The organism is Pseudomonas sp. GWSMS-1 (genome assembly GCF_049847425.1).
GTDB lineage: Bacteria > Pseudomonadota > Gammaproteobacteria > Pseudomonadales > Pseudomonadaceae > Aquipseudomonas.
In genome coordinates this window covers 1-57,476 of the sequence record NZ_JBMHHV010000005.1, presented here as the reverse complement: position 1 = coordinate 57,476, position 57,476 = coordinate 1, and the positions used below count along the sequence as shown (strand labels likewise).

52 protein-coding genes and 2 pseudogenes (1 of these 54 running past the window's edge) are annotated in these 57,476 nt (G+C 57.3%); 24 read left to right on the top strand and 30 right to left on the bottom strand.

From position 1 onward, the window contains the following. A protein-coding gene (locus ACEPAJ_RS03590) for a LysM peptidoglycan-binding domain-containing protein (RefSeq protein WP_425913590.1) crosses the window boundary here: on the bottom strand, positions 1-43 show its 5' portion. It extends 983 nt beyond the left edge of the window; the window shows 43 of its 1,026 coding nt (coding positions 1-43); its start codon is at positions 41-43; the stop codon falls past the left edge of the window. A gap of 152 nt (positions 44-195) precedes the next feature. Between ACEPAJ_RS03590 and def the strand changes: the two genes are divergently transcribed. From def to ACEPAJ_RS03565, 5 genes are read left to right on the top strand one after another with little or no spacing between them, the layout of a single operon-like run. Beyond that, a complete protein-coding gene (gene def / locus ACEPAJ_RS03585) occupies positions 196-702 on the top strand; it encodes a peptide deformylase (RefSeq protein ID WP_090254233.1) in 507 nt (168 codons plus the stop codon). Between the two features lie 59 nt (positions 703-761). Then, a complete protein-coding gene (gene fmt, locus ACEPAJ_RS03580) occupies positions 762-1,706 on the top strand; it encodes a methionyl-tRNA formyltransferase (protein ID WP_425913587.1) in 945 nt (314 codons plus the stop codon). Further along, a complete protein-coding gene (rsmB, locus tag ACEPAJ_RS03575) occupies positions 1,703-3,016 on the top strand; it encodes a 16S rRNA (cytosine(967)-C(5))-methyltransferase RsmB (RefSeq protein WP_425913586.1) in 1,314 nt (437 codons plus the stop codon). Before fmt ends, rsmB begins: the two co-directional genes overlap by 4 nt. Positions 3,017-3,028: 12 nt before the next feature. Continuing rightward, complete coding sequence (gene trkA / locus ACEPAJ_RS03570) at positions 3,029-4,402, top strand: Trk system potassium transporter TrkA (RefSeq protein ID WP_274089007.1); 1,374 nt, start codon at positions 3,029-3,031, stop codon at positions 4,400-4,402. 10 nt (positions 4,403-4,412) lie between these two features. Then, positions 4,413-4,736 (top strand): hypothetical protein, encoded by a 324-nt coding sequence (locus tag ACEPAJ_RS03565; RefSeq protein ID WP_425913584.1) that lies wholly within the window; start codon positions 4,413-4,415, stop codon positions 4,734-4,736. A 144-nt stretch (positions 4,737-4,880) separates the two neighbouring features. Here the strand turns inward: ACEPAJ_RS03565 and ACEPAJ_RS03560 are convergent, their stop codons facing one another. From ACEPAJ_RS03560 to ACEPAJ_RS03545, 4 genes are all read right to left on the bottom strand, one after another. Next, a complete protein-coding gene (locus tag ACEPAJ_RS03560) occupies positions 4,881-5,534 on the bottom strand; it encodes a 7-cyano-7-deazaguanine/7-aminomethyl-7-deazaguanine transporter (RefSeq protein WP_425913582.1) in 654 nt (217 codons plus the stop codon). Positions 5,535-5,660: 126 nt separating this feature from the next. After that, the gene (locus ACEPAJ_RS03555) at positions 5,661-5,924 is read right to left on the bottom strand and encodes a PilZ domain-containing protein (protein ID WP_274089010.1); all 264 of its coding nucleotides are present in this window, start codon (positions 5,922-5,924) and stop codon (positions 5,661-5,663) included. 99 nt (positions 5,925-6,023) lie between these two features. After that, a complete protein-coding gene (locus tag ACEPAJ_RS03550; protein ID WP_425913581.1) occupies positions 6,024-6,911 on the bottom strand; it encodes a lysophospholipid acyltransferase in 888 nt (295 codons plus the stop codon). A gap of 56 nt (positions 6,912-6,967) precedes the next feature. Beyond that, positions 6,968-7,525: a DNA-3-methyladenine glycosylase I gene (locus tag ACEPAJ_RS03545; RefSeq protein WP_425913579.1), complete on the bottom strand. Its 558-nt coding sequence runs from the start codon at positions 7,523-7,525 to the stop codon at positions 6,968-6,970. A gap of 66 nt (positions 7,526-7,591) precedes the next feature. On the opposite strand from ACEPAJ_RS03545, the gene glyQ reads away from it, so the two are divergent. The 4 genes from glyQ to ACEPAJ_RS03525 all read left to right on the top strand — a co-directional run bounded on the left by glyQ (position 7,592) and on the right by ACEPAJ_RS03525 (position 12,025). Continuing rightward, complete coding sequence (glyQ, locus tag ACEPAJ_RS03540) at positions 7,592-8,539, top strand: glycine--tRNA ligase subunit alpha (RefSeq protein WP_274089013.1); 948 nt, start codon at positions 7,592-7,594, stop codon at positions 8,537-8,539. Then, positions 8,536-10,590, top strand: coding sequence for a glycine--tRNA ligase subunit beta (glyS, locus tag ACEPAJ_RS03535; protein WP_425913576.1), 2,055 nt, complete (start codon positions 8,536-8,538; stop codon positions 10,588-10,590). Before glyQ ends, glyS begins: the two co-directional genes overlap by 4 nt. Positions 10,591-10,685: 95 nt before the next feature. Further along, positions 10,686-11,219 (top strand): D-glycero-beta-D-manno-heptose 1,7-bisphosphate 7-phosphatase, encoded by a 534-nt coding sequence (gene gmhB, locus ACEPAJ_RS03530; RefSeq protein ID WP_425913574.1) that lies wholly within the window; start codon positions 10,686-10,688, stop codon positions 11,217-11,219. A 32-nt stretch (positions 11,220-11,251) separates the two neighbouring features. Then, the gene (locus ACEPAJ_RS03525; protein WP_425913572.1) at positions 11,252-12,025 is read left to right on the top strand and encodes a lysophospholipid acyltransferase family protein; all 774 of its coding nucleotides are present in this window, start codon (positions 11,252-11,254) and stop codon (positions 12,023-12,025) included. A 352-nt stretch (positions 12,026-12,377) separates the two neighbouring features. Here ACEPAJ_RS03525 and ACEPAJ_RS03520 read toward each other — a convergent pair whose 3' ends face one another. The 4 genes and pseudogenes from ACEPAJ_RS03520 to ACEPAJ_RS03505 form a co-directional block, all read right to left on the bottom strand. Continuing rightward, entirely contained in the window at positions 12,378-12,665 is a 288-nt protein-coding gene (locus ACEPAJ_RS03520; RefSeq protein WP_425913571.1) for a hypothetical protein, read from the bottom strand. A gap of 1,759 nt (positions 12,666-14,424) precedes the next feature. Then, positions 14,425-15,681: pseudogene (locus ACEPAJ_RS03515) on the bottom strand (DEAD/DEAH box helicase family protein); the annotation flags it as partial. Between the two features lie 543 nt (positions 15,682-16,224). Beyond that, on the bottom strand, positions 16,225-16,755 hold the full coding sequence (locus ACEPAJ_RS03510) for a helix-turn-helix transcriptional regulator (RefSeq protein WP_425913569.1): 531 nt from the start codon (positions 16,753-16,755) through the stop codon (positions 16,225-16,227). Beyond that, complete coding sequence (locus ACEPAJ_RS03505) at positions 16,752-17,252, bottom strand: AraC family transcriptional regulator ligand-binding domain-containing protein (RefSeq protein WP_425913568.1); 501 nt, start codon at positions 17,250-17,252, stop codon at positions 16,752-16,754. Before ACEPAJ_RS03505 ends, ACEPAJ_RS03510 begins: the two co-directional genes overlap by 4 nt. 123 nt (positions 17,253-17,375) lie before the next feature. Here ACEPAJ_RS03505 and ACEPAJ_RS03500 point away from each other — a divergent pair, with 123 nt between their 5' ends. From ACEPAJ_RS03500 to ACEPAJ_RS03490, 3 genes are all read left to right on the top strand, one after another. Continuing rightward, a complete protein-coding gene (locus ACEPAJ_RS03500) occupies positions 17,376-18,272 on the top strand; it encodes a TauD/TfdA dioxygenase family protein (RefSeq protein ID WP_011544399.1) in 897 nt (298 codons plus the stop codon). Between the two features lie 8 nt (positions 18,273-18,280). After that, a complete protein-coding gene (locus ACEPAJ_RS03495; protein ID WP_199148737.1) occupies positions 18,281-19,078 on the top strand; it encodes a 2-keto-4-pentenoate hydratase in 798 nt (265 codons plus the stop codon). An 87-nt stretch (positions 19,079-19,165) separates the two neighbouring features. Next, a complete protein-coding gene (locus ACEPAJ_RS03490; RefSeq protein WP_011544397.1) occupies positions 19,166-20,773 on the top strand; it encodes a GMC family oxidoreductase in 1,608 nt (535 codons plus the stop codon). Between the two features lie 320 nt (positions 20,774-21,093). On the opposite strand, the gene ACEPAJ_RS03485 is transcribed toward ACEPAJ_RS03490, so the two are convergent. Then, positions 21,094-21,720 (bottom strand): hypothetical protein, encoded by a 627-nt coding sequence (locus ACEPAJ_RS03485; protein ID WP_024014382.1) that lies wholly within the window; start codon positions 21,718-21,720, stop codon positions 21,094-21,096. After that, on the bottom strand, positions 21,707-22,762 hold the full coding sequence (locus tag ACEPAJ_RS03480; protein ID WP_160328544.1) for an ImmA/IrrE family metallo-endopeptidase: 1,056 nt from the start codon (positions 22,760-22,762) through the stop codon (positions 21,707-21,709). Before ACEPAJ_RS03480 ends, ACEPAJ_RS03485 begins: the two co-directional genes overlap by 14 nt. Before the next feature lie 491 nt (positions 22,763-23,253). On the opposite strand from ACEPAJ_RS03480, the gene ACEPAJ_RS03475 reads away from it, so the two are divergent. Then, positions 23,254-23,832: a sce7726 family protein gene (locus tag ACEPAJ_RS03475; protein ID WP_024014379.1), complete on the top strand. Its 579-nt coding sequence runs from the start codon at positions 23,254-23,256 to the stop codon at positions 23,830-23,832. Here ACEPAJ_RS03475 and ACEPAJ_RS03470 read toward each other — a convergent pair. Then, positions 23,829-24,845, bottom strand: coding sequence for a beta family protein (locus ACEPAJ_RS03470; RefSeq protein ID WP_071542629.1), 1,017 nt, complete (start codon positions 24,843-24,845; stop codon positions 23,829-23,831). The genes ACEPAJ_RS03475 and ACEPAJ_RS03470 overlap by 4 nt on opposite strands. A 338-nt stretch (positions 24,846-25,183) precedes the next feature. Between ACEPAJ_RS03470 and ACEPAJ_RS03465 the strand changes: the two genes are divergently transcribed. Beyond that, positions 25,184-25,888: a response regulator transcription factor gene (locus ACEPAJ_RS03465; protein ID WP_196644563.1), complete on the top strand. Its 705-nt coding sequence runs from the start codon at positions 25,184-25,186 to the stop codon at positions 25,886-25,888. Further along, a complete protein-coding gene (locus ACEPAJ_RS03460) occupies positions 25,885-27,690 on the top strand; it encodes a sensor histidine kinase (protein ID WP_024014389.1) in 1,806 nt (601 codons plus the stop codon). The genes ACEPAJ_RS03465 and ACEPAJ_RS03460 overlap by 4 nt, the downstream gene beginning before the upstream one ends. 18 nt (positions 27,691-27,708) lie before the next feature. Here the strand turns inward: ACEPAJ_RS03460 and ACEPAJ_RS03455 are convergent, their stop codons facing one another. The 9 genes from ACEPAJ_RS03455 to ACEPAJ_RS03415 form a co-directional block, all read right to left on the bottom strand. Then, entirely contained in the window at positions 27,709-30,075 is a 2,367-nt protein-coding gene (locus tag ACEPAJ_RS03455) for an efflux RND transporter permease subunit (RefSeq protein WP_024014388.1), read from the bottom strand. Further along, on the bottom strand, positions 30,072-31,208 hold the full coding sequence (locus tag ACEPAJ_RS03450; protein WP_024014387.1) for a YCF48-related protein: 1,137 nt from the start codon (positions 31,206-31,208) through the stop codon (positions 30,072-30,074). The genes ACEPAJ_RS03455 and ACEPAJ_RS03450 overlap by 4 nt, the downstream gene beginning before the upstream one ends. Positions 31,209-31,285: 77 nt before the next feature. Beyond that, the gene (locus ACEPAJ_RS03445) at positions 31,286-32,629 is read right to left on the bottom strand and encodes a DUF1329 domain-containing protein (protein WP_024014386.1); all 1,344 of its coding nucleotides are present in this window, start codon (positions 32,627-32,629) and stop codon (positions 31,286-31,288) included. Positions 32,630-32,644: 15 nt separating this feature from the next. Further along, positions 32,645-33,181, bottom strand: coding sequence for a DUF1302 family protein (locus ACEPAJ_RS03440; protein ID WP_425917918.1), 537 nt, complete (start codon positions 33,179-33,181; stop codon positions 32,645-32,647). Positions 33,182-33,198: 17 nt separating this feature from the next. Continuing rightward, entirely contained in the window at positions 33,199-34,464 is a 1,266-nt protein-coding gene (locus ACEPAJ_RS03435) for a DUF1302 domain-containing protein (RefSeq protein WP_425913565.1), read from the bottom strand. 500 nt (positions 34,465-34,964) lie between these two features. Beyond that, complete coding sequence (locus tag ACEPAJ_RS03430) at positions 34,965-35,414, bottom strand: hypothetical protein (protein WP_232854150.1); 450 nt, start codon at positions 35,412-35,414, stop codon at positions 34,965-34,967. A 2-nt stretch (positions 35,415-35,416) separates the two neighbouring features. Next, positions 35,417-36,445: an IS30 family transposase gene (locus tag ACEPAJ_RS03425; RefSeq protein WP_017246483.1), complete on the bottom strand. Its 1,029-nt coding sequence runs from the start codon at positions 36,443-36,445 to the stop codon at positions 35,417-35,419. Positions 36,446-36,482: 37 nt separating this feature from the next. Further along, positions 36,483-37,460 carry a hypothetical protein gene (locus ACEPAJ_RS03420; RefSeq protein WP_250164720.1) on the bottom strand — a complete coding sequence of 326 codons (978 nt, stop codon included), beginning with the start codon at positions 37,458-37,460 and terminating at the stop codon, positions 36,483-36,485. A gap of 410 nt (positions 37,461-37,870) precedes the next feature. Further along, the gene (locus ACEPAJ_RS03415; protein ID WP_021219117.1) at positions 37,871-38,563 is read right to left on the bottom strand and encodes an SDR family NAD(P)-dependent oxidoreductase; all 693 of its coding nucleotides are present in this window, start codon (positions 38,561-38,563) and stop codon (positions 37,871-37,873) included. Positions 38,564-38,775: 212 nt separating this feature from the next. On the opposite strand from ACEPAJ_RS03415, the gene ACEPAJ_RS03410 reads away from it, so the two are divergent. The 4 genes from ACEPAJ_RS03410 (at position 38,776) to ACEPAJ_RS03395 (ending at position 41,962) form a co-directional block, all read left to right on the top strand. Further along, positions 38,776-40,002 carry a sterol desaturase family protein gene (locus ACEPAJ_RS03410; RefSeq protein WP_003090706.1) on the top strand — a complete coding sequence of 409 codons (1,227 nt, stop codon included), beginning with the start codon at positions 38,776-38,778 and terminating at the stop codon, positions 40,000-40,002. After that, a complete protein-coding gene (locus tag ACEPAJ_RS03405; RefSeq protein WP_021219115.1) occupies positions 39,999-40,571 on the top strand; it encodes a hypothetical protein in 573 nt (190 codons plus the stop codon). Before ACEPAJ_RS03410 ends, ACEPAJ_RS03405 begins: the two co-directional genes overlap by 4 nt. An 81-nt stretch (positions 40,572-40,652) precedes the next feature. Continuing rightward, entirely contained in the window at positions 40,653-41,360 is a 708-nt protein-coding gene (locus ACEPAJ_RS03400; protein WP_003090707.1) for a Crp/Fnr family transcriptional regulator, read from the top strand. 296 nt (positions 41,361-41,656) lie between these two features. Further along, the gene (locus tag ACEPAJ_RS03395; protein WP_143568759.1) at positions 41,657-41,962 is read left to right on the top strand and encodes a hypothetical protein; all 306 of its coding nucleotides are present in this window, start codon (positions 41,657-41,659) and stop codon (positions 41,960-41,962) included. On the opposite strand, the gene ACEPAJ_RS03390 is transcribed toward ACEPAJ_RS03395, so the two are convergent. Beyond that, complete coding sequence (locus ACEPAJ_RS03390; RefSeq protein ID WP_011544396.1) at positions 41,898-42,953, bottom strand: hypothetical protein; 1,056 nt, start codon at positions 42,951-42,953, stop codon at positions 41,898-41,900. The genes ACEPAJ_RS03395 and ACEPAJ_RS03390 overlap by 65 nt on opposite strands. A gap of 99 nt (positions 42,954-43,052) precedes the next feature. On the opposite strand from ACEPAJ_RS03390, the gene ACEPAJ_RS03385 reads away from it, so the two are divergent. The 3 genes from ACEPAJ_RS03385 (at position 43,053) to istB (ACEPAJ_RS03375) (ending at position 45,747) form a co-directional block, all read left to right on the top strand. After that, positions 43,053-43,271, top strand: a complete 219-nt coding sequence (locus ACEPAJ_RS03385; RefSeq protein ID WP_099539851.1) for a helix-turn-helix domain-containing protein — start codon at positions 43,053-43,055, stop codon at positions 43,269-43,271. Between the two features lie 188 nt (positions 43,272-43,459). Further along, the gene (gene istA / locus ACEPAJ_RS03380) at positions 43,460-45,019 is read left to right on the top strand and encodes an IS21 family transposase (RefSeq protein WP_169865975.1); all 1,560 of its coding nucleotides are present in this window, start codon (positions 43,460-43,462) and stop codon (positions 45,017-45,019) included. After that, positions 45,013-45,747: an IS21-like element helper ATPase IstB gene (gene istB, locus ACEPAJ_RS03375; RefSeq protein WP_011544393.1), complete on the top strand. Its 735-nt coding sequence runs from the start codon at positions 45,013-45,015 to the stop codon at positions 45,745-45,747. The genes istA (ACEPAJ_RS03380) and istB (ACEPAJ_RS03375) overlap by 7 nt, the downstream gene beginning before the upstream one ends. Before the next feature lie 61 nt (positions 45,748-45,808). On the opposite strand, the gene ACEPAJ_RS03370 is transcribed toward istB (ACEPAJ_RS03375), so the two are convergent. The 6 genes and pseudogenes from ACEPAJ_RS03370 to ACEPAJ_RS03345 all read right to left on the bottom strand — a co-directional run bounded on the left by ACEPAJ_RS03370 (position 45,809) and on the right by ACEPAJ_RS03345 (position 50,516). Next, positions 45,809-46,063: an XRE family transcriptional regulator gene (locus tag ACEPAJ_RS03370; RefSeq protein ID WP_181087036.1), complete on the bottom strand. Its 255-nt coding sequence runs from the start codon at positions 46,061-46,063 to the stop codon at positions 45,809-45,811. A 165-nt stretch (positions 46,064-46,228) separates the two neighbouring features. Then, positions 46,229-47,359, bottom strand: a pseudogene (locus ACEPAJ_RS03365) (TOTE conflict system archaeo-eukaryotic primase domain-containing protein); the annotation flags it as partial. A gap of 49 nt (positions 47,360-47,408) precedes the next feature. Continuing rightward, complete coding sequence (locus ACEPAJ_RS03360) at positions 47,409-47,696, bottom strand: type II toxin-antitoxin system RelE family toxin (RefSeq protein WP_425913561.1); 288 nt, start codon at positions 47,694-47,696, stop codon at positions 47,409-47,411. Next, a complete protein-coding gene (locus ACEPAJ_RS03355) occupies positions 47,686-47,925 on the bottom strand; it encodes a type II toxin-antitoxin system RelB/DinJ family antitoxin (RefSeq protein WP_003284884.1) in 240 nt (79 codons plus the stop codon). Before ACEPAJ_RS03355 ends, ACEPAJ_RS03360 begins: the two co-directional genes overlap by 11 nt. A 597-nt stretch (positions 47,926-48,522) precedes the next feature. Next, entirely contained in the window at positions 48,523-49,314 is a 792-nt protein-coding gene (locus ACEPAJ_RS03350; protein WP_425913560.1) for an NYN domain-containing protein, read from the bottom strand. Then, positions 49,311-50,516, bottom strand: a complete 1,206-nt coding sequence (locus ACEPAJ_RS03345; protein WP_425913559.1) for a hypothetical protein — start codon at positions 50,514-50,516, stop codon at positions 49,311-49,313. The genes ACEPAJ_RS03350 and ACEPAJ_RS03345 overlap by 4 nt, the downstream gene beginning before the upstream one ends. 280 nt (positions 50,517-50,796) lie before the next feature. Between ACEPAJ_RS03345 and ACEPAJ_RS03340 the strand changes: the two genes are divergently transcribed. Next, positions 50,797-51,126 (top strand): hypothetical protein, encoded by a 330-nt coding sequence (locus ACEPAJ_RS03340; RefSeq protein ID WP_425913558.1) that lies wholly within the window; start codon positions 50,797-50,799, stop codon positions 51,124-51,126. Positions 51,127-51,280: 154 nt separating this feature from the next. On the opposite strand, the gene istB (ACEPAJ_RS03335) is transcribed toward ACEPAJ_RS03340, so the two are convergent. After that, positions 51,281-52,084: an IS21-like element ISPst3 family helper ATPase IstB gene (gene istB, locus ACEPAJ_RS03335; RefSeq protein WP_003459721.1), complete on the bottom strand. Its 804-nt coding sequence runs from the start codon at positions 52,082-52,084 to the stop codon at positions 51,281-51,283. Further along, positions 52,077-53,576 carry an IS21 family transposase gene (gene istA / locus ACEPAJ_RS03330; protein WP_425917916.1) on the bottom strand — a complete coding sequence of 500 codons (1,500 nt, stop codon included), beginning with the start codon at positions 53,574-53,576 and terminating at the stop codon, positions 52,077-52,079. The genes istB (ACEPAJ_RS03335) and istA (ACEPAJ_RS03330) overlap by 8 nt, the downstream gene beginning before the upstream one ends. Positions 53,577-53,709: 133 nt before the next feature. On the opposite strand from istA (ACEPAJ_RS03330), the gene ACEPAJ_RS03325 reads away from it, so the two are divergent. After that, positions 53,710-57,476: Eco57I restriction-modification methylase domain-containing protein (locus ACEPAJ_RS03325; protein ID WP_425913557.1), on the top strand; the 3,767-nt coding region annotated here is incomplete at its 3' end.

The window sequence follows — 57,476 nt, the reverse complement described above, 5'->3', positions numbered from 1 at the left end:
CACTTGCCGCAACCAGCAGCAGGGCGAGTAGTGATTTCCTCATGCGGTGAATCCCTTTATTATGTGCCTTCACGTGGAGCGCCCTAGCGCCGCGACAAAACCCAGTCGTGCTGCGGCGTGAAGCCGTTTTTCAATGCTGCTCATCATCTTAGCAGCGGATTTTGACTTTATTCCACAAGTGCATCACAAACGCATATGGCGATCCTGAATATCCTCGAATTTCCCGATCCGCGCCTGCGCACCATCGCCAAGCCGGTGGACGTGGTCGACGACGCCTTGCGTCAGCTGATCGATGACATGTTTGAAACCATGTATGACGCGCCCGGTATTGGCCTGGCAGCGACCCAGGTCAACGTGCATAAACGCCTGGTGGTGATGGACCTGTCTGAAGACAAGTCCGAGCCGCGGGTGTTTATCAACCCCGAGTTCGAACCGCTGACCGAAGAAATGGATCAGTACCAGGAAGGTTGCCTGTCGGTGCCGGGGTTCTACGAGAACGTCGACCGCCCGCAAAAGGTCAAGATCAAGGCGCTGGACCGTGATGGCCAGCCCTACGAGCTGATCGCCGAAGGCCTGCTGGCCGTGTGTATCCAGCATGAGTGTGATCACCTCAACGGCAAGCTGTTTGTCGATTACCTGTCTAATCTCAAACGCGACCGCATCAAGAAGAAGCTGGAAAAGCAACATCGCCAGCAGGCTTGATCCACACCTTTACAAAGGCTTGCTGCGGCAAGCCTTTTTCTTTTTAGCAGTGAGAATCCATGTCTGAGTCTTTGCGTATTGTCTTTGCCGGCACCCCGGAATTCGCCGCCGAACACCTCAAAGCCCTGCTCGACACACCCCACCAGATCGTTGCGGTGTACAGCCAGCCAGACCGCCCGGCCGGTCGCGGGCAGAAACTCACGCCCAGCCCGGTCAAACAGCTCGCCCTGCAACACGCCATCCCGGTGTACCAGCCGCAGACCCTGCGCGACCCGGTGGCGCAAGCCGAACTGGCGGCGCTCAAGCCCGACCTGATGGTGGTGGTCGCCTATGGCCTGATCCTGCCGCAAGTGGTGCTCGATATCCCGCGCCTGGGTTGTATTAATAGTCATGCCTCCTTATTACCGCGCTGGCGCGGGGCTGCGCCGATTCAGCGCGCGGTCGAAGCCGGCGATGCCGAGTCGGGTGTGACCGTGATGCAGATGGAGGCGGGCCTGGACACCGGGCCAATGCTGCTGAAAGTCAGCACCGCCATCAACGCCGAAGACAGCGGCGGTAGCTTGCATGATCGCTTGGCCGCGCTCGGCCCACCGGCCGTTATCGAGGCCATTGGTGGTTTGGCCGCTGGCACGCTGAAAGGTCAGGTGCAGGACGACAGCCTGGCCACCTACGCACACAAGCTCAACAAAGATGAAGCGCGGATTGACTGGAGCCGCCCAGCCGTTGAATTAGAGCGCCTGGTGCGGGCTTTTCACCCATGGCCGATCTGCCACAGCACCCTCAATGGCGAAGCCCTGAAAGTGCATGCCGCGCAGATGGGCGAGGGCAGTGGCGCCCCTGGCACCATCCTCGCCGCCGACAAGTCCGGGCTGACCGTGGCCTGCGGCACCGGTGCGCTGCGCCTGACGCGCCTGCAACTGCCGGGCGGCAAAGCGCTGAATTTCAGTGACCTGTACAACAGCCGCCGCGAGCAGTTCGCCGCCGGCTTGGTACTCGGTCAATGAACCCGCGTCTCGCCGCCGCCCGCGCCCTGGCCGTGGTGCTCAATGGCAAAGCCTCGCTGGGCAGCAGCCTGCCGCCGCTGCTGGATAAAGTTGAACTGCGCGACCGTGGCCTGACTCAGGACCTGGCCTTTGGCACCGCCCGCTGGCAACCGCGCTTGGCATTAATCGCCGATCAGCTGCTGCAAAAGCCCTTCAAGGCCGTCGACCGTGACGTTGAGGCGTTGCTGCTGATTGGCCTGTATCAGCTGTTCTATACGCGTATTCCGGCCCATGCCGCCATCGGCGAGACAGTGGCCTGTGTCGACAAGCTTAAGAAGCCTTCGCTCAAGGGCCTGCTCAACGCCGTACTGCGCAATGCCCAGCGCGACAGCGAAAGCATTCTTGCCAGCCTGGACCGCGACCCGGTGCTGCACACTGCGCATCCCCGCTGGCTGCAGAAAGCCCTGAAAGCGCAATGGCCGCAGCAGTGGGAAGCGATCTGCGCGGCCAACAACGCGCATCCGCCGCTGATTCTGCGGGTCAATCGCCGCCTTGGCAGCCGCGATGAGTACTTGGCCGAACTGCGCCGCGTTGGTTTCGAAGCCGAGCCTTGTTCGTTCAGCCGCGACGGCATCCGCTTGCTCCAGGCCTGTGATGTCACCACGCTACCGGGCTTTGCCGAAGGCCGCGTCAGTGTGCAGGACGAAGCGGCGCAACTGGCGGCCGAGTTGCTCGACCTCGCACCCGGCCAACGCGTGCTGGACGCCTGCGCCGCACCCGGCGGCAAGACCTGTCACCTGCTCGAAGCCGAACCGGCACTGGCCGGCGTGGTCGCGGTAGATCTGGAAGAAAAACGCCTGGTACGGGTGCGCGAGAACCTCAAGCGCCTGGGCCTGGACGCCGAGCTGATTGCCGCCGACGGCCGCGACTTAGACGCCTGGTGGGACGGTAAAGCGTTCCAGCGCATCCTGCTCGACGCGCCTTGCTCGGCTACTGGGGTGATCCGCCGCCACCCGGATATCAAACTGACCCGTCAGCCCGACGACATTGCCGCCCTGGCGCAGTTGCAAGGCGAGTTGCTGGACAGCCTGTGGCAAACCCTGGCGGTTGGCGGCATCCTGCTCTATGCGACCTGCTCGGTGATGCCGGCAGAAAACAGCGACAACATTGCCGCTTTTCTCGCCCGTACCCCCGGTGCGCGTGAGCTGGATATTGCCGAGGCGTTCGGTCACAAGACCGCCCACGGACGCCAGCTATTCCCGCAAGTAGACGGCCATGACGGCTTCTACTATGCCAAGCTGATGAAAATCGCTGCCGCTGCGCGCAGCTGAGGAACATACGGCATGAAGATCATCATTCTCGGTGCAGGCCAGGTCGGTGGCACCTTGGCGGAACACCTGGCCAGCGAAGCCAACGACATCACCGTGGTCGACACTGACGGTGAACGCCTGCGTGACCTCGGCGATCGCCTGGATATCCGTACCGTGCAGGGCCGGGGTTCGTTCCCCACGGTATTGCGCCAGGCCGGTGCAGACGATGCCGACATGCTGGTGGCGGTGACCAACAGCGACGAGATCAACATGATCGCCTGCCAGGTGGCCTACAGCCTGTTCCACACCCCGACCAAGATTGCCCGGGTGCGCGAAGCGGCCTACCTGACCCGCAGCGGCCTGTTCTGCAACGAGTCGATTCCGGTCGACGTACTGATCAGCCCCGAGCAGGTGGTGACCAATTACATCAAGCGCCTGATCGAATACCCCGGTGCGCTGCAGGTCATCGACTTTGCCGACGGCAAGGCACAGCTGGTCGCGGTCAAGGCCTACTACGGCGGGCCACTGGTCGGTCAGCAACTGCGGCAGTTGCGCGAACACATGCCCAATGTCGACACCCGCGTGGCGGCGATCTTCCGCCGTAACCGGGCGATCATGCCGAAAGGCGATACCGTGATCGAAGCCGATGACGAAGTGTTCTTTATCGCCGCCAAGGCGCATATCCGTGCGGTGATGAGCGAAATGCGCCGCATGGAAGACAGCTACAAGAAGATCGTCATCGCGGGCGGCGGGCATATTGGCGAGCGCTTGGCCGAAGCCATCGAGAGCCGCTACCAGGTGAAGATTATCGAGATGAACCCGGCGCGCTGCCGCTACCTCTCAGAAACCCTCGACAGCACCATCGTGCTGCAGGGCAGCGCCTCGGACCGCGACCTGCTGGTGGAAGAAAACATCAGCGACGCTGACCTGTTCCTGGCGCTGACCAACGACGACGAGGCCAACATCATGTCGTCCTTGCTGGCCAAGCGCCTCGGCGCGCGCAAGGTGATGACCATCATCAACAATCCCGCCTACGTGGACCTGGTCCAAGGCGGCGAAATCGACATCGCCATCAGCCCGCAAATGGCCACCATCGGCACCTTGCTGACCCACGTCCGCCGTGGCGATATCGAAAGCGTGCACTCCCTGCGCCGCGGTGCAGCCGAAGCCATCGAGGCCATCGCTCATGGCGATGCCAAATCGAGCAAGGTGGTCGGCCGCGCAATCAAGGACATTGACCTGCCGCCCGGCACCACCATCGGCGCGATCATTCGCAATGAAGAAGTGCTGATTGCCCATGACGCCACGGTGATCAATTCCGGCGACCATGTGATCCTGTTCCTGGTCGACAAAAAATACATTCGCGATGCCGAGCGGTTGTTCCAAGTCGGCCTGACCTTCTTCTAGGAAGCGCGCCATGAGCACAGAAGCGCTGGAAAAGATGCTGGCCAAGGGTGTGGATAACGCCCTGCTGCGCTTCGGCTTGGGCAAGGGCTATCTGGACGCGGGCGACGGCTCGCGGGCGGCGCAGCACCTACAGTGCTGCGTGCAGTTCGACCCACAGTATTCGGCGGCCTGGAAGCTGCTCGGCAAAGCACTACTCGCCGCTGAGCAACCGCTAGCGGCACGCCAAGCCTGGGAGCAGGGCATGGCGGCTGCGCAAGGGCGGGGTGACAAGCAGGCGGAAAAGGAAATGACGGTGTTTCTGCGCAAGCTGGCGAAACAGCACCCCGCCGACTAGCGCTGACGGCGGGCCTGGCCATTTCCCTCATACTCCCAACCACAACCGTTTCTGGCCAGCGCTGGCTTGGCAATTGGCCTGAAAGTGCGACCGAACCCAGGTAATGCGCGCTGCCACCGCGACATGCACGGCAGCAACAAGCGCTTAACTCGCTGTGGCGACGCGCCTTACCATCAGCCGCGTAATGGCGTTGAGCAACATGCCGTAGAGCGGCACGAAGAGCAGCAAGCTGACCGCCAGCTTGATCACATAATCCACGCTGGCAATCTCGACCCAGTGCTCGGCCATAAACGGGTCGCTGCTGTGCCAAAAGGCGATGGCAAAGAACACCGCGGTATCCAGTAGATTGCCCAGTACCGTCGAGGCCGCCGGCGCGACCCACCATTGCCGCAAGTTGCGCAAACGGTCGAACACCTGGATATCCAGCAGTTGGCCGAGGGCATAGGCGAGGAAACTGGCCAGGGCGATACGCGCAACGAACAGGTTGAACTCCTGCAGCGCGGCAAACCCGGCAAAGCTACCGCTCTGGAACAGCACCGACACCGCATACGAGGCGAGCAAGGCGGGCAGCATGACCCGCGCGATGACTTTCCGCGCCGGCCCTTTGCCAAGCAAACGTACGGTGAGGTCAGTGGCCAGGAAGATAAACGGAAAGCTGAACGCACCCCAGGTGGTCTGCCAACCGAACAGGGTCATGGGCAGTTGTACCAGGTAGTTGCTGGCAATGATGATCAGCATGTGAAAGACGATCAGGCCGTCCAGAGCCGGGCGCCAGATCGACGGAGAGACCGTGGGCATGTCATGTCCTTTTTGAATGAGATGGGGTTAGGGAACCCATTGCCGCGGCAGGGCAGAGTAGCCGCGCGGCATTCTAGCGTTTTCTTGACCGAGAGGATGGTTTTCCTCGCGTAAACAGACCGCTGGTCAGCGTTCGATAAAGCGCAGGCCGATGCCGTCGGCGTCTACTCGCATGACTTCCATTTGCAGCACCGGTGCCTCGATCGGCAAATCCTGCACCTGGCCGGTAACAATCGTGCCGTAGGGCAGGGCCGCAAGGTCAGGATGTTTGACGTAGACGCCACCGTCAGAGAGGTCGCGGGTCTGCGCCACGACTTCACCGAAACTCGGGTGGCATATCTTGATCCGACACTTCATTGGGGTGCGAGGATGCTGGCGCTGACTGGGCATAAACCTGACCGTCCTCCATAAGGGTGGTGCGATTAATAGCGAAAAACCCTGAAACCGCCAAGCATTAATACTGAAAAGGTGCCACCTGGGCACCTCAACTCAATACCACTTAGCCTCACCGGCCGGCCGCTTTTTAAAGCGCTTCATGCTCCACATATACTGGCTCGGGTAGCTCCGCACATACCGCTCAATGACCCCACTCATGGCCGCAACAGCGGTGGCCGTGTCGCTGCTGTACATCTCCTCCGGCGCAGCCTCCAGAATCACCTTGAAGCCCGAACCATCGGGTAGACGCAGCGCATGCAGGAATACCCCGCAAGCTTTGCCGCCACTCAACATGCCAGACACGAACTTGCTGGTCAGCGCCTCGGTGCCGAGGAAGGGGACAAATACGCCAGAAGACAGGCTCGGCTCGGGATCGGCGGGAATCCCCACCGCACCGCCTCTGCGCACTTCCTTGATGACACTAAGGATGCCTTCCTTGGTCGACGGCGCGACCCGGTTACCCAGCTGCACACGCTGTTTACGCAGCAGCTCATCAACCGCCTTCAACTTCGGTGGCCGGAAAAAGATGATCGGTTTGCACTGCGCGCAGTAGAAATGGTTAAGCACTTCCCAGTTACCCAGGTGGCTGGTGATGCCGACCACACCTTTGCCGCTGGCCAGCGCCTGTTGCAGCACTTCCAGGCCCTCGACTTCACGCACCAGACCGATGGACTTCTGCGCCGGCCAGATCCAAGCGCAGGCGCTTTCGGTCAGGGTTCGGCCGATATCCATCAAGGAGTCGCGCAGCAAGCGCTGATGCGCCGCCTCGTCCAGCTCAGGAAAGCACTTGCGCAGGTTGATGCTGGCCACGTCACGCGAGCTGTTGGGCAGCTTCCACATCAGCCAACCAATCGCCGCCCCCACGGCCTGCACCGCGCGCCACGGCAGTAACGCGAATAAACGCAGAAAGCCCACCACCAGGGCACCTTTGAGCTTTTCCACAGGCAACTCCAGCCGATCAAAAGGCGCTTAGTGTAACCGGCCACGCGGCTCGGTGTTCAGTCGCGGCGCAACGCCGCATAGCGATCACAGTCGGTGGTGTGATCCATCACCATGCCGGTGGCCTGCATGTAGGCATAACAGATGGTCGGCCCGACGAAGGTGAAACCAGCCTTCTTCAAGGCCTTGCTCATGGCCTCGGCATCGGCGGTGATAGCCGGCACCTGGCTACGCTCGCTGAAGTGATTGATCGTCGGTGTACCGCCGACAAACGACCAAAGCAGCGCCACCGGGTCATCCAGTTTTAACCAAGCCTGGGCATTCTGCCGCGCGGCTTTAAGCTTGAGGCGATTACGGATGATCCCAGCATCGTGCATCAGCGTGTCTTCGATGTATTCATCGCTGAGCGCCGCCAAACGCTGCACATCAAAGCCGAACAACACCTCGCGATAACGCTCGCGCTTCTTCAGCACGGTGATCCACGACAAGCCGGCCTGAAAGCCTTCCAGCAACAACAACTCGAACAGCACCTGCGGGTCGCGCTGCGGCACGCCCCATTCCTGGTCGTGGTAGGCGATATACAGCGGATCATCGGTGCACCAGAAACAGCGCGGCATGCGGGTTTTCCTGAGCTTCGGTATACTCGCGGACTTTCTGAAGCCGCCAAAGTACGGGTGATATTTGTGAGCCAGACTACGCCTGCCGTGCGCACCTTCCAAGATTTGATCCTCGCCCTGCAGCAGTACTGGGCTGAGCAGGGCTGCGTAGTGATGCAGCCCTACGACATGGAAATGGGCGCGGGCACCTTCCACACCGCGACCTTCCTGCGTGCCATTGGCCCCGAGACCTGGAACGCCGCCTACGTGCAGCCTTCACGCCGTCCGGCCGACGGTCGCTACGGTGAAAACCCCAACCGTCTGCAGCACTACTACCAGTTTCAGGTGGTGTTGAAGCCGAACCCGGAGAACTTCCAGGAGCTCTACCTTGGCTCACTGAAAGCCATCGGCATCGACCCGCTGGTCCACGATATCCGCTTCGTCGAAGACAACTGGGAATCGCCAACCCTCGGCGCCTGGGGTCTGGGTTGGGAAATCTGGCTGAACGGCATGGAAGTCACCCAGTTCACCTACTTCCAGCAAGTCGGCGGTATCGAGTGCTACCCGGTGACCGGCGAGATCACCTATGGCCTGGAACGCCTGGCCATGTACATCCAGGGTGTCGACTCAGTCTATGACCTGGTGTGGACCGACGGCCAATTCGGCAAAGTCACCTATGGCGACGTGTTCCATCAGAACGAAGTGGAGCAATCGACCTACAACTTCGAACACGCCAACGTCGAGAAGCTGTTTGAGCTGTTCGACTTCTATGAGTCGGAAGCCAATCGCCTGATCGAGCTGGAGCTGCCGCTGCCGACTTACGAGATGGTGCTCAAGGCCTCGCACACCTTTAACTTGCTGGATGCACGCCGGGCGATCTCGGTGACCGCGCGTCAGCAGTACATCCTGCGTGTACGCGCCCTGGCCCGTTCGGTGGCGCAGAGCTACCTGCAAGCGCGACGCAAACTTGGCTTCCCGCTCGCCACCCCTGACCTGCGTGATGAAGTGTTAGCCAAGCTGGAGGCAGCAGAATGAGTACCCGTGATTTCCTGGTAGAACTGGGCACCGAAGAGCTGCCGCCGAAAGCCCTGAAAACCCTCGGTGAGGCCTTTTTGGCCGGTATCGAAAAAGGCCTGAAAGCCGCAGGCCTGTCCTACAGCGCCAGCCGCTATTACGCCGCACCGCGGCGCCTGGCCGTGTTGATCGAGCAGCTTGAAGAACAGCAAGCCGATCGCACGCAAAACATCGACGGCCCACCCGTGCAGGCAGCCTTCGATAAAGAAGGCAATCCAACTCAGGCAGCCCTTGGCTTTGCCAAGAAGTGCGGCGTTGAGCTGAGCCAGATTGACCAGAGCGGCCCCAAACTGAAGTTCTGCCAGAGCATTCCAGGCCAGGCCGCTGCTGGCGTACTGCCGGGCATCGTCGAAACTTCGTTGAACGAACTGCCGATCCCTAAGCGCATGCGCTGGGGAGCTCGTAAAACCGAATTCGTCCGTCCAACTCAGTGGCTGGTGATGTTGTTCGGTGATGAGGTGATCGACTGTGAAATCCTCGCCCAGCAAGCGGGTCGGGTTTCCCGTGGGCATCGCTTCCACGCCAACCACGAGGTGCGCATCAGCACGCCGGCCAGCTATGCCGAAGACCTGCGCGGCGCTTATGTGATTGCCGACTTCAATGAGCGCCGTGCACAGATCGCCGCGCGTATTGACCAGCTTGCCGCCGAGCAACAGGGCACCGCGATTGTGCCGCCCGCGCTGCTCGATGAAGTCAGCGCGCTGGTTGAGTGGCCAGTGCCGCTGGTGTGTTCCTTCGAGGAGCGCTTCCTGGAAGTGCCGCAAGAAGCACTGATCATCACCATGCAGGACAACCAGAAGTACTTCTGCCTGCTGGATGCCAACGGCAAGCTGCTGCCACGCTTTATCACCGTGGCCAACGTCGAGAGCAAAGACCCGGCGCAGATCATTTCCGGCAACGAGAAGGTGGTGCGTCCGCGCCTGACCGACGCCGAGTTCTTCTTCAAGCAGGACAAGAAGCAGAAGCTGGAAAGCTTCAACCAGCGCCTGGCCAATGTGGTGTTCCAGGCTCAGCTGGGTTCGGTATTCGACAAGGCGCAGCGGGTTTCTGCCCTGGCCGGTTTTATCGCCGAGCGCACCGCTGGCAACGCCACGAATGCCGCCCGCGCGGGCCTGCTGTGCAAGTGCGACCTGGCCAGTGAGATGGTGGGCGAGTTCCCGGAAATGCAGGGTATCGCCGGTTACTACTACGCCAAGCATGACGGCGAAGCCGAAGACGTGGCCCTGGCACTGAACGAGCAGTACATGCCGCGCGGTGCCGGTGCTGAACTGCCAAGCACCCTCACCGGTTCTGCCGTGGCCCTGGCTGACAAGCTGGATACCCTGGTCGGGATCTTCGGCATCGGCATGCTACCCACCGGCAGCAAAGACCCGTATGCCTTGCGCCGTGCGGCGCTGGGTGTGTTGCGGATTCTGATCGAGAAGCAGCTGGATCTTGACCTGGCCGACGCCGTTGCGTTCGCCATCAAGCAGTTTGGCGATAAAGTTAAAGCCGATGGCCTGGCCTCTCAGGTGCTGGACTTTATCTTTGACCGCCTGCGCGCGCGTTATGAAGACGAGGGCATCGAAGTGGCCGTGTACCAGGCTGTGCGTGCAGTCAGCCCGACCTCGCCGCTGGACTTCGATCAGCGCGTGCAAGCCGTGCAGGCGTTCCGCGCACTGCCTCAAGCCGCTGCTTTGGCAGCCGCCAACAAGCGCGTCTCCAACCTGTTGAGCAAGGCCGAAGGGCAAGTGGCGGCGAGCGTCGCCGCGCACTACTTCGACAACCCCAGCGAGTTCGCGTTGAATGCGGCTATTCAGCAAGCTGAGCAAGCGGTGCAACCGCTGGCTGCGGCGCGTCAGTACAACCTTGCCCTGAGCCAACTGGCGAACTTGCGCGAGCCGGTGGATGCGTTCTTCGAGGCCGTGCTGGTCAACGCCGAAGATCCAGCCGTGCGGGCTAACCGCTACGCGCTGCTGGCCAAGCTACGTGGCCTGTTCCTCGGTGTCGCTGACATCTCGGTACTCAGCTAACGCCTGCTAAATCGTAGGATGGGTTGAGCAAAGCGATACCCATCACCACCTTTACCGGGTGGCGGCCATCACCGCCAGCCGGTTCGGATTACCGCATGAAACTGCTGATTCTCGACCGCGACGGCGTAATCAATTACGACTCCGACGCCTATATCAAAAACCTTGACGAATGGATTCCCTTACCCGGCGCCATTGAGGCGATCGCGCGTCTGTCGCAGGCCGGTTGGACAGTTGCCGTTGCCACCAATCAATCCGGGGTGGCGCGCGGCTATTACGACCTGGCCACACTGGAGGCCATGCATGCCCGTTTACGCGAGCTGGTGGCGGAGCAGGGCGGCGAACTGGGTCTGATCGTGCACTGCATTCACGGCCCGGATGAGGGCTGCGCCTGCCGTAAACCGAAACCCGGGATGCTCGAGCAGATTGCTGCGTACTATGACGTCGCACTCAACGGTATCTGGTTTGTCGGTGACAGCAGCGGTGACCTGAAGGCCGCACAAACCGTCGACTGTCAGCCAGTTTTAGTAAAAACCGGCAAGGGTGAGCGTACCCTGGCGCAGGGATTGCCAGCGGGCACCCTGATATTCGATGATCTGGCGGCGGTTGCCGATCAGCTTCTCCACCTATAGAGCAGGCCCTGCCTGCGACGGTAAAAGCTCCTATGTCGACAGTGCAGACCCTCAGAACCTTCCTCTTCTATCTGTTGTTGTCTTTCAGCGCCTTCTTCTGGTGCAGCCTCAGCGTCTTTGTCGCGCCCTTTTTACCCTTTCGTGCCCGCTACCGGTTCGTCGTGCAGAACTGGTGCCGCTGCGCCACCTGGCTGGCCAAGGTGGTGGTCGGTATCCGTTACGAGATCAAGGGCCTGGAAAATATCCCAGAGCAGCCCTGTGTGATCCTGGCCAAGCACCAGAGCACCTGGGAGACCTTCTTCCTCTGTGGCTTCTTCGAGCCGCTGAGTCAGGTGGTCAAACGCGAGCTGCTGTATGTGCCGTTCTTCGGCTGGGCGATGGCCATGCTCAAGCCCATCGCCATCGACCGTAGCAACCCCAAGGCGGCACTCAAGCAACTGGCCAAAGTGGGCCATGAACGCTTGGAGCAGGGTGCCTGGGTATTGGTCTTCCCGGAAGGCACGCGTATTCCACCTGGCCAGATCGGCAAATTCAGCCGCGGTGGCGCCTCCCTCGCGGTCAACGCTAACCTGCCCGTGCTGCCGATTGCCCACAACGCCGGCGAGTTCTGGCCCAAGCAAGGCTGGGGCAAAACCCCGGGTACCGTCCAAGTGGTGATCGGCCCGCCGATGTACGCCGAAGGCACCGGCCCGCGCGCCATCGCTGAACTTAACGACCGCGCCTTTGCGTGGGTCAGTCAGGCACAGCGTGATATCGGCTCACTGGATACGCAGAACCAGCCCCTCGAAACTCAGGCGTCTGCCTGAGTAATCTATAGCCAGGCGCCCTACGGCATCGACTCCATTAGCTCGGAGCCCTAGGGAGTGCCTGCAGCCTGAAACGCTGGCTAGGGATACGTGAGGCGCTTTTCGGGCGCGCAACCCAGCCTGGAGGCTAGCGGCAGGCTTCAAGCCACAGCCTGAGTTGACCGCCTGTCAACGCCACCTGATTCCGGCAGTCAGCCACGACTACAAGTAGCGCACCTCACGTTCGATCACCTGATACCTCTATGGGTAGCTGCTGCAGTAAGTGGAGGTGGTCGGCGTCGATTAGCGGATTCGGCATCAGCTCGACGAGCTTTTAGCTGAGTTACTGGCGAACGCTATCACCCAGCTTTTTCTATTTCTTCAGTGCCGCGGCTAAAGGTCGTCCGGGCAACCTTCCCACGCTGAAAAGTAGCCAGCCCATCAACACTGAACGGAATGGTTGCTGTCCACGCTCAGCAAGATACTGCAGGGTTTGCCGCATAAACTCGGATGGGATGCCGCCGTAAGCACAATTGTTATTACGGCGACAGGGCAACTGATTTTTAGCAATTTCGCCGACTCGTTGTTCAGTCGACTGAAAAAATATCGTCTTTTCGCAGACAATAAAAAACCCGCCTAGGCGGGTTTGTTTCCTGACCATTTGACGTCCTGTCAGTGCGTCCTAGCGATGGTCAATCATCCTTGAATTCGAGCGCTTCCTTCGCTCTCTGGATGTACATAGATTAGTGCCGAGAGCCAACGGCAGATAGCGGCAAACACCACCACCTCGTGTAAGCCATTCACCATAGTTAACGCGACGGAAACTCGCTCGCCCCACTAATGCCTTCGCTAACTGCAGCGGAGAACTAATCACCTCAGCAAAGTCTTCCGTGCCGGTGCCCATTACGACCTATAACTTTAGCGTTTTGATTTCAGTCGCTGGAACTCAACTACCTGGCGCTATCGCTGCTATCAGGGTACGGCGGTGGGCTGGTGATATTTCGATGGCATACGGCTGAAAGTGGCACTGACAAAAAAGGCCTATGTCATCGAGGTCAGCGACTTTCCTCAATACCCGCGCGGGCAATAGAAACCTGTGTTGCGATCAGCCGGGGCGATATTGGGTAAGACTGCAGTACTGCCCGTTGGTGGAGCCAATTAGGCACGTTCTGCTAGCCCAGGTGCAGTAAAGCTGGCATTCAATTTACGCCTCGCCGGCATTACTTCACGAGCCGGATCCCCCCAGGTAACAAACAATGATTAATACCTCATCCCTCAGGTAACACCACCGGGTAGCACAGGAACAACCCTGAGCACTGATTGACCTATGTACACCTTCAAATTTTGTTAATAGCCTGATTTATATGGCTTTTTTATAAATGGCACAGGCTTTGCTTTATAGCTGGTACAAGAATAATAAAACCAGCAACACCGCGACTCGACTCTGACATAACAAAAACAACAGGCCAGATCGGTAGCAAACAGATTTTTTTGGAGAAAGTGGGCTTTTCCAGGTTTGACCCGGCAACCAGATAAAACAATAAAACTACCTAAAGGTAGCTGAGCTGGTTGGATCACCCCGTGACAATCGCAACACTAGCGTCCAAAAAAATACGTTTTCTCTTGGCCTCTCAAGGTCAGAAAAAGCTCGAGCAGCACAGCCGGTCATCAAAAATAACAACAGACCGCTCAACAATAAAAAGATGAAGCAACTAATTTGAGGGGAGCTAAGGCTCCCCTCAGTGCTTTCTGCTATTTGCCCGTCATCAGGCTGTTGTGGTGAACGCCGCAGTCCCTGCATTAGATTTCCTTCTGCGACGAAAGCACAGCCATCTTAAAATCGATGGCGCCTTTCCCTGCGATACACCAGCAGTTCAATCTCGCCTGTCACTGCGTAAAGAGCGCCAAACGGGCGCACTGTTTCATGCCTGGTTTAACTGTCACATCCCCCCTCAGCCAATTATCTAGCTGAAATAAAAAACCCCGCCAGCACTTAAGGCTGCGGGGTTTTTCATCGACTTAGCGTGACGACTAACGCTGACGTAAGGGTCGATTAACGTTAGCGCCCTCCAAAAAGTGTCGAGGGGCGACAAACCTGGCATTCAGAACCACAGGCAAACTCAATTAAATCAATGACTTACGAAAAGCAATGGGCACCATTATTGGCATGATTGAGCCACATAAAGTGGCATTTTCCGCCGAAATTACCGCAATAAATGGCATTTTCCGTAAGCCCCTGAAACGAGCCGGTCGCAGCACTACATTTCGGTAAGACAGCGGACGTGCTGGAGGAAGGCCTCAAGCCACGCCCTGGATTGACAACCTGTCAATGGAACCCAGATTACGGTGAATCCACCGAGTAGGAAACAGCCACTTTCCACCTCCGACAGACGGAAGCTTGGTGGCTGTATGAAGACTCGTTAACCATTTGCTAGCAGCTCCATTGAGCTGGACGAATCAGCAAATCGATAGCCCATAGCCTTGTAACCCGTTTGGCGCTTGCTCCACATACGGAGCAATGCAGGATGTCCAGCATCAATGAAGTCGATGATGCGCACATCAGCCTTACTTGCATGCTCCCGATGCAGGCGGCCCGCATACTGCTGGAGAGTGCCCTTCCAGGAAACTGGCATGGCCAGTACCAAGGTATCCAATGCTGGATGGTCGAACCCCTCTCCGACCAGTTTCCCGGTTGCCAGGATCACCCGTGGGGCATCGGGTGGCAGTGCTTCCAGTTCGCCAATTAGCGCAGCGCGTTGCTTCTTGGACATCCGCCCATGCAGCGTGAATAGGTTCTCGACCCGGCCAACCAGCTGTTCCTCAATGGCACTGAGGTGATCCGTTCGCTCTGTCAGCACCAGGATCTTCCGGCCTTGGTCAAAAGCCTCTCCGACCTCGGCAACAACCTTGGCTGTTCGCTCCGTGTCGTTGCACACCTGCAAGAAAACATCCTGGATGCCTGCTCCTTCAGGCATGACGATTGGTCGTGACAACCACTGAGGAGTCACGGCCAAATTAGTAGGAGCACTCTCGGGCCGGCTCGCGGTATGCCGAATGGGCCCGCACTGCATGAAGATAATCGGCTGCTTACCATCACGACGTATGGGTGTAGCAGTCAGCCCCACCACATATTTAAGGAGGGCCTCGAACGAAAAGGCTGACAGGTGGTGGCACTCATCTACGATGATTAGCCCGTAGTTTTTCACCTGCTCGCTGACTTCGCCCTGCCGCGACAAGGACTGCATTACGGCAATATCGATGATGCCTGTCGGCTTGGTCTTACCACCGCCGATGGTGCCGACTTTCGTTTTGTCTGCACCCAGAAACGCCTGCAACCGCTCCTTCCACTGCTGGAGCAACTCCGTCCGGTGCACCAGCACCAGCGTGTTCACACCACGCCGGGCAATCAGCGCGGCAGCCGTGACGGTTTTTCCAAAAGCCGTGGGTGCACAGAGAATCCCGACGTCATGCGCCAGCATGCCTTCGAGAGCAGCCTCTTGATCCGGGCGTAGCGTGCCCGCAAAGCGGACATCAATGGGCTCTCCTGCGAAGCGCTCATCGTGCAGCACCAGCTCAATCCCGTTGTCATGCAGCAACGTCCTCACGTCATCCAAGCAGCCACGGGGCAAGGCGATATGCTGAAGAAAGTTTTCCGCGCAGCCAATGTGTGTATTCCAGTGATGCTGCCCACCGGTTCCAGTGATTGTGACCCGCCCGTGCTGGAGGTTCTGCCTAGCCATTCCAGTGGTTGTGATCCACTGCGCCGACGATCCTGCCCCATCCCTAAGGCATGTAGGTGCGTAATTGCACGGACTTGACCACCTTATTGCATCCGTACTGACCACTCATTTGCATTGCACTTGACCAGGCGGTTGCATTCGATTTGACTACCGATTTGCATCGGGTTTGACCCGCACGCTTAGTAACCATGATCGGCTGAGAGCTGGCCATTGCTGCCGGTGGCGACAGGCAGAAATCGGCCAATAGCGGTCGCTCACCAAGGGCTGTTTCCGACCCAGGCTGGGTGAAAACGCATGCGTCGTTTTGAAGTCTGCGTTGCTACGTAAAATCTGCCAGCGTTTGGTTGGTCAGCCAGACCTGAACTTTGCGTAGGAACGCGATTTTGATTGCGATTCTGACTGCCAAACTCGCTCTAAAACGTTTTCACACAGCCTGGACCCCAAGCGGACGTTAACTGTTTGTCGACTGTACATGGATCGCTAAGCTTCGCGCAGGTGCGCATGGCAGCGCCACTTTCCGGGCGGACTGTTAGTCCAGCGACTGAATGCCCGCGAAAAACTGGCCGCCTCGGCGTAGCCTAGACGTTGGGCGATGCTGGTAAGGTCCAGACGCGAGTCGCTCAGCAGGCGCTCGGCCAAACGCTGCTTGATTTGCTCGTTGAGCTGTTGGAACGAGTGACCTTCACTCGCCAAACGGCGCAACAAGGTGCGCTCGGAAAGGCCCAGGCGCTGGGCCACCATCCGGCTGCTGAGCAGCGTGGCCGAGTCGCGGATCAACACCTGTTGCACCAAACGCGCGGTGGGCGCCTTGACCAGGCTGTGGGAGATCTCGGTACATAGCCGCTCACACAGTTGCTCGCCCTCACTGTGGGCACTGATGTGCGCCTGCGGCAGGGTGAAGGTCAGGTCGGCATTGGAAAACAGGATGCCGTTGCGCCCGGCCTCGAACTGCACCGGATAGGCAAATTCCCCCTGCAACGCGGCGAGATCCGCAGGTGCGCTGCTGGTCATCTCGATAGCCAGGGGGCAAGGGGGCGCTGCAGTAACTCGCACGCCACGCCCAGGCACGCGGAGAGTCCGCGCTCGATAACAAAGGCGCGAGCATCCTGCGGCAGTACGCTGGCATCGAACAGTAACCAGCTACCGCGTCGCTCCACTTCGATTCGCGCCGGGCACAGCGTCAGCGCTAACAGTTGAAAACGGCTGAAGGTGGCAAACGCCTCTCCCAGCGTGCGACTGGCGAGCATGGTGAAACCGAGCAAGCCCAGTGACGTCAGGTGATAGCGCTGCCCGGCAGCGAATCCCAGGCCCGGTCGGCCGGCGTGTTCGAGCAAGTTGCGGATTACCGCCAGCTCTTGCCAGGCCTCGATCTGCGCGTTGCGCTGCTGCAGTGTTTCGCTGGAGATGGCGCTGCCTATCAGGCAGCTCGCGGCCTCCACCCCTTCGGCCTGGGCGGTTTCTAGCAGGTAACGTACGCCCGTCAGGGCACGGTTTTGGCGCCAGTCCACCGGGCAACCCTCCATTCAAAATAGTCTTGGCGGTAATTATCATTTTTTGGCTGTAATAATCATGGCTAGCCTAGCAGCCGCCACGCATTCTGTAAGCACTCCAACAACAAAAGAGTGCGAGCCATGAGCGAGTTCATCTACACCCTGCCTAGCCATAACCGTGCTGCCAGTTACAGTCACATTCGTGTAACCCCGACCACCGGCGCCATCGGTGCGGACGTCGAAAATCTTGATCTGACGCGTCTGAGCGACGAGGGCTTTGCCGAGTTGCGCCAGGCGCTGCTCGCCCACAAGGTGATCTTCATCCGCGACCAGGCCCTGAGCGTTGCTGACCTGGAGCGGGTTACCCAGCACCTCGGTGAGTTTGGCCGCGAACCCTATGTGACCTGCATGGCCGATCATCCGCACGTGGTACACGTGGTCAAGGAAGCCTCCGAAAAAGCACCCTTCGTATTCGGTGGTGCTTGGCATACCGACTGGACCTTTCAGGAGCGCCCGCCAGCATTCACCCTGCTCTATGGGCACGACATTCCTCCCTATGGCGGCGATACCTGCTACGCCAATCTGGCCCTGGCGTATGAGTGGCTATCGCCTGGGATGCAAGCGCTGCTGGAAAACCTCGACGCGGTGCACAGCCCGGAAATGGCCTATGGCGTTAACGCCAAGCACAACGCGCTGCTGGAAAACATGGCGATCAACTACGGTAGCGATACCTCGGCTGACGAGCGCAGCCACCCGTTGGTAACCCGCCACCCGGAAACCGGGAAAAAGGTGTTGTTCATCAACCCGGCCTACACCACAGGCATCAAAGGCCTGCGTACGGAAGAGTCGCGTCCACTGCTTGACTACCTGTTCAAACTGGCCACCTCGGAAGCCTTCACTTGCCGTATGCGCTGGCGTCAGGGAACCCTGGCGATCTGGGATAACCGCAGCACCTGGCATATGCCAGTGGCCGACTACCACGGCATGCGGCGCGAAATGTTCCGCACCACCGTGATCGGCGAAGTACCCAGCCGATGAGTGCGCCGGTGGCAATTACCGAACCGCGCCTGCTCGGCGCGGCCCACTGCCTGGCAACGGCACGGCTCGAGCGGCATCCCGTGCCACGGGTTAGCGAAACTTTCGCCCTGGCCAACCTGGATGAAGCCTATGCCGTGCAAGCCGCTGGCATGCAGCAGGCGTTGGCTCAAGGCCGCCGTCTTTGCGGGGCCAAGGCTGGGCTGACCTCGGCGGCCCTGCGTGCAGCGCTCAAGGTCGACGAGCCGGTGTATGGGCGGCTGTTCGCGGACACGGCGTGCCTCTCAGGTGAAGCCATCGCCTGGGAGCGCCTGCTGCAACCGAAAGTCGAGATCGAGCTGGCATTGGTGCTCGGCCACGATCTGCCGGCTGGCGAGATCAGCCATGAGCAGTTTCTGGCCTGTATTGCGGGTGCGGTGCCGGCACTGGAAATCAACGACTCGGCCATCATCGGCTGGCAGTTGACCTTGATGGATGCGGTCGCTGACAACATTTCATCCGGGCTTTATGTGTTGGGTGATCAGCCCGTGCCGCTGGCGCAACTGCCTACGCCAAACCTGCTGATCAGCCTGCATAAAAATGCCCAGCCGGTGCTGCTCGACACCAGCGTAGCGCTGCATGACTGCCTCGCCACCGGCCTTTGGCTGGTGCGCAAGCTGGCCCGGCGCGGCCAGCCATTACGTGCCGGAGATGTGCTGTTGACCGGAGCGCTGGCGCCGATGCTCGACGTCGGTCCTGGCGATCACGTGCGCATGGTGATGGGCGAGCACGGCGCAGTGGAGTGCTCATTCGCAGGCACCACAGCCTAGAGAACCACGCATCGGGCACAACGGCCCATTAGAAGCGGCGCTGATTGAAATCCGCCATAAAAAGTACAAGAAGCGAGAGCCATCAGAATGCAGTACGAAGAGTTTGATTACGTCATTGTCGGTGCCGGTTCGGCAGGCTGTGTATTGGCCAGTCGCCTGAGCGAAGACCCCAGTGTGTCTGTCTGTTTGCTGGAATCCGGCGGGCCGGATAAGAGCGTGTTGATTCACGCCCCGGCCGGCTTCGTTGGCATGGTGGCAACCTCTTACAACAACTGGGCATTCGACACCGTCCCGCAGCAGCACATGGACAACCGCAAGCGTTACCAGCCGCGTGGCAAGACGCTGGGTGGTTCTAGCTCCATCAACGCCATGCTCTATGTGCGCGGTAACCGCTGGGACTACGACCATTGGGCCAGCCTGGGCAATCCTGGTTGGTCGTATGAGGATGTGTTGCCGTACTTCAAACGTGCGGAAAACAACGAGACCCACGGCGCCAGCGAATACCACGGCGCGGGTGGCCCGCTGAACGTTGCCGAACTGCGCACGCCAAGTGAGCTGAGCAAGGCGTTTATCGATGCCGCAGTGCTCAATGGCATACCGACCACCCGCGACTACAACGGCGTCGATCAATTCGGTTCGTTCATGTACCAGGTAACGCAGAAAAATGGCGAGCGCTGCAGTGCAGCCAAGGCTTATCTGACGCCTAACCTGTCGCGCCCCAATCTATGTGTGAAGACCCATGCGCTGTCGGCCAAGATCATCATGCAAGGCAAGCGCGCCTGTGGCATTGCCTATTACCAGGGCAGTGAAGCTAAGGAAGTCCGGGCGCGTCGTGAAGTCATCCTCAGTGCAGGCACCTTTGGTTCGCCGCAGCTGCTCCTGCTCTCGGGTATAGGCCCGGCCAAGGACTTGCAGGCGGTGGGCATACCCGTGGTACACGACCTGCCTGGCGTCGGCGAAAACCTGCAAGATCACATCGATCACGTGCAGAGCTACATCAGTGCCAGCGACAGCCAGACCTTCGGATTGTCCTTGAATGGCGCTATAAAAATGGCCAAGGGGGTGTTCGAATGGCGCAAGCAGCGTACCGGCATGATCACTAGTTCGATCGCCGAAGCCGGGGCTTTTGTACGCTCCTCAACCGAGGTGCAAGCACCTGACTTGCAACTGGTTTTTGTGGTGGCGCTGGTTGATGATCACGGTCGCAAAATGCACACCAGGCACGGCTTTTCCTGCCATGTTGAAGTGCTGCGCCCCTACAGCCGTGGCACGGTCAAACTGGCCAGCGCCGACCCGCGAGTGCCACCGAAGATCGACCCCAATTTTCTTGCCGATCCACGCGACCTCGAGCTGTTGGTCAAGGGTGTGCAGTTGCAGATGGACATTCTGCAAAGCAGCCCGCTGCAACCGTGGCGCGGCAAGATGCTCTATCCCGTCCAGCGCGATGACACGGCAGGCATTATTGCCGATATCCGGGCGCGGGCCGACACCCAGTACCACCCGACCAGTACCTGCAAGATGGGGCCGGCCTCTGATGCGTTGGCCGTGGTCGATGCGCAATTGCGTGTACACGGGCTTGAGGGGTTGCGGGTGGTGGACGCCTCGATCATGCCGACAGTGACTGGCGGCAACACCAATGCACCGACCATCATGATTGCCGAGAAAGCCGCCGATATGATTCGTCAGGCGCAGTAGCTGGTGAGCAACTGCACAGACTTGAGTCGAGGGGCCACCCTACTGCCTCTCGGCGTTTCACCTCTGCGTCGGCGGCGCGGAGTTGGTCAGGTTCCTACGTTAAATCTGCGCTAGTTCGGCCATTCCAAGAGCTAGAATTTTCGTAGAGGCGTGATTTCTGCGTCGATTTCGACGACTGCGTCTGCTCAAAAGTATTTTTACACAGCCTCGGCCGAAACCGACGACCACGACGGGCAGCTATTGGCCGATTTCTGCCCTTCATGACCGGCAGCTGTCGGCCAGCCGGGTGCGCTCTAAAGCGTCCAGGGAATTGGGGGCTTTCAGTACGGGAGCAGGTATTTACCCTGCGAGATCGACTGAAGGTGATTCATATAGCTGTTGAGTCCTTCGAGGACCTCTCCGATTTTGTTTGGGTTAGCTCTACCAAAAATTACGCTGAGGGCCACGTTCACGTCGGGTCTCGCCCGAATCCTTTGCGAAACCAGGTCGAAACCCGAACGCTGCACAATCAAATAAATTGCTTCCTCAAGGGTAATGATCTTTTCCCAGAGGCTATCTACGATGGGTACTTCTGATATCTCAGAGAGGGCGATAAGGGCTCGTTTATCGCCGGTGATGAGGGCGTCGTCTTCGTCTTGGCTTACGGCCGCAAACAAGATCGCTTCTCCGCTGTCGATATCCGGCCGATTTAGCTCGAGGATCGTATTAGCCGAGTCGGTGACTACTTGGACCTCTGTCGCAGCCTCGACGAGCCGCTGAGCCGTCACAACAGCGTCTTGTGATCCCAATTTCTTTAGGGCGGCGTCGGGTTTGTTAAGCCTGAGCTGAAAACGAAGCTGTGGAAGTATCGCGAAGTCGCTGAGCGGGCACTCAAGAGCGAGCGCAAGCTCGTCTAGAAGCAAGTACTGACAAAGGGACTTGGCTGCGTCGCTATCAAGTAGGTACACGTGTGACTGACCCGAAGCCTTGGATAGCTAGCACGTGCTCCCGATTCTCGTCGCTAAGAGCTCCGAGATCGGTACTTTGCATGAACCACTGATTAAGCACCTCGATCGCCCCTCTGGGGTCTGCGATATAACCCAAGGCCTGATTTGCTCGGGCCCAATCGTCATTCTCTCTGGCGTAGGAAAGAATTAGGTGGCCGGGGTCGACTCCAAGTTGTTCTCCAGCTATGACAGCATTCGAGGCTAGTACTGCTGCGGAGTCTGGTCGTCCGATAGCTTTAAGCACGTTTGTATGCCCGTTCCTCAAAAGTGCGAGAGCGAAAGAGTCAGCCTCTTTCTCCTCCGCATCCTTCCTGGTGGCGTCACTCCCGGCCAAGGCATCGGTGACTTCGGCAATGTCCTCGTCTATGAGAACACCATTTTCACCGACGTGGCCGCATACGATATGAGCGAGTTCATGTGCTAGGACGAACAACTGTCGAGCGTGCTGGGGGCTATTAAATCCTAAAACAATTGCGGGTCTGCCTTGAACGCTAACGGCCATACCTGTCATCCGCTTCGACGTTTTGGGCAAATCCTTGAGAAACAACACAGGAATGCCCTGAGCCCAGCAAAGCGCCAGAAGCCCTTCAAAACCTACGCTATTCGTACCCGAGATCTGGCGAACTAGGTGCCCGATATAATTCGGGTCAGGGGGTAAGGGGCTGTATGGGGCTCCGGCACTGAAAATTGAAAGTCGAGCCAACGCCATGCCAAGGCTGGCCGCTATGTTTAGCGCCCCTTCCTCTGTACCTCTTCTTCGCTTGAATCGAGCGTTGGGCGTAGCCGCGTCGATTGCAAGACTGCCGTCTTGGGCAAAATTTACAACCAAGCCCAAGCGTTGCTTAAGCAACAGTGCAAATTGGAAGGCTCCAGCGCTGGTCTTGAAGAGGCTGTGATCCCACCAATCGGGCAATAGTCTCTCAACATAAGGGCGCGGATATCCTGCAGCCTTAAGACTTTCGAAGGCGGACTTCACTGTTATTGGAGTCGTTGCGTCATGCATAGCACCCTCCCATAACATTAGATTCCAGCATCATTTTCACATGCAGGCCCTTCGGTGGGCAAAGAGCAGTTCAGCAAGGCGACGAGCGTGCTCCTCACTGCCATCCCACACGTTTGCCAAACTATCCATCAAGACATCTGAAGTCCGAGGGTCAGGCAATTCCAGCTCTAGCGAGATTTTTGCATAAATGCATAATTCCCGGTGAGTCTTTGTAACCCGCTTCGGCTTGCCAAAAAGGTTGCGGTGAATCTGTGGCTGGCCTAATCCAGAGGCATTCGCTATTGAGGTGCTCGTCCTTTGTCCGTGGGACGCAAAGAAAGCGAGGAGCTCTGCGACGATTTTGGTTTTGCTTTTCATGCATTTCATAAAGTATAAAATAGCATAAATGCATGGTTTTGGTGGTCGGTGGCATTACCCAAGCCACCCATCGCCGTATGAGATAAACTGACTAGCTGTCCGGCAGGACGCCGGCGGCCATCGAGAATTGGATAATGCGCGAAGCGGAGATCAAACGAGCACTCACTCACTACTTGGATACCTCGTTGGGTATCCACCCTGGCTTGTTCCTGGAGGAGCTACAGCTTAGTGGCGGTGAGGTTCGTGCAGACCTTGTCCACATCTACGATATGCATTGCTATGAGATTAAGAGTGAGGCCGACTCCTTGAAGCGCCTTATCGGTCAAGGATCCCGTTACGCTCGAGTTTTTGATCGCATCACGTTAGTGACTGCGGAATGCCATCTGAAAAACGCGCTTCCCTTGTTGCCGCCGTGGTGGGGGATCATCCTTGTCCCTGAGGTGCCTGAGGCGGGGTTTAAGCATGTTCGGGCCGCAAGACCTAATAAGCGCCACGAACCTGAGGTGCTTGCCTCCCTACTCAAGCGAGACGAGGCGCTTCACCTCTTGACCGAAATGGGTAAGGTTCGAGGCTGGAAGAGCAAGAGCCTATATCTCATTCAGGCATATATCGCAGAGCTGCTCACACTTCCCGAGCTCAAGAACAATGTTCGGGACTACCTCCTCAAACGGGTCGAGGAAGCTACACCTCAATTTTCAGCCTGCCCGGCCTAGTACTGTTCCTTAATCACCGTCGCAAGGTGATGACACCAACCTTCAGTGAAGTGGAAGAGGCCTGCATTCTTCTTTTTGATTGCCGGATTCGCTCGATCTGCAATTAATTCGTCCCCATAGGAATACTCTCGGCCTTTGAAGGAGGCTGCATGCACGGTCACCATCAAAGTCGAGATAGCAACTGAATGCTCTGACTTGCTTCCGTCAGCTCGCAACACCAACCAGTCAAGGTTCCTTGCATAGCGAATGGCAACACGGCCGCCGCGGCGAGTTAGTGTCTCCTCAGTCCAGCGCGGAGATATCGTCCCATAGTCTGAATATCCGAGAAGCAGTCCGGGAGCGTTGGTATTCAGCGCGGCCCATAGAGACCAGTCTCGGCGTGGCAAGTTAGCTACCGTTTTTACGGCCGCAAGACTCTCGGGGAACGCACCTGATGCCACATGAATTTGGGAAAACCCTGCGTTCTTGAACGCCGCCATCATGCCTGTAAAGGCGGGTACCTCTGCGGCTTCCCAAGCGGGAGTAACACCTAGATCGACCATAAGATGAATACGGTTGCCAGGCCTTGATAGTACCTGTGCGGCCATCATCGTCTGGGTGTAGTGCTCAGCATTAACTGTTAATCCACTGATACGTAAGCGTAGGAAAATCTCAGGGAAGGATTGCACTAGACCAAGTAGCGCAGGGCGTAGCAGAGGGGCATCTAACGGATTGATAACTGGAAGAGTTGGAAAGCCGTTAGCTTTTGCGATCTGAAGGAACGCCTCAAATTCTAAAGGACGAATGCCAACGAGCCGCCCTTCGGGATTCGCATAATCTACCAATGCAGGGGCTCCCCAAGCTGTTTGGAAATTCCCTACCAGGCTGCTGTGTTGATTCGAGTGACGGACCTCGATGCAGGGGCGAACGTAGGGCTTAACGTCTCCCCGAGTCTGAAGCAGAGCTCTCTGCTCCCAGGACTGCCACTTAATGATCGGAATGTAGTAAGGGTGGTTGGGGAATCTAAGTGCCATATGCCTTCCTTGGGATCGCGTAGTGGTCCAATCGCTTTTATCACGAAGGGTGGCACTTTGAAATCACCGCAGATAGGTTGAGATCCAATTGCTATTCCGGCTCTAGCATTTGACTTAGCGTCGGGATCTTGCTGGCGCTGCTTAGCGTTCATCATTGATGGCGTCTGGTCAATTTGACGTAGTTAAGGCGCTTTCAGCAAGTTCCGCTTCTGGCCGCTCTCTGCCGGCCGTGACAGGAAGATGCGGGAAAAAAGCAGACATTATGCTTTTCATAGAGCATCTTCAGGCATCTGATAGGATCAACCAAATACCTACAATAATACTGGTCGTTTAACTTCATGAACGCGATGCACAGTTCTGACAATGTCACTTTTTCGGCACCTCCTATCAGCGTGGCAATTGCCGACGATAGCTACCTTATTCGCGAGGGCTTGTCGCAGATTCTTGCCCAGTCTCCAAGAGTTCGTGTAGTCGGGCTTTATGCTGACCCAACCGCGCTGCTTGCAGCGGTAGAAGCAAATCCACCACAGGTTGTCATGACAGACATCCGCATGCCGCCTACGCAAACGGATGAGGGCATGCGAGTAGCAGAACATCTGCGCCAGAGCCATCCGGATATAGGCGTAATCGTGCTGAGCCAACATGGCAGCTCACAGTATGCAACCGAGCTACTGGAGAAAGGGGCATCTGGGCGTGGATACCTGTTAAAGGATCGTATTCACGACCTCGATCATCTGGTGTCTACCATTCATGCGGTTGCAACTGGTGAGTGTCGAATTGATACGCAACTAATTGAATCCCTGCTGTCGCGCAAGCACCAGCGCTCCCCCTTAGAAGAGCTAACACCACGCCAGCGGGAAATCATGGCCGACCTTGCGACAGGTAAGAGCAACCTTGCCATTGCGCGCGACAGGGGAGTAACCCAGCGGGCGGTGGAAAAACATATAAGCGAGATTTTCGGCCGCCTTGGCTTGGCCAACGACGAAAGCATCAGCCGCCGGGTACAAGCGACGCTGCTTTATTTATCACGTAACGGCCAATGAAAAGCCTAAAACCCTGGCTCGCTATCCTCGGTGGAGGCACGGTAACCATAGTTGCCGGGATCATGGCGACAGGCGCGGGCTCGACACGAATAATCGACGCCTTGATGGCCGGCGTTGGCGTGATGTTGGTTTCCGGCGTGGCGATGACCGTGCGCGCCCGCTACCCACAACGCCCGCTCTGGATATTGCTCGGAATGCTCGCTGTAGCTTACGCGCTTCATCCCCTAATTTATTCGACCAATGATCTGCTCTATACGATTGGCAGAACCGTTCGCCCCTGTGCTGAAGCGCTGCTGGTGTGGGTGGTGCTGACCTTCCCGACTGGGCGCATCACCGACCGACGTGAGGGTATGCTGATTGGCGCAGCTATCGCTGCTATTGCCTTGCTATGGCTACCCAGCGTGATGCTGACTCCGCACGTGCCGCGCTTCGGCCCACTGCCCTCCTGCACTGACGTGTGCCAGGACAATTTACTGTTTATTGCCGACCACCCTACCTGGTCCAACCTCCTGCTGAATGCCTTTCGCATCGTCAACACAGGCATCCTGATCGCGACCAGCCTGTACTTGCTACAGCGACTGCGACAGGCCTCCACACTGATGCGTCGCTCGCTCGCCCCCGTACTACTCGCCTCTGTCGCCCGCACGCTATGCATGGCGTTTTTCCTGACAACCGGGACTGGCTTGTTGTTGCTTACCTTTACCTTCTGGGCCGTTCCGTTAGCTATTGCCTTGGGCTTGCTGCGCAGCCGGCTCTACACCGCCCAAGCGCTACATCGGTTAGTGACCGGATTAAGGCGCCGGCCGAACCTGCAAGGCCTGAAAACCATGATGGCGAATGCTCTGGATGACCCATCACTGGAGCTAGGTATTTGGGAGCCAAACACTGGGCGCTGGATTAACTCATCCCAACAAGTCGTGCCGTTACCCGAACCAAGTGCCAAGGAGCAAGCCGTACGCGTACTGCATGACCTCAATGACCAACCTAGCGCAATCCTGATTCATAACCGCGCCTTGTTGGAAGAGCCGATGTTGCTGGAGGCAGTTGTTAGCTCGATCCATAACGCCATCGTCAATTGGCAATTCGAATCTGCCTTGGCCGGTGCCCATGCCCATTCTGAAACTGTCGCGGAAGAGGAGCGCCGCCGGCTTGAACAAGACCTACACGATGGTGCACAGCAACGCTTACTCGCGCTGCGTATGAAGATCAGCGTGACCAGACGCCTGGTCGATAGCGATCCGAGCCGAGCGGATGCACTGCTAGTGGAAATGGCAACGGACATTGATGCCGCCATCACCGAACTGCGTACGCTGGCACATGGCCTTACTCCGCCACTACTGGCTGAGCGAGGACTGGCAGCAGCCTTGGGAGAGGCCGCCAATAATGCGGGCTTGCCAGTAGTCACGGACTTTCAAGCACCGAGACGCGAAAGCCCGCTCGCCGAACGAGCAATTTACTTCTGCTGTGTCGAAGCCCTACAGAACGCAGCTAAACATGCAGGAGCAGGGGCAACGGCGAAAGTTACATTGCGCCAAGAACGGGATGGAATTTCGTTCGCTGTGGTGGACAGCGGCTGCAGCAACAGGCACCCGCTGAATCTCAATGAAGGCCAAGGGATCGCCAGCATGCGCTCGCGCATGCTGGCGATAGGAGGAGAGCTCGAAATCAGCATCTCCTCAACAGGTGGTTTGAGCGTCGTCGGGCGAATCCCCTGCGCGAAGGACAATGTCCAGGGGATGGCGAAAAATAGCGCGCTACAGCTGCTTCCGAAGCACCATAAGCGAGCCTCTAACATGTCCTAAAGCTAGAGGCTTTCAGTTTCAGCGAGTTTCTTTATTGCACATCAGCATCGAGGCGATGGCCGGCAACAAAACCAGTGCACCTACCATGTTCCAGATGAAGAGCAACACCAGCAGCAGGCCCATGTCGGCCTGGAACTTCAGTGCCGAGAACGACCAGGTGGCTACACCCATGGCCAGAGTGATGCCAGTGAAGGCCACCGAGGTGCCGGTAGTTTTCAACGCTTCAAAGAACGCCGCACGGAATTTCAGGCCCTGGTGCAGAAAGCCTTCCATGCGACTGTACAGGTAGATGCCATAGTCGACACCGATGCCGACGCCGAGGGCAATCACCGGTAGCGTGGCGATCTTCACTCCCAGGCCCATCTGCGCCATCACCGCTTCGCACAGCACGGTTGACAGGTACAGCGGCGCCATCAAGGCGATGGTCACTTTGATCGAATTAAACTCCCACCAGACCACTAGCGAGATGATCACAAACACCAGGAGCAGCATCAGCTTCTCGGACTGCTCGATGACGATGTTAGTCGCCGCCTCAATGCCGGCATTACCTGCCGCCTGGAGGATCTCGAAGTCTCCTGTGTCGTACTGCTTGCTGAAGGCCTCGACCGCGCTGACCACCCGGGTCAGCGTCTCGGCCTTGTGGTCACTCAGATACAGGCTGATTGGCGCCACGCTGCAGTTGGGGTCGACGAACTCGGCAGCGACACCTGAGCGGGCATTGTTCATCACGAACTGATCGCGCGACAGTTCGGCCCACTTCGGGTTGCCCTCATTGCGCGCAAGGATGTTGAAGCGCATGGTGCGATAGAGCGACTGCACCGATTCCACACCTTTGACTTCACGCATGCTCTGTTCGAACTGGTTGGCCAGGTCGGCAGCGGCGAAGCGTGCGCACTGTTCAGCCGGTGTCTTGAACATCACTACATAAACATCAGTGCTGGTGCTGTAGTGCTTGAGCAAGTAAGCGTTGTCCTGGTTGTAGCGCGCTTCCGGACGGAACTCCGGTGCGCCCTTGTCCAGGTCTCCAATTTTCAGATCTTGACGGGCGTAGTAGCCGACGCCGAGCAGCATCACGCTGAGGGCGATCAGCGGCAGCGCCACGCGCGGTTCGACCACGGCCGACAGGCGGCGGAAGATAGGCCAGGACGAATTGGCTCGCTTTTCCTGCTCACGCAAGCCGCGCGGACTGATGCCGGCGTAGGACATCAGCACCGGCAGCAGGAACATCTTGGTAAAAATGGCGACGAACACGCCAATGCTGGCGGTGATTGCCAGCTGCTGGATCACACCAATGTCGATCACCAACAAGGTGATAAACCCCACCGCATCGGCCAGCAGCGCCGTGGTGCCAGGAATGAATAGGGCGCGGAAGGTGTGTTGCGCGGCAACCAGCGGCGTGGCGCCATGCCCCATCGCGCTCATCATCAGGTTAATGTTCTGCACCGCGTGGCTGATGCCTATGGCGAAGATCAGGAACGGCACCAAGATCGAGTATGGGTCCAGACCGAAACCGAAAAGGTGCAACAGGCCAAGCTGACAAGCCACGGTGAGCAGGCAAGTCACCACGGTTACTGCGGTACTGCGCCAGCAGCGGCAATAGAGATAGAGCATCAGGCTAATCAGGCCGACTGTGATAGCGAAGAACAGCGCGATGTCGGTGGCAGCGGCCAGCAGATCACCGATGATCTGGGCGAAGCCGATCACGCGGATATTCACGCCCTGTACACCGAAATGCTCGCGCACCTGCTTTTCCAGCGCTTGGGTAAAGGCACCGTAGTCCAGCGGCTCGCCGGTCTCTGGGTTCATCTCCAGCAGTGGCACCCGGATCACCGCCGACTTGAAGTCGTTGGCGACGAAGCTGCCGAGCATGTTGGCGCGCTGGATGTTCTGCCGCACCTGTGCCAACGCCTCTGGGCTCCCGTCGTAGGTGTCGGGAATCACCCGGCCGGCGCGCAAGCCTTCGGTGGTGACTTCAGCCCAGAGCGCGTTAGGGGTCCACAGCGATTTCAAATTGCCGCGATCGACGCCAGGGATGTAGAAAATCCTATCGTTGACCTCGCGCAGAGTCTCAAGGAACTCCTTGCTGACAATGTCGCCCTTGGGGTTTTCCACCACCACGCGCAGCACGTTACTCTGCGGCCGGAGCACGCTCTCAAACTGCAGGTAGTTCTGGATAAACGGGTGGCCGGTCGGGATCATCCGGCTGAAGCTGGCGTCTGGGCGCAAGCCCAGGGCCTGGTAGCCGAGCAACAGCGAAAGGACCAAGAAGAACAGAAGCACCACCACGCGATTGCGAAACAGTGCACGTTCGGTGAAACCAACCAGCCGCTGCAAAGCGCTGGTCTCAAGTTGCGGGCTAGACCCGTCGTTCAGTTTGGCATTCATTGCAGCTGCTCCTTGAGCTCTGCCAAGGGCATGGTGATGAGGCCGGCGCTACCAATCAGCGCCAGTTGCTCGGCAGACACTTGCGCCACGCCGAGCCAAGGCGCCTTAGCGGCCGCCTGCCAAACTTTGAACTGCTGGCCATCGGTGCTGTACAGCACCACGCCACCTTGCCCGGTCAGCAGCAAGCTGCCGTCCGCCAGTTGTGCGGCGCCGTACAGACCCGCGCGCACCGGCAGCGGGATGACCTGCCAGCTCAGGCCCTGATCCTGGCTGGCCAGCAAGGTACCGCCGAAGCCCAAGGCCAGTAGGCGGCCATCGCTCAGCTGCTGCAGTTTGTACAGCGAGGCCGGGCTCATTGGCGTGATCACTGTCCAGTGCTGGCCGTCATCACTAGAGCGGTACAGACGCCCGCCTTCGCCGGCGACCACTAGACTGCCGTCGCGCAGACCGAGGACCGCATTGAAGTGCAAACGCTCGGGGTTTTCCAGGGTCGAGACAAATTCCCAGCTTTTCCCGCCATCGCGGGTATGCACAAGGATCCCATAGGCACCAACCGCCCAGCCTTGCTGCGCATCGCGGAACCACACATCCAGCAGCGGGCGTGCCGGGCCTGACTCGATACCGGCTTTAGCATCATCGAAGGCGAAGATGACATTCTCCAACTCGGTATGCAGCGCCTCGTCGTCTGGCGCCGCCGCACTGGCTAATTCCAAACGCGCCATCTCGGCCTCGGCCCACTTCAACATCAAAGCGCTTATGGCACTGCCGTCGAGTTGCTTGCTCCAGGTCTTGCCGCCATCGGTGCTATGCAGGACCACACCGTCATGGCCGACGGCCCAGCCGTTGTTGGCATCGGGGAAATGCACCGAGGTCAGCAGAACATCGACCGGCACTTGTGCCTGCTGGATCTCGCCGGAGGGCGAGCGCAACAGCACGTGGCCGCTGCCCCCCACCGTCACCAGATAATCGCCGACCAACTGCCCATCGGTGAGGGGCGACTCGCTGGCTAAGGGGGAAATTCGGGCGGCGCGCTCAAGGCGATCGACCAGTGGCGCGGCGCTGAGCGGCAAGGCCGCCAGGCCGACAGACAACAGGCAGAGCAACCTCAGCGCTGGTTGGTTGTATTTTTTCATGGCCAGCGTCTCAGAAAGTAAAAAAGGGGGAAAGCGCTAACCGCTTTCCACCCAAAGACCACGGAGTAAACAGTTAATCAGCGGCCGCTGCGACGCAGAGCCGAGGGACTAAAATCTTTCAAGTTCGCCGGAACGTTGAACTTGATTGGGATCTCCTGGTTCTGCAGGTTAACCACTAGGTAACGGCGTGCCTGCAGGTCGTAGGAAACCTCACTTATATGAAAACTGGACAAAATGTCGTAGCGCTGCAACGCGTGGGCCTCATGAAAGCGCCAAAGTTCGCCACGACTGTCATAAATGTCCGAGGCCAGGATGCTCCAGCTGTCCTCGTCGAGATAGAAGACCCGCTTGGCGTAGATATGCCGCTCACCCGGCTTCAGCGTGGCCTCGACCACCCAGACGCGATGTGGCTCGTAGCGCAGTAGGTCCTGGTTGAAGTGGTTGGGCTGAATGATCTGCTCGTACTTCAGCGAAGTATCGGCCAGCTTGTAAGTGTTGTAAGGCACAAGCATTTCTTTTTTGCCTACCAGCTTCCAGTCGTACTTGTCGGGCGCGCCGTTGTACATGTCAGCTGAGTCGTTGGTACGCAAGCCATCGGAGGCACCTGGCGGCGTGTCATAAGAGAACTCGGGCGCGCGCAGCACGCGCCGCTGCCCTGGGTTGTACTGCCAGGCCAGCCGGGACTCCTTGGTTTGGTCGAGTGGCTCATGCACCAGAGTCTGGCTGCCGGCGATACTTTCTGGGGAGGTAACGCTATTCCAGAAATAGTACAGCCGGTTCGGCTCCGGGTTGGTCATGCTTGAGGCCATGGCAAATTTTCGCATTCGGCGCACCGGAGTAAATGAGCCGTTGGCCTGCACCACCATTTCAGTCGGGTAATCGAGAAAGCCACCGGTACGATAGCGCGTCAGGTGGTTCCACATGGCCTCCAGACCCGACTTGGGAATAGGAAAAGGCACCGAGGTTTTCTGATAGTTGACCATGCTATCGCCGTTAAGCTCGAGCTTAGCGGCCTCTTCGCGGATCAGCTCGTACTCGTGCTGGGGCAGCGCAGCAGTGCGATGACTCGGATAGACGTTCAGCTTGTAGCTGGGAAACTTCGCCAGCAGCGCCTTGTACCCTGGCATCAACCGGTCGGCATATTGCGCCATGTTGGCCGCTGTAACGGTGTACAACGGTTGTTCATTCGCGAAGGGATCGATATAACCCTTGGCCGCACTGTAACCGGCCGGCGGCTGGGTAAGGCCACCGCTCCAGGCAGGAATGCTGCCGTCGGCATTGCCCGCTTGCTCGGCGCCGGTGGGCGTCAGGTCTTGGCCCAAGCGGGCAATTTCACTGGCATCCAGCTTGGCCAGGGCCGTTGCACTGGTTAGGCTGAGAAGGGTGCCGAGAATGGCAGCGGAGAGAAGATTCTTGTTCATTGGATTACCTCGAGATCAGAAGCCCATGCGCAGGTTGAACGCGACGAAATCACGGTCGGTCACTACGAGCGGCGTATTACCGGTACCAGACCAGGACAGTTCGGCCGAATAGTTTTGCTTGTAGCTAGCCCTTACCCCCAGCGAACCCAGCAGTCGGTCTTCGACGAAGTTACCGTCGTGGGACCAGCCCTTTACGTCCTGACCGAAGGTCATAAATGGCGATACGTTGACCCCGGCCAGCAAACCCGAATAATTCAACTGGGCACGCAGGCGATAGCCCCAGGAAAGGTCCGTGACAAAGCCGTCACGGCTACAACCGATTTTTTTGTAACTTTGCTCTGGCACCCCAGCGTTGCAGCCTGGCGAACCAATCCCCTGGCCATCAGCCATGTTGCTGCCGTATGCCTCGGTTTTCCCGTAACGACGCTCACTCAGCGCCGGCAAGTCATGCATGTACTTCATCGCGACCTCACCGGTTACATCAAGACCATCCGCGCCCAACACTCGGGGGAAGCTCTTAATAAACCCAAGTGACAGCTGCGACACCTCCAGGCGGTCATAACCATTGATCAGCGAGCCGGGGCGGCAGCCTTCATCTCCCCTGCCAGCGGTGCACCGGGAATGAGTAGATTGGGATTGCCGAAGGTGCTCGGGATGGTGTCGCCGAGGGAAAGCCCCACGGGCTGATTCGGACGGTAGCTGTACTCGCCGAACACTGAGGCACCCAGGAGGCTGGTGGAAAAACTAAGACCGAAGATGCGGACGTCCTCGGGGAAGGCCATGAAATACTTGGCGTTGGTGGCCTCCTGACCTGCGATCCAGCCCGCTCCAACCGCAGGGCGCAAGTCGGTGCGCGCGCGGTTCTGCGGGGTGCGCGAATGGATATTCATGGCATAGGCGCCGAACTCGGTGCTTATGCTGTCGGCGAAATAGCGCATGGCCATACCAAACTGACCGCTGTCAGATGGCTCGTCGTCCTCCAGCCGATGCACATAGAGGCCCTTGGCATAACCAGCCTCATCATTAGGGTTGGCAGCAATACCGCCCCTGGCCAAGCCGAAACATCCATCCTGGATCAAGTCGTTGCTAGCAAAGTAGGTACCGCAACCTTCCAGAACGGTCTCACGCCATTGCAACTGGTAAAACACCTCAAGGTTGAGGCTGTCGGTGATACCGAAGTTGGCGAAGAGCAGTGGCACCGGGAGTAGAGCTTCCTTCAACTGAGAGCCCGGGCGGCGTAACGCGGCAAGATCCACTGGGTTGATCGAGTTGAGGCCATTCTGGAAGAACAACCCCTCGCCCCAGTTAATTACCTGATTACCGCCGCGTAAGTGCAACGGTCGCTCGCCGACTTCGAAGTCACCAAATACATAGGCATCCAGCAAGGCAACGCCTTGGAACTTGGCCAGATCGTCGAAGCCGCTATCGTTGAGCTTGGCACCCACCTGGTAACCATTGGCTGAATGGCCATGGTCGACCTCACGGTTGTTCAAGGTGTAGTCGTACCAGGCCTTACCGCGCAGAAAGACCCCATAATTACGCCAGTTCAACTCGGTTTCCGCCAATAGGGTGATCGGTGAAGACACCAAATTGCGCTTACGAAAATTCAGGCGGCCGTCATCACCGTTACGCGCACCTGAAGGGTTGAACTCACCAGCCGAGCCGTAGCCGATATGATCAGCATTACCCTGAAAAATCAGGTTTGAATCGGGTTTCTCAGCATTCCAGATTCCACCCACACTGATGCTACCGTTGGCGCGCCCCGTGATTTCACCTAATGCAAACTCACCCGCCTGAGCCTGCAGTGAAATCATGAGCGCTAGCGGGTTATGCAAGCTGTCATCTTCAACAACAACGGATTAATCAGGCCGGACTCACTTCTTTCAAATCTCACGAAACAGCCTCCTATTTTTATTATATTTACTTCTATTTAATCGGCGATTATGGATATCGCACCAGATTAATTTGCTGCTTATAAAAACACGAATCAAACATATCTCTAGCGGCTGCCAATAGCATTATTACCAGCGAGCGCCAAATGCGTCATTTGAACACTTACCTGAAATAGCCATCACTAACCCCACAAGGTCTCACCGAAAATCCAGACACCATTAGAGCTATGTGACGAATTAAGTAATCGACAACTACCAACAGCTTTTTCATTTCAAATTAAAAATCTTTACGCGTAAAAAACAGCAATAAAAAACAAGCAACTTGAAAGCTTTAATTATCCACGAAAAAATTAAATTAATCGCCAGCCAGCCTAATCGCGACAGGGCTCTGGAAACATCAGGAACCCCGCCGACGACCAAGAAGCTATATTGTTTTAAGCCACTTAACGTTTCTCTACTTGGCAAGGAACTGCCGTCTCGAACGAAGAAACTGTGGTGTAGCGAGCACGCGGGAAGTAGTCGCCCATATCCTGCTGGATAGTTTCTTGCGACTTAATATTCTGCACTGCGTGTTTGAACTCACCACGGCCCAGCATGTTGCGCAGAACCAGGAAACTCAGATCCGGATCACCGGTACCGTCGCCCACATCCGCGATTGGCAACCAGGACACACCACACTCGTTGATTGCATTGCGTGGGCGGTCACTTTCGCGACTAAGTACCAAGGTGTAGTAGCCGTTAGCGTCCACCGGAATCTGCTCATCGAACAGACACTTATTGACCCGACCAGATGCGTAGCCCTGCTGAGAGCACCACGACCAGTAGCGCAGATCACCATCTTCAAACTTGGTGTTGCCGTTATAGGTGGCGGTTGCAGGAGCTGAGTGCAACACGGTTATTGAATTGAAGCCGGAGCATCATGCCGCATAGCCAAGGCTTCCTGCATCACCTCTCCCATGACTTCGATCGGGCATTTGAAATCGAAGCGCTTACGGGGGCGCATATTCAGTTGCAGGGCGATGGCATTCAGTTGCTCCTGGCTGTGTACCGACAAGTCAGTCCCCTTGGGCAGGTACTGGCGGATCAGGCCGTTGATGTTTTCGTTACTGCCGCGCTGCCATGGGCTGTGCGGATCACAAAAATAAATAGCGACCCCGGTCTGCTGGGTGATTTCAGCATGCCGCGCCATCTCCCGGCCTTGGTCGTAGGTCATGCTCTTGCGCATCGCCAGCGGCATGCCGTTGAGCGCTGCACTGAAGCCCTCCATCGCCGAGGTCGCCGTTGCGTCGTTCATCTTCACCAGCATCAGGTAGCCACTGGTGCGCTCCACCAACGTGCCTACCGACGAGGCGTTGGCCTTACCCTTGATCAGGTCGCCCTCCCAATGCCCCGGCATCAGCCGGTCTTCGATCTCTGGCGGGCGCACGTGAATGCTGACCATCTCCGGAATCTGGCCGCGCCGATCCACGCCGCCAGAGCGCGGTCTGCGCGTCGCCTTGCTTTGGCGCAGGCAGATGATCAGCTCCTTGCGCAGCTCGCCGACCGGCAAGGCATAGATCGCGTTGTAGATCGTCTCTCGACAGACGTAGGCATCTCTGAGGCTGGGAATGTTCATGCCGCGCAGCTTGCCGGCAATCTGTTCAGGAGACAAACGCTCACGCAACATATGGGTCACCAACTCGAAGCGCTCACTGCCCGGCAGAAGCTTGCGCTTAGGGCGACAAACCTGGCGCCGAATGCTCATCTGTCGCTGGGCGCAGCGGGCCGAGTAAGCACCACTACTGCCTCGATTGCGCTTCAGCTCTCGACTGATGGTCGAGGGCGACCTGTCAATCAGGCGAGCAATGCCGCGCAGGGTGAAGCCTTGAGCTTGACTGAGCTGAATGATCGCGCGCTCTTCAACGCTGAGTTCGGAATAGGACATAGGGGCAGCACCGTACCGGAAAGGTCAGGTGTTGCACTCAGTTTTCGCGGCCGCCGGTCTTTGGCGTAGTTGGTGCTTTGGCGCGGATTACGAAAACCTCGCCGTGCTTACGGTTGATAAAGGTGCGCACATACTGGTTGTCGAGGTTGGCAAAGAAGGTCCCGTCTTTCTTATTGGTACCACTCGCCACTGTGTTGTCGCCGGTGTAAATGGCATAACGCGACATGCTTTCCGAACTCTTGCTCCAGGTCGGCGGGTTACTGGCCGGCATGGCCGGACCGCCACGCGCCTTGGCCACCTCCGTCAGTTTATTGAGGTACTCACGCGGGGTCGCCAGGGCTGCCTGATCAAACGACAATGGCTGGAAGCTACTCAAGCTGGCACAAACATCCTGTCCGCGCAGCTCCTTGCCATCAGCGAGAGTGAGTACCGGAGTTGGCAGACCGGAACCTGCTGTTTCGTCGGTATTTTTGTCCCCTGCGTAGATCCGATAAATCAGTTGCTGCTGGCCGTTTTCGGCTTGACCAGGCGCATGGATCTTGTCGCGGGTCTTGGCTTCTTGGTAAACGCCCCATGGAATAGGAGTGCTCAACGGCTCGCTAACCACTTCGATTTTATAGCCGCGCTGTTTACTGTTGCGGTCTGCACCGAAGAGATATGGGTTGCTAGCACCTGGCTTCGGCGCGATCAGGTAGTCGGCCACTGAGTCGAGAGGAGCACCCAAACGGTCATAGCTGATTAGGGACATATAGCGAGCATGCGGAAAACTGCCCTCTAAATGCAGCTTCGCGCCCTTCGGCACCGAGAAAGCTGCTCCCCAATAGAATGTTCCGGCGTCAGGGAAGGCGATGTTGATGTAGGGGTCACCACTGACCGGGCCGTAGCGCCAAAAACACGAACGAGGGCCTGGCATTGGATCCTTACCGATGGCAACACGCTGCTGGCCTTCCTCGAAGGCATTCGCCTGATCCCAGTTAGCCTGAGAAGGCGAGGCCGCCAGGATTAGAGTGGTCATCGCTAAAACTTGTGACGTTAGCCAATATGAGGGCTTCAAGGTCATCTCCTTATCGGTGGATTCAAACCTTATTTTGGATACCGTATCCAGGCAGCGAAATAGTGTGGGCACCACAAGGGATAGGGCGGTTTTCTAGCGCGTATTTTTCTAATGTTGTCGCTTACAACTGCTGCGGACACACGCCTTGGCAAAGTATGTGGTGGTCGACCCTAAGGACTTGGGACCTGCTACCGAGGGCTGCTAGCTCTCCGCCGGCAACACCAGTCAGTTCCCCACGCATAGGCCACGCATGCCGCATTAGGATCATTAGGATCATTAGGATCATTAGGATCATTAGGATCGGGCGAACCCTGGGTGAGAAGAACGGCTCTAGGCAGCCACTCTGCTATGTCGACAGCCGGCCTAATAAATTAGCACCGCCCATTTACAGCGATAGCTGCACCTGTGATTGCACTAGCCTCCTGAGAGGCTAAAAATACGATCACATTAGCGACCTGCTCTGGCGTAACCCAGCGGGTGGCATCCGCATCAGGCATATCGAGGCGGTTCTGCGGGGTATCGATGATCGATGGCATGATCGCATTGACCGTGATGCGCTGATCTTTCAACTCTTCGGCCAACGCCTCCGTAAGGCGCATCACCCCGGACTTTGCTGCAGCATAGGCCCCCATGCCTAGGCTGGCCTTACTGGCCGCTCCGGCTGCAATGTTGATAATGCGCCCGGCTTCGGCTTTCTTCAGGTGTGTCAGCGCGGCCATGCTAGCCGTTGCGGCAGTGCGCACGTTCATTTGATACATCAAATCCCAGGTCGCAAGATCGCCGCCCTCGATGGTCTCCCAGCGAAAACCACCCGCCACGTTGATGAGCGCATCTAATCCTTGAAAATGCTGCTGCACCTGCTGCATTGCACAATTTGCCATGTGCAGATCGGTTAGATCGACCGCGCCGATAAGCAGTTTTTCAGAGCGCGCCGTGTCGGCCAGGGGTCGCGGCACGCTGGCCTGATCAATCAGGGCCACCCGCCAACCATTGGCCGCGAACGCCTCGCCTACCGCTATACCTAGACAACCGAATCCACCGCTAATTGCGACTACTTTACTCACGCTTATTCTCCTTGAAGTGGACTACACCAGGGCTGCACTGAGCACTGAGCCCCGGCACGAGTGGTCAGCTAGGTTGCCACTATTGCCGTGCAGAACCTGTCGCCGAGCCGACAAGTGGGCACAGTCAAGAGTGCTAACTTGCCTGGTCGCTGAGTCGCTGAAAGCCATCAGCCGCTCAACTTTCTTGAGTCGAGAGAAAAGGATCGCGCGCAATGAATCTGATCGTGTTTGCCATACCGATTTTTTTAACCACCACCTTGCTGGAAGCATGGCTGGCGCACCGCCGCGGGCTAGCGGCGTATTCCATACCTGATGCCATCAGCAGCTACCAATATGGTCTATTGAGCCAGGTGGTTGGGGCGTTCACCAAGTTGGCGAAACTGGGCGTTTACACTCTGGTATTCGAAGCCTACCGCGCCACGACCTTGCCTAGCGATAGCCTGTGGGTATGGGTCGGAGCCCTTGTGGCCTACGACTTTTTCTACTACTGGCATCACCGTATGAACCATGAAATTGGCTTGCTGTGGGCCGGGCACGTATCGCATCACTCTTCCGAGTACTTCAACCTGGCAACAGCCATACGCCAGTCCTCGACGAGCGCACTTCTGGGCTGGATATTCTATCTACCGATGGCAGTGGCCGGTGTGCCGCCCAGCGTGTTTGCCGGGGTGTTGCTGATCGACTTGCTTTACCAGTACTGGGTGCATACCGAGGTAATTGGTCGTTTGGGCTGGCTTGATCGCATCTTCGTCACACCCTCAAACCATCGCGTCCATCATGGGCAAAATGACTACTGCATGGACACAAACTACGGGGGCATTCTGATTCTCTGGGATCGCCTATTCGGTACCTTCGCCGAGGAGCGCAAGGACGAGAAGGTCATCTACGGCGTGCGCACACCGTTGCAGAGCCTTAACCCATTCTGGGGCAACATGCATTACTACATTGAGCTCTGGCAGAAATCCAAAGCCACCCCGGGCTGGCGGGCTAAACTTGGCGTCTGGCTGGCACCACCTGGTGGCTGGCACGATGAGGCGAGCGAGCCTTACGAGCCGTCGCAGTTTAAGTATTACGATCCGTGTACACCCGATGCGGTCAAACGCTATGCGGTAGTGCATCAGGTGCTTGCAATGTTGTTCCTCATGCATTTTCTGACGCTACTCAACACCTTGCCGAAGACCTTACTGGCACTCTACGCCGCTGGCTTTGCCATTTCGGCAATCTCTCTCACGTCACTATTGGAAGGACGTGCCAATGCACGGCGTTTTGAGCAGTGCCGTGTCATAGGACTGGGCATTGCCTTTGCTGCTCTACCTGACTGGTTCGGTTTTAGTATGCCCATCGCACTCAAGCTGATGTTATTGGTTGTAATGCTAGGCAGCGCTGCATGGCTCAGCCGCACTTCCTTCAAACCTGCTGCTTTGTGGACTTCCCAATGAATGCCGATGCCATTTCCGACTTGATCTTGGCTGTGGTTGCCTTTTCCATTGCCTTTGTCCAGCTGCGCCAGCGCCCTGCTCTAGCCATTGGTTGCGGCCTGATCGGCCTGGCGGCAGCGATTGGTACACTGCATTACCAGTATGGTGAGTTGTTCGCCGGCCCACATCGCTTTACCGGCCTGGTTGCCGCCAGCGCAGGTTTCCCGCTGCTGGTCATTGCACTGCGCTGGCCAGATGACTCTGTTGCTCAGCGCATCACGGCCGCAGGGCGCTTCGCGCTCTTGGTTGGGAGCTTCGGGGTGGTGATTAGCGTGTCGGGATTTGACACCTGGCGCATGCTGGTGCCTCTTGGCTCTGTCTTGTTAATCTGTGCCACAGCCTTAGTGACGCGGCGGGTAATGCCACTCGGGGCGGCGCTAGTGTTCATCGTTAGTCTAGCGGCCGGTGCAACCGGTGAAGAGATGCTCGGACCGCTATCTGGCATCCAATGGCTGCACTACTTGCTGTCTTTAGCCCTGCTGCTGCTGCACCGGGATAGGGTGGTGCCGCTGTTAGCTGCGAGCCGTTAATTCGGCTTCCCCTGCATCCCATATCTTGGGAAACTGTCGAATGTGGTTAAGACCCAACATCGATGTTTCCAAGGTTTCCAAATGCAAAACATAGATGACGCAGCCCATCAGACAATCTACCGCCTGCGCGAGGCAGATGACTGGTTCGCAAGCTTGCCGGGGGAAGTGCAAGACAAAATCATCCAGTCTTCCGTATTGCGCCACTATCGCAAAGGGCAGGTGATCACTGCCCAAGGCAGCCGACCGACTGCAGCCTCAGTAGTGCTTGAGGGGCGCGTGCGGGTTTCGCGGCTGCTATTCGAGGGTGAGGAGAAGCTTTATATGATTGGCGAGAGAGGATTTTGGTTCAACTTCCTCGCCCTGATTACAGGCGAAAAGGCCGATGTGGCTGTGATCGCCGATACCAATGTGCAATTACTAATGCTGCCTCTGCAGCAATTCGAGCGAATCCTTGAAGAGGAACCTCTCTATTGCAAGGCAATTACACTTTTTATTGCCAAGCGCTATGCCGCTTTTATGCGGCACTTTGCCGATGGCCAGATGATCGTGCCGCTGCAACGGCTGCGTACAGGTTTAGCAGAACTGTTGTTGCTGCAACCACCGGCAACAGGCTCTGAGGAAGTTATTTTGAATGTTTCTCAGGCGGATTTAGCCTCCATACTTGGTTCTTCCCGCCAGACTATCAACGGGCTGCTAAAACAACTGGAAAAGGCGGGACTGATTAAGATCGGTTTTCGGCATATTCGAGTAATTGATCCAGCTGGGCTTTCTGAGCACGCGGCTAACTGAGCCGGCACTAATCTCGATGTAATTTTCGCAGGGCCGAGTGCATCGCTGTTGATCATGAGTGGACTCACCACCTGACTTCATCAGTACCACCTGACCACAATGCTAGAGGTGAACCGGCCCTATCAATAGCCCCGGCTTTCCTAGAGACCTTTGGGCCTAATAACTGCCCCCGCACGAGGGCCGCTTGGTCACCAATCAAAGACTGCTTTTGGCCGGTTTCTGCCAGTTCCCAATGGCTGCTATGGGTCGGTAGCTACCGGTGATGAGCGACCAGAATTACGCAGAGGAGATAGCTAATGCTTTTACCTGGTGCCGAAGCGCTGGGACTGACCCACAGCCAATGTCTGGGACTTCTAGAAAGTGCCGACGATACACTCGACTTTCTGAACGCCAGCCTAGCTTATCTGATCCATGCGGAGAGCCAGCAGGCGCAGCCAGATTTTGAGCTGATTGCTGAGTGGAAGGCTTTGGGTCAGGAGGTGTTCGAGGTGCAGCATGCGCTGCCAGGTTCGGATGTAGGGATCTATCAGCAGGTCATCAAGACTTATGCTCAGCGCAACCGTGATCTTCGTCCGGTTGTTGATCGGTACATGACGAAGTAGCTGGCGGCTCGGTGGCTGGCTGCACGGGGCGCCCTGCACCAGTGCGCTTGCCGCCCCATTGCGCCCTCACTTCTTCTCGGCACCGGTGCCACCCCTCGGCCCGTATGAGCATTGGCCAAATCAGTCTCGGATGTTCTTGCAGGTGCCGATTGATCTGCCGGTAAATCTGATAGGCCTTAGATGACAGCCCATTAGGACTGTGCAGTAGATCAAGCAGCATGCCCACGGCATTACCATCGTTGAACTCCTGCTGCCGCTCACCAAGCAATTGCCAAAGCGATGGGCGGCGCTCAGTTAGCCAAGCAGCAATATCCTGTTCGGGAAATAGCACGACGGGGGTGAATAAGCCTTCATGGAACTCCGTCACCTCCTTGGTCAGGATGCGGTTCACGGCTTTGTCGAACTGCTCTTTCTGGCGAACTCCAGACTTGTAGCGCGCCGCTGCAGCACGTTTATCTGCACCTTCTGACATGAGTGGTGTACCAGGTGAGTGATGCGCGCAGAGCTTTCTCCCAAGTAATGGTTGCCGCCAGCACAGCGAGCAAAAGTTGAACGGATTGATTCGCTGCTCCCTGTCTAGACGAGTCTGACTTTGCACTGGGATTTTCAGTTGCCCACACATGCTGAGAAAGTAGGTGACCTCAATGACGGTCGGAAAGGTGTACTCCCTTGGCGGTAGGGTTGTGTGCGAATGGATCAGCTCGATGGCAATTCCTATCTCGAAAAGCATCGGATCGTTGATCTGACCGAGCAGAGAAGCCAGCTCCGAGCTAATCATCCAGATGCGATTCCACGTTACGGGCTGTTTCTGATTGAGCACGTGCCAATGCCCAGGGGGGATCAGCGGCTGGAGATATTGCCGAATTAAGCGCAACGCGAGGGCCGGGGTAACAGCCACATCCTCGGCGTGCAGATGAATGGCCCACAACGCTACGGCGACCTCCTCGTATACGAAGGTCTCGATAAGTTCATCGTCCAGGTAGAGCGGCAAATCAAGTGTCCAATCTGGCTAGTAGTTAAGTATCCACTAACTACCTAGCATGTGGCATCGGGATATTGCAGCTCAGGCAAGGGGATAACGGTGGAAACGATGACACTTATGGAGGTGAGCCAAATTCTCAGAGTTTCTGAGCATACGGCGCGCAACCGGCTGAGCATGGGCCTACCGATGCCGCCTTCGTTCCGCGTCGGCCGCAGACGCTTGTTCCTCAAGCAGGAAGTCGAAAGGTGGTTGGCCGCGCAGGCTGGTGTAGCCGGTGCCACAACCGTTGAACCGCACACAACCATAGGGAGTCAGGTTATCGATTAGTCCATGTAGGTACACAAAAACAACGGACGCAAAAAAGGCCCGAAGCAGCAACTCCGAGCCTTTTTCTAGATGACGCAAGCACCTTTAACGCCTGTGGATTCTCAGCGTCCTTCTATCGGCTGTCAAGGCCGAGGGGCAGGTATTGCCTGCCGTTCAGCACCCACCCACGGTGGTACGAAGGAGTATGGATGAGAGTCAGGATTGAGCCGCGCCTGCTGCGCGAAGCTGTTCGCTTGCACTATGGCACACGTCTATCAACACGCGAAGTCGCTCATAGCACTGGGCTTTCTCGCAACAGTCTAAAGCGCTTACTGCGCCACCTGGAAAACGTCCACCTCAATGTGGATCAGCTTGCTGGATGGAGCGACGAGCAGCTTTATGACCACTTGGGTATCAAGCCGTTCAACGGCTTTCGCTTGAAAGCCTGTCCTGACTGGAACTGGGTGCATGCGGAAATGCGCAACCCCAGCGTCACCCTAGAACTGCTATGGCGTGAGTGGCGGGCTACCGAGCCAGACGGCATCGCCTATTCGCAATTCACGGCAAGCTATCGCAACTTCCTGAAACAGCAACCATTATCAATGCGGCAGCTGCATCAGCCTGGCGACAAACTTTTTTTAGACTTCTCCGGCAAGACCATGCCGATCTATCTGGACGGTCAATCGGAGTCTCGACAGGCGCAAATTTTTGTTGGCGTGCTGGGCTATTCCAGCTACACGTTCGCCTGCGCCGTGTGGAGCCAACGCATTGAGGATTGGATGCACTGCCATGTGCAAGCCTTCAATTTCTTCGCGGGTGTGCCCCGTCTACTGGTTCCCGACAACCTCAAAGCGGCGGTGATCAAGCATGGCAAGGATGAAGTCCAACTCAACTTGATCTATCAGCAACTGGCCCACCATTATCAGGCCATCATCCTGCCGGCCCGCCCGCGTAAACCCAAAGACAAGGGCAAAGTAGAGGCCGGAGTGAAGCTTGTTCAGCGCTGGCTGTTGGCAGCCCTACGCCACCGCCGTTTCTTCAGCTTGGCGGAGCTCAATCAGGCCATCTTGGAGTTGCTACCAGCATTCAACAAACGCCCGTTCAAACGCCAGCCAGGCAGTAGTCGGCACAGCCTGTTCGTCGAGGTGGAGCAGCCTGAGCTCCAGTCGCTGCCGATCCACGCTTACGAGCATGCCGATTGGCGCTTCAAGGTGAGGGTACGTAGTGACTACCTAGTGGAGTACGACAACCACCACTACTCCGTACCGAGCCGATTGGTGCAGCAGCAAGTGGATGTGCGCGCTACGGGTGTGGTGGTGGAGATTTTCCACAACCATCTACGCGTCAGCAGCCATGCCCGTCAGTTTGTATCTGGTATCAGCATGCAACCGGAGCACCGGCCGCCTAACCACCAGTATTACGCCGACAGCGAGCCCGCAGCACTACTGGCTTGGGGCGAGCGCGTCGGGCCTGCATTGCTGCGTCACCTGCACTATCACCTGACCGAACGTACCGATGTGGCCAACGGGCACAAAGCTGCCAGCGCCTTGCGTAAAGAGGCTCGTTTACATGGTGATGCCCGACTGGAGGAGGCCTGCACCTATGCGCTGACCATCAAGACCTTCGCCTTGAAAAGTCTGCAATCCATCTTGCGCGAGCAGCCCGACAAGCGACCTAGCTTGAAAGCTCTGCCCAGTTCTACACCCGCTCACGAAAACCTGCGTGGTGCCCATTACTTTGCCGATGAAAAGGATCACTCGCCATGCTGAACCTGCAGACTCAAAACAAACTCCAGCAGCTGCAACTGTCCGGCATGGCCAAGGCCTACCGCGACCAGCTTGAGCAACCGCGCATGCAGGAACTCCCCTTTGATGACCGCCTGGGCCTGATGGTGGATCGTGAGCTCAGCGAACGCGAGAACCGTAAACTGTCTCGGCTACTGAAGCAGGCGAAGTTGCGCTATGCCGCTCACTTGGAAGACGTGGACTATCGCAGTAGTCGCGGCCTGGATAAACAAGTGATCGCCGGTCTGGCGGGATGTGCCTGGATTGGGCAGCAACAGAATCTGCTGTTAACCGGAGCTACCGGCACAGGCAAGAGCTGGCTCGCCTGCGCATTTGGTAGCCAAGCCTGCCGGCAAGGATATTCGGTGATCTACAAAAGCGCCTCGAAACTCTATGAAGAACTGCAAATCGCCATTGGCGACGGCTCTCTGCCCAAGTACCGCACAGCCTTGAGCAAGGCTCACCTGCTTATCCTTGATGACTTTGGGCTGGCTCCGGTCGAGCCCACGGTGGGGTATACCTTGCTGGATATTGTCGATCAGCGCATGCAGACCGGCTCGCTGATCATCACCAGTCAATTCCCTACTGAGCACTGGCACAGCATGTTCAACGACGCCACGCTGGCCGAGGCCATTCTGGATCGCATCGTCCACCGCTCACACCGCATCAGTCTCAAGGGCGAGTCTCTGCGCAAGTCGGCTGCCAAGGCGTAATGATCGATAACGAAGGGGGTATACCCCCTTCGTTATTTTCGCTCCCGCGAAAATAACCTAATCACTGAGGTTGCATCTCAAGGTGGCGTAAGCAGGTATGCAGTTCGGCCTCGTCGGTGTGTCTGAAATCTCCCTTCAACCAAGACGCCAGGCAAGAAGCTCCAATGCCTGTGACTGTCGATGCTTGATCCAGTCCCAGTGCCTTGGCGGTAATAGCATCACTGATACGCACGACGAGCATGGCTTTGCGCTGCATTACATCAGCATCAGCGCAGCCGAGATCGGCATAAATATTTCGACTGCCTTCTTCAATCAATTGCGGTGACCTGCGCGGAAGATGAGCGGACAGTTTAGCGCTTGAGTGGTGGGTCAGCATCGCCAGCGCAGTGGATCACAACCGTTGGAGTGGCTGGGTCGGAATCCCCAGCACGAGTGGGTCAACCCTACTGGAATAAGTTGTCAGAACCACAAGCGCCTACACAATGATCCGGGGCTTGTTCCACACCGGCAGACGCATAGCCTGTGCCTTATAGAATTCAGGGTTCTGAAAAGCCGCCAAGCGGATCAGCTTGTTAACCAACGGCTGCGGCAATTCCGATTTGTCGAAATATATCTGGTTGGCCAGGGTAACGTTCACTGACTCGGGTAGCGCACACGCCAATTTCTGCGTCTTTTCCACTGTGCGCTGCCAGGGTTTCGGCTCGTCGTCATCCACCACTGCGGTGACATCCAGCGGATGGCGACCGCCAGTGGCCAGCAGGGTTATCGGCGCAATATCCTGCACAGGCATAGGCTGAATACTGGCCAGAAATGCCCACTGGTCGGGATAGGGCGTCAGCGTCTCATCGACAAAAACACTGCCGCCAAGCGCACGAGCCCGCTTCTGCAAGGGCAGGGCAATCAAGTTGCCAAAGCCGCCTTTGGGCATGCTGTCCTGATTTGGAAACAGCCGGTCATACGAGCCCAGCGTCAGTTGCCGCGTACGCTCACAGGTATGACTGATGATCGCTGAGCCGAGCAGGCGCGCCTCATAGGCAGGGACATTGTGCTCGAAGAAAATCCAGGCATGCGCCCCGTTACCGGAGCGAGATATTTCCAATGCCATGGGCACACCCAACTCACGGCATGACTGAGCGAACGCCGTGACATCCGCGCGCCAATCGGCTTCGTCAAAATCCACCGCCAGAAAGTAGCAGCTGTCATCCGGCAGCAAAGGGTAAACGCCGATAACAATCTCTCCGGCCAGATGCTTGTAGAGCACCTGGTCGGTCAGCGGCAGGAGCTGGCGGTACGAGCAGTCTCCACATTTGATCCGTGGCTTCTCGCACACACCGGGTCGCCATTCATTGGCGCACGCGGGCGAGTAGCCCGACTTGCCGGCCTTACTTTCCCAGCGCACGGGAAACACATCGGCCCGCCCCCGAAACAATCGCTTGAACAGCGCCAACTTGGCATCCGTGTCGAGACTCGAAATTAACAGTGGGGTTGAGCTAACCGGTTCAACTTTCGGCGGCTCATCAGGCAAGCGCCACTCGATGCCATGACTTTCCAGCAGAGCGATCAAGCGAGCATTTTCGGCCCGTAAATGCTCAAGCAGATCACCACCATCCATCGTGCCGAGGCCACCTTTTTAGTTGTAGGGAAACTACTAACCCAGCCTGCTATTTGAGGCGCTCGGCTGCCTTGCGGTACACCTGCTCACGCTCACGGCGGTCAACCGCGACCACAAACACCACCACCTCATGGTCGATCACCTGGTACACCAAGCGATAACCACTGCTGCGCAGCTTGATCTTGTAGCAGTCCGGCAGCGAATGGAGACGGTTCGCTTCAATGCGCGGATTCAGCAACACCTCAGCGAGCTTTTTCTTCAGCTGCTGGCGAACGGTATCACCCAGCTTTTGCCATTCCTTCAGTGCACGCGCATCAAACTCAAGGCTATAGATCATCCAGCGCAACCTTCACGCGCTGAGGAGCTGCCAGTCGTTCACGAACCGTGGCGATTAACGCTTCATCTTCCTCGGTCATCAGCACGGGGCGGAATGGCAGCTGACCGCGCTCGGCCACGTACTGCAAAGCCTGGCGCATCAGTTCAGAAGGCGTGACGCCAAGCTTTTCCAGCTCCTGGTAAGCACGCGCCTTAAGCTCGTCGTCGATGCGGATATTGATGGACGCCATGGTGCGACCCTCACTGTAATGACATTCGTATTTACAGTGCCAGGATAGCCGTAGTTTGGCAAGCGGGTTGGTGCCCCTGCCAGTAACACACCGACCAAGTGCCCCCTGACTGCGGCGCCACACCCCAGGTGCCCAGTAGCCACATCACGCTGAAGTGGTCGCCGGAACCCTGTCCGAAGCTGGGCGCTATTGAACATAGCGCCCGATATACGCACCGCACGGCTCGGGAATTTATTAACGTTTTTGTTAATGATTTTGCGAGTCGCTCGTCTTGCTAGCCCCACCCACAGAACAGCCGCATCGTTTAGCTACTTAGGCTTGCAGGGGAGTGGCCACGTGCCGCAGCTTTTTTTAGGCCACAAAAAACCCGCCGAAGCGGGTTCTTTCCTGACCATTCAACATCCTGTCGATGCGTCCTAGCGATGGTCAATCATCCTTGATGCCGAGCACATCCGTTGCTCAGTGGATGGGGTTAGATTAGTGCCCACGAGACAAGCCCGGAAGCGGCGAACACCACCAGGCCATGTAAGCCATTCGCTATAGCAGTTGCTGAAAAGCATTTATCGCCAGCCCGCCGCAAGTGGCGCTGTAGTGACCTCAGGCTGACGTAACAGACCGTCTTTTATAGCGAACCTGCGGGTGGTTATTGACGCGCTTCATCTCGAAAAGATCAATGGCTGCAAAAAGCTCTACCAGCCTTGGATAACCGTAGTTCCGAGCATCGAAGGATGCCTGATTACCGATCCGACTACCCACTGTCGCGAGAGAAGCCCAACCCTCTTCACCCTCCGCATAGGCGACCGCGTTGCGCAGCAGATTCATGAGCTTGGTATCACACTTAAGCTCCTTGCCGGTTTTCATCTCGGGAGAAGGGACGAGCCCTGGCTCTCCGACCGCCAAACTTTTTTCCAAGTGTGTGATCAGGGCAGCGGCCTGGTCATCCATCTGCTCTGGTTGATCAACGTACAGAAAGCGTGAACACGCATTCACGAATGGCTCAGGGGTTTTACGCTCACCAAAACCCACGACCTGCTTACCTTCGGCCCGCAGTCGCATGACTAGCGGGGTGAAATCGCAGTCGGACGAAACCAAGCAGAAGACATCGACGGGCTTATTGAACAGTACATCCATGGCATCAACAGCCATGGCCATGTCCGTCGCGTTCTTACCTTTAACCAGATCGAACTGTTGAATGGGCTGAATTGCATGCTCATGCAACACTTTGCCCCATGGATCCAGGCATGGGTTCTTCCAATTGCCATAGGCTCGGCGGATGGACACAGAGCCATAGGATGCGAGTTCAGCGAGCACGTCCCCTATCTTGCGGCTTGGCGCATTGTCCGCATCGATGAACATGGCGACATTGAGATTTTGCGGCTGACCACTCATACGAAACTCCCTGTAGTTGAATCCATCATGCCGAAAACGCCCTTACTACCAAGACTGCGGAACAGTTCAGCTGCCTGCTTCTTGGCCTCAGCCTCTTCAGCAGAACTGATGGGCTCCAGTTCTACGCCCTCATCCCCAGCGACATAGAGCGGGCCACCTTGATCATCGTCGTACTCTTGATCGGCATACATGCCACCGTCGTGGTAGGCCCTCATCGAGCTATTCCGCAGGTCGCGACCGAGCATCTCTGATAAGAAAACCCAGACCCAGCCTTGGAATATATTTTCCGAATCGATGTGATCGATCAGGTGGCGCATGGCGTGCAGGTCACCCTGCTTAGCAGCCTGGATGCACCAATGCTTCGACATCGCAGGCTGACCACACTCTGCCGCTAAATCAGCAATCCGCATCGGCTCATTGAAGGAAGAAAGAGCAAAAACTCGACTGAGTAGCGCTGGATCTCCGGTTTTTTCTGCAAGATCTACAATCGCTTCATCGAAACCCAGTAAAGCTGCTTGTTCGAGATGAAAATCAGCTTTCGATATCCGCTCGCGATCTGCCAGGGCGGCCTGCGCCCACTCCAGTTCGACGCCCTTAAGCTCTTTTCCAAGCTCCAACTGCTTGAGCCAATAGTCGTCACCAGAACTGGGATTATGTTCATCCGACACTCCGCCTCGCCCGAAAATAAGAGCAAGCGCGTAATGAGCCATAGCATTCCCTCGGCCAGCGGCAGCATCCAGCCCATCGAAAAGAAGACCTAGCCGATCCTCATCTAGCCAAAGCTTTTTTCGAGAGGGAATGGCAACGTCGAAACCATCATCACCATCGTCAGGATCATCGTAATAGTCATCGAGATAGCGTTCCCCGATATCGCCACGCCTGACAGAGGCAAGCACGAACGAGAGGGGTACAGCTGCAAATCGATGGAGACTGACGAAGTTCAATATTGCAGAGCCCGCTGCCTCTGCAACGCCTGCATAGCCCAGGTCAATCAGTCGCTGATTCAGCAGCAGCAAACACTCCGTGGAGATGTCAGGCTCGTCATCCAGCGAGGCAAACACATGATGCGAATTCAGCGAAGCACTGGACTTAAATCCATTGCATGCAGCTAAAAGCTCATAGACATGGCTCTGCTTGAACTGCTGACCGGTTGCTGAATTTAGATGCTGCTTCGCGGAAAACGCGAGTTCTTTGATAGCCATGAAACCATCCTCATAGCCCAACCGTTAGGAGCACGTGGCACACGTTTAAGCCCCATACGACTAGGCTTCGAAGGTTTCAGATATCAACAAGAGGAAGGAAAAACAAAAAGCCTTTTTTAACTCGTGTGCAAGTTTGGCGGGCGCCTGACCGTGATTCTAACGAGCGAGCCGCCGAAAAGTCGAGCCCATGACTAAAAGCCTAGTTTCGGCAGGCAGCAGCTCCTGAGATGATATGGCAGAAGCTCATACTCAATGACTAGAAACGGAGCAAGGAAGCCGCGTGGAAATTACATGTCCAAAATGCAGCAAAGGAACGACTTTTAACGTTACCGATACGATCAGTTGCAGTCACTGCCAGACCAGCTTCAACAAAATTAAGTTCGCCAAGAAAGCAATGATCACTGCCTGGGGGGCGCTGGCCATAGGCGGATTTGCTGGTCACAAAATTGACGACTTTCTGGAGCCCAACCGGTACGCCGTTGCGGTCGAGTACGCACTTATTGAAAGCTGCGTAAAAGGGGGCATGAACATTGGATATCAGCGCCAAGCAACTGCAAAATTCGGAATATGTGTTGGCGCTGATGGAAAATTGACCCACCCTGCCGATTGAAATTTGACCCAGGGCGGATTGCTGATTTTGTTACCAGCAACTGTGGATAAGTCTACCAGCGCAGCTGCTGTTGCCCCCACTCCTTCGCTAGCCCAGTTCAGTTGTTTAAGACCTGCCACATGCAGCCATGTAGCAGGCCGTCGTCGCCATGAAATCAGAACGGCTCATCGTCCTCCGGTTCTTGGCCGCCCTTACGCTTTCGCTCCCGTGATTTGATCTTGGCCTGGGCCGCCAAGCTACTGTGTTGCAGTCGATAGGACTCGTTACCGGTTTCGACGATGTGGCAGTGGTGGGTCAGCCGATCCAGCAGGGCGGTGGTCATCTTGGCGTCGCCGAACACGCTCGACCATTCGGCGAAGCTCAGGTTGGTGGTGATCACCACGCTGGTGTGTTCGTACAGCTTGGACAGCAGGTGAAACAGCAACGCACCGCCAGCCTGGCTGAACGGCAGATAACCCAGTTCGTCGAGGATGACCAGATCCATGCGCAGCAGTGCCTGGGCGATCCGCCCGGCTTTGCCGTCGTGTTTTTCGCGCTCCAGCAGATTGACCAGATCGACCGTGGAGTAGAAGCGCACGCGCTTACCGTGCCGGGTGATGCCGGACACGGCCAGCGCGGTGGCTAGGTGGGTTTTACCGGTGCCTGGCCCACCGATCAGCACCACGTTCTGCGCGGTGTCGGTAAAGCTCAGATTGGCCAGCTCGCTGATCAAGCGAGCGTCGGCGCTGGAGGCGCTGAAGTCGAAGCCGGCCAGATCGCGGTGCATCGGCAGCTTGGCCATGTTCATCTGGTGGCTCACCGAGCGCATGGCGCGATCTGTGTGCTCTTGTTCCAGCAGGTGTTCGAGCAGCCACTTGGACGAGGCTGTGTTCGACTCACCCTGTGCAGTTAACTCCGCCCAGGCCGTGGCCATGCCGTGCAGGCGCAGCTCCTTGAGTTCCGCCATCAAATCACGCATGACCGACCTCCTCGGCCTGGCCACGCAGGCGGTCGTAGCGCGCCGTGTTAGCGACGGGGGCTTCCTTGAGCGACAAGTGGGTTTCGACGCTGGGTGGTGGTTCGGATGCTGTCAGCCGTGCCACGACATTGAGGATGTGTTCGGCGCTCAGGCTGCCGCTCTCCAGTACCAGCTCAACGGCTACCAGCACGGCATCGAGTCCGGCGACCGGTACGGCAGCCAGGACTTGCGCCATGATCCGGTCACCGCCGGCATGACGCCCCAGACCGTGCTTAAGCTGACGCAGCGGCGCTGGCAGATCAGTAAAGGGCGCTCCGTTGCGCAGCGCGCCGGGCTTGCGCTCAATCAGCGGGATGTAGTGCTGCCAGTCGTAGCTGACCTGTTCGCGATCCAGCAAGCGCGCATGGCTGGCAATCAGCGCATCATCGGCCACCACCTCGATGCGGGTCGGATACAAACGGCTGCTGACCCACTTACCCGCGTACTCACACGGCACCGAGTAACGGTTGCGCCCGACGCTGACCAGGCAGGTGCTGGAGACCCGCGCAGGCCGCTCGACGTAACCGTCGAATGGCGCTGGCACAGGCATCAGTTCGGCGCGCTCCAACTCCAGTACCTCGGCCACACTGAGCCCGCTGTATTGAGGGTGCGTCAGCTCGTTCCAAAGCGCGCGGCAGCGCTGGCCCAGCCAGGCATTGAGTTCCTCGAAGGAGTGAAACTGGCAGTCCTGGGCGTCTAGCCAGATACGCCTGCGGCTGTCTTGCACGTTCTTTTCAACGATGCCCTTTTCCCAACCAGCGGCGACGTTGCAGAAGTCCGGATCGAACAGGTAATGCGCGCACATCACCGCAAAGCGCGCATTCACCGCCCGGCCTTTGCCCTTATTGACCTTGTCGACGGCGGTCTTCATGTTGTCGTAGATGCCCCGGCGCGGCACGCCGCCCAAGGAGCCGAACGAGCGTGTATGGGCGTCAAATAACATCTCATGGCCCTGGCTCGGATACGCCACAAGCCAGAACGCACGGCTGGCACACAGCTTCAGATGTGCCACCTGCATACGCCGGTAAATGCCGCCGACCAGCAAGCCTTCCTCGCTCCAGTCAAACTGAAACGCCTCGCCAAGAGCAAAGGTCAGCGGCACAAAGGCCTGCGACGCCTTGCCCTGTCCCCCTCGCCAGGCACGGATAAACGCGGTGAGCTGGCTGTAGCCACCGTCATAACCTTCGGCTTTGATTTGCGCCAACAGCGCCTTGGCACTGCGCCGCTGTTGCTTGGGCCGCAGCGAATCGGCTTTTAGCGCCTGCTCCAGCGTGGCGTGAAAAGGGCTGAGTTTGTTGAAGATCGCGCGGCGTTGGTAGACCGGCGGCTTGGCCTCAGGTGCTCTGACCCACTTGCGAATCGTGTTGCGCGCCAACCCGGTGCGCTTGGCTATCTCATGCAGCGACAGCTTGTCGCGGAAATACATCCGGCGGATTTTGCCCATCATTTCCATACTGATCACCCTGTGTTCTCCTGCTCAAAAATTGAGCAGAAGCAGTTGAACACCTGGGTCAGTTTTCAGTCGGCAGAACAGCCTCTACTGGGTCAGTTTTCGGTCAGCGGCAACAGGGCTGCTGGACTTCGAGTTGAAGCAGGCCGCCCAGGATGATCCGGTGATTTTTCTGGGGGTAGGTAATCAACCGGCGCTTACACTTTCGCAGTTGGAGGCCATGGATGACAAAGCCATTAAGCAACTGTTCGAAGCCCTGAAGAAAAAGGACAAAGCAGGTGATGGCGATGGCGATGGCGATGGCGGCGACAGTGCAGACGACAGCGATCCCGAGGTTGGCGAAGAAGCTGACGACGAAATCGAGCAGGGAGATGAAGTCGAAGAGGAAGCCGAAGAATCCATTGCAGAAGAGACTGAAGAACTGACCCTGAGCGCCGATCACTTGACTCGTGCGCAAGCCTGGCTAGAACGAGCGGCGGTCATGGCCGGTCTAGTGAAAAAGACCCGTGGCCGTCGTACAGGCAATGTCACCTCAGACGATGAGCAAGCTCTGGCTAAAGCTGCAAAGCAGCTATGTGCTCGCCTGGTCGCACCGGGGCAGTTCTATCTGGTGCGTTGGGGTGGCACCCGTAAAGGTGCCGGTACCTTCTATACCCGTCCCCAGCTAGCGGCTCCCACGGTGCGTCGTACCCTGCAACCGCTGGCTTTCGACGCTGTGCATACGGAAGTCGATGCCCGCACCGGGCTGGAGACCGTGATGGAGTGGGCTCCGAAAGTGCCCGAAGACATTCTAGCCCTTAAGGTCTGCGACCCAGCTATGGGTTCTGGCTCCTTCCTGGCCGGGGCCTTGCGTTACCTAACCGAGGCCCTGGTGCAGTCGCTCTATCACCACCAGCTGATCATGCGCGCCGAAGATGGCAGCTTGCCACGCATGGCCGACGGCAAGCTTGCCGAACTACTCAGCGATGAGCTGACCAAACTCAAACCCGCCCATCCAGACTTCGAGGAAAGGCTACGTGCTCAGCTCAAGCGCCATATTGTGGAAAACTGCCTCTACGGCGTTGATCTCGATCCACTGGCGGTAGAGCTGGGGCGCATGGCGTTGTGGGTGGAAACCATGGATCGCGACCTGCCTTTTGGATTCCTCGACCACAAACTCAAGGTGGGCAACGCTCTGGTAGGTACCTGGTTTGATACTTACCGCGACTACCCCGCCATGGCTTGGCAGCGCGAAGGCGGTGACAAGGACTATCAGAAGAACAAGCCAGATAACCTGATCAATCACTTCTATGAGGAAGGTAAGGGTAAGAAAGGCGACGTTTTTACCGCTGCTATCAATACCCGCAGTAAAGCCGTTCCCGTGCAGCTGGAGGCCATGCTGAGTGGCCAGTTAAGCCTGGGCAACGCGCTGGATGCCAGCGATGTGCACGACGAGCTGCTCAAGGTGTTCCGCAAACTGCATCGCCTGCCAGTACATGAGAGCGAAAAGCGCGCCGATGTTTATCGAGAAGAGGTACTCAACAACCCTCATTACCATGCACTCAAGGCCCGCATGGATCTGTGGTGCGCGCTGTGGTTCTGGCCAGGCGAACAGATTGAGCAGGCGCCGCTACCCCGAAATTTCGCCCAGCCCGATAGCGATACGCTGGAGATTGCTGGCGCAGTTGCCCAACGGCTGCGATTTTTCCACTGGGAGCTGGAGTTTCCTGATGTATTCACCACAACCCAGGACGGTTTCGATGCCTTGCTGGGTAACCCTCCATGGGAAATTCAGAAGCCAAACTCCAAAGAATTTTTCTCCAACCATGACCCGCTATATCGCTCCTATGGCAAACAGGAGGCGCTGAGCAAGCAGTTGGAGTATTTCAACGATTTGCCACAGCTGGAACATGATTGGATTGCCTACAACGCCGGGCTCAAGGGTATGTCCAACTGGGCGAAATATGTAGGAAAACCCTTCGGTGACCGCGTTAATGAAGACAAAAGTGGCAAGCAAAAACACGATCTCAATCTAGGAGGGGGTGGCAGGAACAGCTTTGCCGCCTCTGCTGCCCAGCACAAGAAGTGGCTACAGCAGCGCAAGCAACGTAAAGGCTTTGCCGATAGTGCTCACCCTTTTCTTCATCAGGGATCGGCGGATCTAAATACCTACAAGCTGTTCCTGGAGCTCAGCCATGCCCTGCTTCGCGGTCACGGGCGCCTGGGAATGATCGTGCCCAGTGGCATCTACACCGACAAGGGCACAGCCCCCCTGCGCGAACTGTTCCTAGAGCAGTGCGACTGGCAGTGGCTGTTCGGCTTCGAGAATCGCGAAGGAATATTCGACATTCACCGCTCCTTCAAATTCTGCCCGTTGATTTTGCAGAAGGGCGGCGAAACCCAAGCTATTCGCGCGGCTTTTATGCACCGGAATGTGGATGATTGGGAACAGGCGGAACGTCATGTATTGGCCTATCCCCGTGAGCGGGTTCTGGAGTTTTCGCCGTATTCCAAGGCCATCTTGGAGATTCGCGACGAGCAGGATCTGCGCGTGCTGCAAAAAATCTATGCCAATGGTGTGTTGCTCGGCGACCAGAGCGAACGCGGCTGGGGTATCAAGTACGCCACCGAGTTCCACATGACCAACGACTCAAATCTGTTCAAACCCCGTCCTAAATGGGAGGAGAAGGGCTACCAGCCGGATGAGTATGGTCACTGGCTCAAGGGGCCGTGGCGTGATTACCACGGGCCGATGCATGTTCTTGATCGTGAACCTGGGGTGGCGGTGTCTCGCGATGGCACTCAAGCACTTCAGGTGGAGCAGATTGAGGATGTGGCATTGCCGCTCTATGAGGGGCGGATGATTAGCCAGTTTGATTTTAGTGAAAAAGGTTGGGTCAGTGGCAAAGGACGTAAGGCTGTTTGGCGTGATATTTCTTTTGCTGGCAAGGTGATTGAGCCGCAGTATTTGATGGGCCTTGCTGACTACCGTGGAAACGATGGCGAGGATACAAAGTTGATGCCTGGGCTCAAGGCCGGTTTCCTAGCTATTGGCTCCGCAACTAACAGCCGCTCCATGTTCTCTGGATTAGTAGCCAACTTCCCTGCGGGAAATTCCGTGGCTGTGCTGCAAAGTACGAGTCCGATAAGAACCATTGCGCTGATGACAGCTCTCAACTCCTTTGTATACGACTTCACTTTGCGGAATCGTCTTGGTGGTCTGAACCTCAATTATTTCGTAATCGCAGAAACTCCCGTGCCTGACTTTTCAGGCGATGAGTTGGTCGAGCTGGCAAGGATAGGAGCACGACTTTGTTTACCCAACAAAGCCTTTGCCCAGGAATGGTTGAAAATGCAGTCAGCGTCGCTGGGATGGAAGAAGCTGTTTGCATTGACAGAGCATGAAAGACTTCGCCTCAAAACAATTAGCGAAGCTATATGTGCATTCAAGTTTGGCCTCGATGTGGCGGAATTTCATACCGCCCTGGAATCTTGTGACCTGCCACTCGATGGTCTGTCTGGAGATAGATCAAAACGTCTGAATCCGAAAGGCTTTTGGCGAATCGACAAAGACAAACACCCCGAGCTGCGCCACACCGTCCTTTCGTTGGTCGCCTTCTATGACTTACAGGAAAAAGGTCTGGATGCCTTCCTAGATCAAAACAACGGCGAGGGCTGGCTGATCCCGGACAACTTACGCCTGGCCGATTACGGCCTAGGCCATGATGAGCGCGCCCAGGAATACCAACCGGTGACTTCTCGCTTAGGCCCGCGTTTCTACGATTGGCAACTTAATGAAGATGTGGGGCGTTCCTGGCAGGAGTGCGCCGCCCATGCCGAGCTCATCCGGCGTATCGTGCCGTTACCATCGTCCAATGAACGGCTGACGGTTGCAGAATCGCCAGACACTTATGACACCCAAGG

Bases quoted from the DNA above. Each gene is read 5' to 3' on its own strand.
- ACEPAJ_RS03410 (WP_003090706.1), top strand. From the start codon at position 38,776: ATGAATCTGATCGTGTTTGCCATACCGATTTTTTTAACCACCACCTTG.
- ACEPAJ_RS03455 (WP_024014388.1), bottom strand. From the start codon at position 30,075: ATGAATGCCAAACTGAACGACGGGTCTAGCCCGCAACTTGAGACCAGC.
- ACEPAJ_RS03520 (WP_425913571.1), bottom strand. From the start codon at position 12,665: ATGGTCAGGAAACAAACCCGCCTAGGCGGGTTTTTTATTGTCTGCGAA.
- glyS (WP_425913576.1), top strand. From the start codon at position 8,536: ATGAGTACCCGTGATTTCCTGGTAGAACTGGGCACCGAAGAGCTGCCG.
- ACEPAJ_RS03545 (WP_425913579.1), bottom strand. From the start codon at position 7,525: ATGCCGCGCTGTTTCTGGTGCACCGATGATCCGCTGTATATCGCCTAC.
- ACEPAJ_RS03475 (WP_024014379.1), top strand. From the start codon at position 23,254: ATGCGCGAAGCGGAGATCAAACGAGCACTCACTCACTACTTGGATACC.
- istA (WP_169865975.1), top strand. From the start codon at position 43,460: ATGAGAGTCAGGATTGAGCCGCGCCTGCTGCGCGAAGCTGTTCGCTTG.
- ACEPAJ_RS03565 (WP_425913584.1), top strand. From the start codon at position 4,413: ATGAGCACAGAAGCGCTGGAAAAGATGCTGGCCAAGGGTGTGGATAAC.
- fmt (WP_425913587.1), top strand. From the start codon at position 762: ATGTCTGAGTCTTTGCGTATTGTCTTTGCCGGCACCCCGGAATTCGCC.
- rsmB (WP_425913586.1), top strand. From the start codon at position 1,703: ATGAACCCGCGTCTCGCCGCCGCCCGCGCCCTGGCCGTGGTGCTCAAT.
- ACEPAJ_RS03400 (WP_003090707.1), top strand. From the start codon at position 40,653: ATGCAAAACATAGATGACGCAGCCCATCAGACAATCTACCGCCTGCGC.
- gmhB (WP_425913574.1), top strand. From the start codon at position 10,686: ATGAAACTGCTGATTCTCGACCGCGACGGCGTAATCAATTACGACTCC.
- ACEPAJ_RS03445 (WP_024014386.1), bottom strand. From the start codon at position 32,629: ATGAACAAGAATCTTCTCTCCGCTGCCATTCTCGGCACCCTTCTCAGC.
- ACEPAJ_RS03525 (WP_425913572.1), top strand. From the start codon at position 11,252: ATGTCGACAGTGCAGACCCTCAGAACCTTCCTCTTCTATCTGTTGTTG.
- ACEPAJ_RS03500 (WP_011544399.1), top strand. From the start codon at position 17,376: ATGAGCGAGTTCATCTACACCCTGCCTAGCCATAACCGTGCTGCCAGT.
- ACEPAJ_RS03385 (WP_099539851.1), top strand. From the start codon at position 43,053: ATGACACTTATGGAGGTGAGCCAAATTCTCAGAGTTTCTGAGCATACG.
- istB (WP_011544393.1), top strand. From the start codon at position 45,013: ATGCTGAACCTGCAGACTCAAAACAAACTCCAGCAGCTGCAACTGTCC.
- ACEPAJ_RS03510 (WP_425913569.1), bottom strand. From the start codon at position 16,755: ATGACCAGCAGCGCACCTGCGGATCTCGCCGCGTTGCAGGGGGAATTT.
- ACEPAJ_RS03395 (WP_143568759.1), top strand. From the start codon at position 41,657: ATGCTTTTACCTGGTGCCGAAGCGCTGGGACTGACCCACAGCCAATGT.
- istB (WP_003459721.1), bottom strand. From the start codon at position 52,084: ATGCGTGATTTGATGGCGGAACTCAAGGAGCTGCGCCTGCACGGCATG.
- ACEPAJ_RS03490 (WP_011544397.1), top strand. From the start codon at position 19,166: ATGCAGTACGAAGAGTTTGATTACGTCATTGTCGGTGCCGGTTCGGCA.
- ACEPAJ_RS03345 (WP_425913559.1), bottom strand. From the start codon at position 50,516: ATGGCTATCAAAGAACTCGCGTTTTCCGCGAAGCAGCATCTAAATTCA.
- ACEPAJ_RS03360 (WP_425913561.1), bottom strand. From the start codon at position 47,696: ATGATCTATAGCCTTGAGTTTGATGCGCGTGCACTGAAGGAATGGCAA.
- ACEPAJ_RS03405 (WP_021219115.1), top strand. From the start codon at position 39,999: ATGAATGCCGATGCCATTTCCGACTTGATCTTGGCTGTGGTTGCCTTT.
- trkA (WP_274089007.1), top strand. From the start codon at position 3,029: ATGAAGATCATCATTCTCGGTGCAGGCCAGGTCGGTGGCACCTTGGCG.
- ACEPAJ_RS03555 (WP_274089010.1), bottom strand. From the start codon at position 5,924: ATGCCCAGTCAGCGCCAGCATCCTCGCACCCCAATGAAGTGTCGGATC.
- ACEPAJ_RS03355 (WP_003284884.1), bottom strand. From the start codon at position 47,925: ATGGCGTCCATCAATATCCGCATCGACGACGAGCTTAAGGCGCGTGCT.
- def (WP_090254233.1), top strand. From the start codon at position 196: ATGGCGATCCTGAATATCCTCGAATTTCCCGATCCGCGCCTGCGCACC.
- ACEPAJ_RS03470 (WP_071542629.1), bottom strand. From the start codon at position 24,845: ATGGCACTTAGATTCCCCAACCACCCTTACTACATTCCGATCATTAAG.
- ACEPAJ_RS03480 (WP_160328544.1), bottom strand. From the start codon at position 22,762: ATGCATGACGCAACGACTCCAATAACAGTGAAGTCCGCCTTCGAAAGT.
- ACEPAJ_RS03560 (WP_425913582.1), bottom strand. From the start codon at position 5,534: ATGCCCACGGTCTCTCCGTCGATCTGGCGCCCGGCTCTGGACGGCCTG.
- istA (WP_425917916.1), bottom strand. From the start codon at position 53,576: ATGGAAATGATGGGCAAAATCCGCCGGATGTATTTCCGCGACAAGCTG.
- ACEPAJ_RS03465 (WP_196644563.1), top strand. From the start codon at position 25,184: ATGAACGCGATGCACAGTTCTGACAATGTCACTTTTTCGGCACCTCCT.
- ACEPAJ_RS03460 (WP_024014389.1), top strand. From the start codon at position 25,885: ATGAAAAGCCTAAAACCCTGGCTCGCTATCCTCGGTGGAGGCACGGTA.
- ACEPAJ_RS03350 (WP_425913560.1), bottom strand. From the start codon at position 49,314: ATGAGTGGTCAGCCGCAAAATCTCAATGTCGCCATGTTCATCGATGCG.
- ACEPAJ_RS03450 (WP_024014387.1), bottom strand. From the start codon at position 31,208: ATGAAAAAATACAACCAACCAGCGCTGAGGTTGCTCTGCCTGTTGTCT.
- ACEPAJ_RS03425 (WP_017246483.1), bottom strand. From the start codon at position 36,445: ATGTCCTATTCCGAACTCAGCGTTGAAGAGCGCGCGATCATTCAGCTC.
- ACEPAJ_RS03420 (WP_250164720.1), bottom strand. From the start codon at position 37,460: ATGACCACTCTAATCCTGGCGGCCTCGCCTTCTCAGGCTAACTGGGAT.